General features: G+C 62.1%; 50 protein-coding genes (2 of these 50 cut by a window edge). 21 read left to right on the top strand and 29 right to left on the bottom strand.

What is annotated here, in order from left to right; genetic code table 11:
* The 7 genes from paaD to RE4_RS01000 form a co-directional block, all read right to left on the bottom strand.
* A protein-coding gene (paaD, locus tag RE4_RS01030; RefSeq protein ID WP_044480149.1) for a 1,2-phenylacetyl-CoA epoxidase subunit PaaD crosses the window boundary here: on the bottom strand, positions 1 to 433 show its 5' portion. Its footprint begins 26 nt before the window's first position; the window shows 433 of its 459 coding nt (coding positions 1–433); the start codon lies at positions 431 to 433; its stop codon lies beyond the left edge, outside the window.
* A gap of 50 nt (positions 434 to 483) precedes the next feature.
* On the bottom strand, positions 484 to 1401 hold the full coding sequence (paaC, locus tag RE4_RS01025; protein WP_042953177.1) for a 1,2-phenylacetyl-CoA epoxidase subunit PaaC: 918 nt from the start codon (positions 1399 to 1401) through the stop codon (positions 484 to 486).
* A gap of 28 nt (positions 1402 to 1429) precedes the next feature.
* Positions 1430 to 1747: a 1,2-phenylacetyl-CoA epoxidase subunit PaaB gene (gene paaB / locus RE4_RS01020; protein ID WP_020909477.1), complete on the bottom strand. Its 318-nt coding sequence runs from the start codon at positions 1745 to 1747 to the stop codon at positions 1430 to 1432.
* Positions 1744 to 2712 carry a 1,2-phenylacetyl-CoA epoxidase subunit PaaA gene (gene paaA / locus RE4_RS01015; protein WP_060937829.1) on the bottom strand — a complete coding sequence of 323 codons (969 nt, stop codon included), beginning with the start codon at positions 2710 to 2712 and terminating at the stop codon, positions 1744 to 1746. The genes paaB and paaA overlap by 4 nt, the downstream gene beginning before the upstream one ends.
* Positions 2713 to 2804: 92 nt before the next feature.
* Complete coding sequence (locus RE4_RS01010) at positions 2805 to 3590, bottom strand: enoyl-CoA hydratase/isomerase family protein (RefSeq protein WP_020971122.1); 786 nt, start codon at positions 3588 to 3590, stop codon at positions 2805 to 2807.
* 27 nt (positions 3591 to 3617) lie between these two features.
* Complete coding sequence (locus RE4_RS01005) at positions 3618 to 4475, bottom strand: 3-hydroxyacyl-CoA dehydrogenase family protein (RefSeq protein WP_060937828.1); 858 nt, start codon at positions 4473 to 4475, stop codon at positions 3618 to 3620.
* The gene (locus RE4_RS01000) at positions 4472 to 5200 is read right to left on the bottom strand and encodes an enoyl-CoA hydratase/isomerase family protein (protein WP_003943217.1); all 729 of its coding nucleotides are present in this window, start codon (positions 5198 to 5200) and stop codon (positions 4472 to 4474) included. Before RE4_RS01000 ends, RE4_RS01005 begins: the two co-directional genes overlap by 4 nt.
* Positions 5201 to 5307: 107 nt before the next feature.
* Here RE4_RS01000 and RE4_RS00995 point away from each other — a divergent pair, with 107 nt between their 5' ends.
* The 4 genes from RE4_RS00995 (at position 5308) to paaI (ending at position 8803) form a co-directional block, all read left to right on the top strand.
* Positions 5308 to 5919, top strand: a complete 612-nt coding sequence (locus tag RE4_RS00995) for a TetR/AcrR family transcriptional regulator (RefSeq protein ID WP_060937827.1) — start codon at positions 5308 to 5310, stop codon at positions 5917 to 5919.
* A gap of 88 nt (positions 5920 to 6007) precedes the next feature.
* Positions 6008 to 8050, top strand: a complete 2043-nt coding sequence (paaZ, locus tag RE4_RS00990; RefSeq protein WP_060937826.1) for a phenylacetic acid degradation bifunctional protein PaaZ — start codon at positions 6008 to 6010, stop codon at positions 8048 to 8050.
* Between the two features lie 6 nt (positions 8051 to 8056).
* The gene (locus RE4_RS00985) at positions 8057 to 8368 is read left to right on the top strand and encodes an EthD family reductase (RefSeq protein WP_003943191.1); all 312 of its coding nucleotides are present in this window, start codon (positions 8057 to 8059) and stop codon (positions 8366 to 8368) included.
* Positions 8369 to 8434: 66 nt separating this feature from the next.
* The gene (gene paaI, locus RE4_RS00980) at positions 8435 to 8803 is read left to right on the top strand and encodes a hydroxyphenylacetyl-CoA thioesterase PaaI (protein WP_050794025.1); all 369 of its coding nucleotides are present in this window, start codon (positions 8435 to 8437) and stop codon (positions 8801 to 8803) included.
* Between the two features lie 18 nt (positions 8804 to 8821).
* On the opposite strand, the gene RE4_RS00975 is transcribed toward paaI, so the two are convergent.
* A complete protein-coding gene (locus tag RE4_RS00975; RefSeq protein WP_238076623.1) occupies positions 8822 to 10657 on the bottom strand; it encodes a CocE/NonD family hydrolase in 1836 nt (611 codons plus the stop codon).
* On the opposite strand from RE4_RS00975, the gene RE4_RS00970 reads away from it, so the two are divergent.
* Positions 10580 to 11719, top strand: a complete 1140-nt coding sequence (locus RE4_RS00970) for a cation:proton antiporter (protein WP_029256509.1) — start codon at positions 10580 to 10582, stop codon at positions 11717 to 11719. The genes RE4_RS00975 and RE4_RS00970 overlap by 78 nt on opposite strands.
* Here the strand turns inward: RE4_RS00970 and RE4_RS00965 are convergent.
* Positions 11703 to 12464, bottom strand: coding sequence for a DUF2127 domain-containing protein (locus tag RE4_RS00965; protein WP_021331716.1), 762 nt, complete (start codon positions 12462 to 12464; stop codon positions 11703 to 11705). The genes RE4_RS00970 and RE4_RS00965 overlap by 17 nt on opposite strands.
* A gap of 75 nt (positions 12465 to 12539) precedes the next feature.
* Here RE4_RS00965 and RE4_RS00960 point away from each other — a divergent pair, with 75 nt between their 5' ends.
* The 3 genes from RE4_RS00960 to RE4_RS00950 all read left to right on the top strand — a co-directional run bounded on the left by RE4_RS00960 (position 12540) and on the right by RE4_RS00950 (position 16280).
* Positions 12540 to 13346, top strand: coding sequence for an alpha/beta fold hydrolase (locus RE4_RS00960; protein WP_060937825.1), 807 nt, complete (start codon positions 12540 to 12542; stop codon positions 13344 to 13346).
* Between the two features lie 106 nt (positions 13347 to 13452).
* Positions 13453 to 14826, top strand: a complete 1374-nt coding sequence (gene gabT / locus RE4_RS00955; RefSeq protein ID WP_060937824.1) for a 4-aminobutyrate--2-oxoglutarate transaminase — start codon at positions 13453 to 13455, stop codon at positions 14824 to 14826.
* Positions 14827 to 14843: 17 nt separating this feature from the next.
* Complete coding sequence (locus RE4_RS00950) at positions 14844 to 16280, top strand: aldehyde dehydrogenase family protein (protein WP_060938235.1); 1437 nt, start codon at positions 14844 to 14846, stop codon at positions 16278 to 16280.
* Here RE4_RS00950 and RE4_RS00945 read toward each other — a convergent pair.
* Positions 16256 to 17788: a PucR family transcriptional regulator gene (locus RE4_RS00945; RefSeq protein ID WP_255246876.1), complete on the bottom strand. Its 1533-nt coding sequence runs from the start codon at positions 17786 to 17788 to the stop codon at positions 16256 to 16258. The two genes, RE4_RS00950 and RE4_RS00945, sit on opposite strands and share 25 nt — an antisense overlap.
* Before the next feature lie 148 nt (positions 17789 to 17936).
* Here RE4_RS00945 and RE4_RS00940 point away from each other — a divergent pair, with 148 nt between their 5' ends.
* Both RE4_RS00940 and RE4_RS00935 read left to right on the top strand, forming a co-directional pair.
* Entirely contained in the window at positions 17937 to 19376 is a 1440-nt protein-coding gene (locus tag RE4_RS00940) for an amino acid permease (protein WP_060937822.1), read from the top strand.
* A gap of 120 nt (positions 19377 to 19496) precedes the next feature.
* Positions 19497 to 20621: a GGDEF domain-containing protein gene (locus RE4_RS00935; RefSeq protein WP_238076629.1), complete on the top strand. Its 1125-nt coding sequence runs from the start codon at positions 19497 to 19499 to the stop codon at positions 20619 to 20621.
* Between the two features lies 1 nt (position 20622).
* Here RE4_RS00935 and RE4_RS00930 read toward each other — a convergent pair whose 3' ends face one another.
* From RE4_RS00930 to RE4_RS00900, 7 genes are all read right to left on the bottom strand, one after another.
* Positions 20623 to 22950 (bottom strand): putative bifunctional diguanylate cyclase/phosphodiesterase, encoded by a 2328-nt coding sequence (locus tag RE4_RS00930; RefSeq protein WP_060937820.1) that lies wholly within the window; start codon positions 22948 to 22950, stop codon positions 20623 to 20625.
* Positions 22951 to 23187: 237 nt separating this feature from the next.
* Positions 23188 to 24810, bottom strand: coding sequence for an MFS transporter (locus RE4_RS00925; RefSeq protein WP_020971136.1), 1623 nt, complete (start codon positions 24808 to 24810; stop codon positions 23188 to 23190).
* A gap of 82 nt (positions 24811 to 24892) precedes the next feature.
* On the bottom strand, positions 24893 to 26056 hold the full coding sequence (locus RE4_RS00920) for a VWA domain-containing protein (protein WP_029256519.1): 1164 nt from the start codon (positions 26054 to 26056) through the stop codon (positions 24893 to 24895).
* Positions 26053 to 28239, bottom strand: coding sequence for a DUF5682 family protein (locus tag RE4_RS00915; RefSeq protein WP_081098289.1), 2187 nt, complete (start codon positions 28237 to 28239; stop codon positions 26053 to 26055). The genes RE4_RS00920 and RE4_RS00915 overlap by 4 nt, the downstream gene beginning before the upstream one ends.
* A complete protein-coding gene (locus tag RE4_RS00910) occupies positions 28236 to 29351 on the bottom strand; it encodes an ATP-binding protein (protein ID WP_060937818.1) in 1116 nt (371 codons plus the stop codon). Before RE4_RS00910 ends, RE4_RS00915 begins: the two co-directional genes overlap by 4 nt.
* Entirely contained in the window at positions 29348 to 30832 is a 1485-nt protein-coding gene (locus RE4_RS00905) for a DUF5691 domain-containing protein (protein ID WP_060937817.1), read from the bottom strand. Before RE4_RS00905 ends, RE4_RS00910 begins: the two co-directional genes overlap by 4 nt.
* The gene (locus RE4_RS00900; RefSeq protein WP_060937816.1) at positions 30829 to 32127 is read right to left on the bottom strand and encodes an SWIM zinc finger family protein; all 1299 of its coding nucleotides are present in this window, start codon (positions 32125 to 32127) and stop codon (positions 30829 to 30831) included. Before RE4_RS00900 ends, RE4_RS00905 begins: the two co-directional genes overlap by 4 nt.
* Before the next feature lie 116 nt (positions 32128 to 32243).
* On the opposite strand from RE4_RS00900, the gene RE4_RS00895 reads away from it, so the two are divergent.
* Complete coding sequence (locus RE4_RS00895; protein WP_060937815.1) at positions 32244 to 33548, top strand: HNH endonuclease signature motif containing protein; 1305 nt, start codon at positions 32244 to 32246, stop codon at positions 33546 to 33548.
* Between the two features lie 91 nt (positions 33549 to 33639).
* Here the strand turns inward: RE4_RS00895 and RE4_RS00890 are convergent, their stop codons facing one another.
* The 5 genes from RE4_RS00890 to RE4_RS00870 form a co-directional block, all read right to left on the bottom strand.
* Entirely contained in the window at positions 33640 to 34929 is a 1290-nt protein-coding gene (locus RE4_RS00890) for a PucR family transcriptional regulator (protein WP_019745783.1), read from the bottom strand.
* 35 nt (positions 34930 to 34964) lie between these two features.
* Positions 34965 to 36398 carry a phytoene desaturase family protein gene (locus RE4_RS00885; protein WP_019745784.1) on the bottom strand — a complete coding sequence of 478 codons (1434 nt, stop codon included), beginning with the start codon at positions 36396 to 36398 and terminating at the stop codon, positions 34965 to 34967.
* Positions 36395 to 38242, bottom strand: coding sequence for a DUF3556 domain-containing protein (locus RE4_RS00880; protein ID WP_019745785.1), 1848 nt, complete (start codon positions 38240 to 38242; stop codon positions 36395 to 36397). Before RE4_RS00880 ends, RE4_RS00885 begins: the two co-directional genes overlap by 4 nt.
* A gap of 85 nt (positions 38243 to 38327) precedes the next feature.
* Positions 38328 to 39800 carry a class I adenylate-forming enzyme family protein gene (locus RE4_RS00875; RefSeq protein WP_029537171.1) on the bottom strand — a complete coding sequence of 491 codons (1473 nt, stop codon included), beginning with the start codon at positions 39798 to 39800 and terminating at the stop codon, positions 38328 to 38330.
* Positions 39801 to 39932: 132 nt separating this feature from the next.
* Positions 39933 to 40826 (bottom strand): LysR family transcriptional regulator ArgP, encoded by an 894-nt coding sequence (locus RE4_RS00870; protein WP_060937814.1) that lies wholly within the window; start codon positions 40824 to 40826, stop codon positions 39933 to 39935.
* Positions 40827 to 40901: 75 nt separating this feature from the next.
* Between RE4_RS00870 and RE4_RS00865 the strand changes: the two genes are divergently transcribed.
* The 3 genes from RE4_RS00865 to RE4_RS30575 all read left to right on the top strand — a co-directional run bounded on the left by RE4_RS00865 (position 40902) and on the right by RE4_RS30575 (position 43271).
* Positions 40902 to 41522, top strand: coding sequence for a LysE/ArgO family amino acid transporter (locus RE4_RS00865; protein WP_020971145.1), 621 nt, complete (start codon positions 40902 to 40904; stop codon positions 41520 to 41522).
* Positions 41523 to 41636: 114 nt separating this feature from the next.
* Positions 41637 to 42959, top strand: a complete 1323-nt coding sequence (locus tag RE4_RS00860; protein WP_029256529.1) for a ClC family H(+)/Cl(-) exchange transporter — start codon at positions 41637 to 41639, stop codon at positions 42957 to 42959.
* A gap of 72 nt (positions 42960 to 43031) precedes the next feature.
* Positions 43032 to 43271 carry a DUF4440 domain-containing protein gene (locus RE4_RS30575; RefSeq protein ID WP_081098288.1) on the top strand — a complete coding sequence of 80 codons (240 nt, stop codon included), beginning with the start codon at positions 43032 to 43034 and terminating at the stop codon, positions 43269 to 43271.
* Positions 43272 to 43300: 29 nt separating this feature from the next.
* Here the strand turns inward: RE4_RS30575 and RE4_RS00855 are convergent, their stop codons facing one another.
* From RE4_RS00855 to RE4_RS00845, 3 genes are all read right to left on the bottom strand, one after another.
* Entirely contained in the window at positions 43301 to 44488 is a 1188-nt protein-coding gene (locus RE4_RS00855; protein WP_060937813.1) for a 4-hydroxybenzoate 3-monooxygenase, read from the bottom strand.
* Between the two features lie 99 nt (positions 44489 to 44587).
* Complete coding sequence (locus tag RE4_RS00850; RefSeq protein WP_019745792.1) at positions 44588 to 45340, bottom strand: IclR family transcriptional regulator; 753 nt, start codon at positions 45338 to 45340, stop codon at positions 44588 to 44590.
* Positions 45341 to 45419: 79 nt separating this feature from the next.
* Positions 45420 to 46787 (bottom strand): NAD(P)/FAD-dependent oxidoreductase, encoded by a 1368-nt coding sequence (locus RE4_RS00845; RefSeq protein WP_019745793.1) that lies wholly within the window; start codon positions 46785 to 46787, stop codon positions 45420 to 45422.
* A 123-nt stretch (positions 46788 to 46910) separates the two neighbouring features.
* Here RE4_RS00845 and RE4_RS00840 point away from each other — a divergent pair, with 123 nt between their 5' ends.
* The 5 genes from RE4_RS00840 to RE4_RS00820 all read left to right on the top strand — a co-directional run bounded on the left by RE4_RS00840 (position 46911) and on the right by RE4_RS00820 (position 52064).
* Positions 46911 to 47801 (top strand): LysR family transcriptional regulator, encoded by an 891-nt coding sequence (locus RE4_RS00840; RefSeq protein ID WP_003943104.1) that lies wholly within the window; start codon positions 46911 to 46913, stop codon positions 47799 to 47801.
* A 92-nt stretch (positions 47802 to 47893) separates the two neighbouring features.
* Complete coding sequence (locus tag RE4_RS00835) at positions 47894 to 49357, top strand: benzaldehyde dehydrogenase (protein ID WP_020971149.1); 1464 nt, start codon at positions 47894 to 47896, stop codon at positions 49355 to 49357.
* 132 nt (positions 49358 to 49489) lie between these two features.
* Entirely contained in the window at positions 49490 to 51007 is a 1518-nt protein-coding gene (locus tag RE4_RS00830) for an MFS transporter (RefSeq protein WP_020909510.1), read from the top strand.
* A 45-nt stretch (positions 51008 to 51052) separates the two neighbouring features.
* Positions 51053 to 51400 (top strand): hypothetical protein, encoded by a 348-nt coding sequence (locus tag RE4_RS00825; protein ID WP_020909511.1) that lies wholly within the window; start codon positions 51053 to 51055, stop codon positions 51398 to 51400.
* A complete protein-coding gene (locus RE4_RS00820; RefSeq protein WP_060937812.1) occupies positions 51393 to 52064 on the top strand; it encodes a Dabb family protein in 672 nt (223 codons plus the stop codon). The genes RE4_RS00825 and RE4_RS00820 overlap by 8 nt, the downstream gene beginning before the upstream one ends.
* On the opposite strand, the gene RE4_RS00815 is transcribed toward RE4_RS00820, so the two are convergent.
* On the bottom strand, positions 52047 to 52976 hold the full coding sequence (locus RE4_RS00815) for an alpha/beta hydrolase (RefSeq protein WP_020971152.1): 930 nt from the start codon (positions 52974 to 52976) through the stop codon (positions 52047 to 52049). The genes RE4_RS00820 and RE4_RS00815 overlap by 18 nt on opposite strands.
* Before the next feature lie 176 nt (positions 52977 to 53152).
* On the bottom strand, positions 53153 to 54238 hold the full coding sequence (locus tag RE4_RS00810; RefSeq protein ID WP_019745800.1) for a TerC family protein: 1086 nt from the start codon (positions 54236 to 54238) through the stop codon (positions 53153 to 53155).
* Positions 54239 to 54463: 225 nt separating this feature from the next.
* Between RE4_RS00810 and RE4_RS00805 the strand changes: the two genes are divergently transcribed.
* Complete coding sequence (locus tag RE4_RS00805) at positions 54464 to 54811, top strand: hypothetical protein (protein WP_020909514.1); 348 nt, start codon at positions 54464 to 54466, stop codon at positions 54809 to 54811.
* A gap of 4 nt (positions 54812 to 54815) precedes the next feature.
* Here RE4_RS00805 and RE4_RS00800 read toward each other — a convergent pair whose 3' ends face one another.
* The gene (locus RE4_RS00800) at positions 54816 to 56048 is read right to left on the bottom strand and encodes a PucR family transcriptional regulator (protein WP_020971154.1); all 1233 of its coding nucleotides are present in this window, start codon (positions 56046 to 56048) and stop codon (positions 54816 to 54818) included.
* Between the two features lie 171 nt (positions 56049 to 56219).
* Between RE4_RS00800 and RE4_RS00795 the strand changes: the two genes are divergently transcribed.
* On the top strand, positions 56220 to 57047 hold the full coding sequence (locus RE4_RS00795) for an SDR family oxidoreductase (protein WP_019745803.1): 828 nt from the start codon (positions 56220 to 56222) through the stop codon (positions 57045 to 57047).
* Here RE4_RS00795 and RE4_RS00790 read toward each other — a convergent pair whose 3' ends face one another.
* On the bottom strand, positions 57048 to 57671 hold the 3' portion of the coding sequence (locus RE4_RS00790) for a PucR family transcriptional regulator (protein ID WP_021345888.1). It continues 588 nt past the right edge of the window; only the last 624 of its 1212 coding nucleotides appear in the window; the start codon falls outside the window, past its right edge; its stop codon occupies positions 57048 to 57050.

The following is a 57671-nucleotide window of genomic DNA, read 5'->3' as shown; positions in this document are numbered from 1 at the left end:
GCTCGAGGCAGTCGAGGCAGCGATACAGCGCTTTGCACAGGGTCGCACCGAATTCCGAACTCAGTCTGGTGTTTGCCGAACCGCACTGGGGGCAGAGGATGTCGCGGGGCTTGGCCGTCAAGGTCAATGCGATCGGCCCCGAGGTGCGGCGCGGCGCTGCCCCCGGCACCGAGTACCCAGCCGTTCGAAGTTTCGCGAGCCCCTCCTCGCTGATCCAATCCGAACTCCAAGGCGGCGACAGTTGAGTCTTGATCTGGACGCTGCCGTATCCCGCATCGTTCAGCTTGTGCTCGATGTCGTCTCGCATCGTCGCCATCGCGGGACATCCGGAATAGGTGGGAGTGATTGTCACACAGACGAAGTTCGCTTCGACGTCGACCGATCGGATGACGCCGAGGTCGGCCAGAGTAAGCAGTGGCATCTCCGGATCCATCACCGAGGCGACGATCTCCTGCGCGGAAGAGACGGTGGTGGCAGCCACGGTCACCACACCCCTTCCGGGTGCTCCCGAGCGACGCTCTGCATTTCGGCAAGAAGAAGTCCCAGCGCCCCGGTGTGCAGTCCGGCACGTCCGCCGCGGCCTCCGACGAAACCGGAGAAACGTGAAGGCGGCTCTTCCATTTCGGCCGCATGGAGGACCTGGGCAAGAACAGCGTCGAACTCCGGCCGAACAGTACGCGGATCCACTCCGACGCCAACTTCTGCCAAAACGAGTTCGTCCTGAGTGGGAACAAAGAGTTCGTCCACGAACGGGAAGATCTCGAGCAAGGCGTCGGCCGTCCGACGCTTGGATTCTGCCGTGCCGGCGCCCAAGGTGACGACCCATCTTGCCGCGTAGTCGCGGTGATAGGTCAGTTCCTTGACACCTTTGTTCGCCACAGCTGCGAGAACCGGATCGCGCGACGTGCGCAGCCGATCGAACAGCGCCAGCCGCCAGGTCGAGAACACGAGTAGCCGAACGACCGTGTGCGCGAAGTCGCCGTTGGCGAGTTCCACCAGTCTCACGTTGCGGAAACCGAACTGATCACGAAAGAAGGCGAGCGCATCTTCGGCCGGCACCGGCGACGTATCCGAGATGAACGGAACCACAGTGGAATCGGCTGCTGCCGCGCGAGCCAGCAGCAGCCTGGCCTGCCCGATCAAGTCCAGGCCGACGTTGGCGAGAGCTACCTCTTCTTCGAGTTCCGGTGCTCGCGTGGACCATTCGGCGAGTCGTTGCGAACTGACGAGCGCGTCGTCACCGAGCATGAGGCAGTAGCGCGCCAGCGCACCGAGATCGACATCGCCTGGCACCGTGGTGTCGACTCCGGCGAGGGGGTCGTCGAAGCTTGTTCCGAACGCCCACTGACCGTGGCCGTCACCGTCGACCAGGCCGTCGTAGGCACTGTCGTGATCGTTCATCTGATGGTCCTCGAAGTCGAAGTGATTCTCACATGTGCGGAACGGAGTCCGGGATGTCGTAGAAGGTCGGGTGCCGGTAGACCTTGTCGCCGCTCGGCGCGAAGAACGGATCCTTTTCTGCCGGACTCGAAGCCACGATTTTCGCGGATGGCACGACCCAGATACTCACGCCTTCGTTACGTCTGGTGTAGACGTCGCGCGCGTGGCGTAGCGCCATCTGGTCGTCTGCCGCGCGCAGGGATCCGACATGCACGTGGTTCAGTCCGCGCTTTCCCCTCAGAAATACCTCGTACAAAGGCCATTCGCCCCGCACCTGATCGCCCTGTACCTGATCGTTCTCGCTCATGATGTTTCCCCAGTCGTGCGATCGTGCGCGAGTCTCTCGCGCTGTGCAAAGGCGTGGGCGGCGTCGCGAACCCAGGCCCCGTTGTCGTGTGCGGCTTTCCGATTGGTGATCCGCTCGACGCTCGCCGCTCCGTTGCCGCGGACCACATCCATGAATTCGCTCCAGTCCGGCTCGCCGAAATCGTGTGCGCCACGCTCGGGGTTCCAGCGCAGGTCGGGATCAGGGAAGGTCACACCGAGGACCTCGGCCTGCGGTATCGACATGTCCACGAATCGCTGCCGCAGTTCGTCGTTCGTGTGCCGCTTGATGCGCCACTTCATCGACTGCTCGGTGTTCGGCGATTCGTCGTCCGGCGGTCCGAACATCATCAGAGCGGGCCACCACCATCGGTCGACGGCTTCCTGCACCATCGCACGTTGAGCTTCCGTGCCGCGCATCATCGTCGCCAACAACTCGAAGCCTTGCCGCTGATGGAACGATTCCTCCTTGCACACACGGATCATCGCGCGCGCATACGGCCCGAAGGAGCTGCGGCACAGCGGAACCTGATTGCAGATAGCGGCTCCGTCGACCAGCCAGCCGATCACACCCACGTCGGCGTAGGTAAGCGTCGGATAGTTGAAGATCGAGGAGTACTTCTGCTTTCCCTCGATCAGTTTGGTGGTCAGATCGCCACGATCGGCACCGAGCGTCTCGGCCGCGGAGTAGAGATACAGACCGTGCCCGGCCTCGTCCTGGACCTTCGCCATCAAGATCGCCTTGCGTCGCAACGAAGGCGCACGGGTGAGCCAGTTTCCCTCGGGCTGCATTCCGATGATCTCGGAGTGGGCATGCTGGGCAACCTGACGAATCAGAGTCTTGCGGTAGCCGTCCGGCATCCAGTCGCGAGGCTCGATGCGCTGGTCTGCCGCGATCGTCTCGTCGAACAGGTTCTGCAGGTCTTGTGGAGCTTCCACGTTGGTCATCGTACCTACCTTTTATTACCGAATGATCGGTTGGTAACTAGTATGCACCGAGGTGTCCCAGCGCACAAGAGAATCTTTCGACGCACCAGAAATCAGCGGCCCTCGAAAACCGGCTTCTGCTTCGACAGGAAAGCCGTGACCGCGCCTTGATGATCTGCCGTCGAACCCAGCTCCACCTGTGCGTTCGCCTCGGCCTCCAGCGCCTGGGAAAGCCCAGGAGCAACGGCACGGATCAGCGATTTCACGTGGGCGAAGGCCGCGGTGGGTCCGTCGGCAAGCCGACGCGCGAGTACCCGAGCCTCAGCTGCGACGTCCTCGTCGGCCACCACGCGATGAACCAAGCCCCACTCCAGTGCGCTCTGCGCGTCGAACTTGTCGCCGAGCAACATCAGGCCACTGGCACGGCTAGGTCCGAGCGCGTGCACGAGCGCATGACTGAGCCCGGAGTCACTGGCCAGACCGATGCCGGTGAATGCCGTCGCAAAGCTCGCGCGAGCCCCCACGACCCGGATGTCTCCGGCCAACGCGATTCCCAACCCGGCCCCGACGCAGGCGCCGCCGATACCCACCACCACCGGGACAGAGAGCGTCGACAGCGCCGTGACGATGGGGTTGTAGTGTGCGGCGACGGTGTCCATCGCGTGCGCCGGATCAGCATCCAACGCTGCCGCGTGCTCGCCCAGATCCTGACCGACGCAGAAGTTCTTGCCTTCGGCGAGAATCAACACCGCTCGAACGCCTGCGTCCGCGCGGACCTGCAGCAACGCTTCGAGCAGCTGAGACTTCATTTCGCCGTTGACGGCATTGGCTGCCTCAGGCCGGTCGAGAGTGATTGTCGCCAAACCTCGCTCGATCTCCAAGCGGATCACGTCAGTCATCGATGTTCCTTTCGCAGGCAGTTCGGTTCAGCTCCATGTGTGAAAACCCTGTCCCGTCTTGCGCCCCAACTCGCCGCGAGCCACCTTCTCTCGCAGCAATGCTGGAGGAGTAAATCGATCACCGAGAGTGCTCGCGAGGTGTTCGGCGATCGCCAGGCGCACATCCAACCCGACCAGATCTGTCGAACGAAGCGGCCCCATCGGATGCCGATACCCCAATTCCATGGCCCGGTCGATCGATTCCGCGTCCGCCACACCTTCTTCGAGCATGTGGATGGCTTCGAGCCCGAGACCGACGCCAAGCCGGCTGGTTGCAAAACCAGGTGAGTCGTTGACGAGCACCTCGGCCTTGCCGAGCATCGACACCCATGCCCGTACCGAGTCGACAACCTCGGGGCGGGTCTGAGGCGCCCGGACGATCTCGACCAACAGCGACGCCGGGACTGGATTGAAGAAGTGCATACCGATGAACCGGCTCGGATCCGTCAGCGCTGCGCCGAGTTCGGCGATCGACATGGAACTGGTGTTGCTGGCGATCACGGTGCGTTCTCCGGCAACGGTTTCCGCAGCGGCGAGCACCTCGACCTTGAGGGCCGCGATTTCCGGGACCGCCTCGACGATCAGGTCGAGCGACGGGGGTAAGGAGCTCACTGCGCCTACGACGTTCACGCGCGCGAGGACCGTCGCGGGATCCTGGTCGCCGAGTTTCCCTCGCTCGTGGGCGCGGTCGAGGCCGGTGGAAACACGCTGTAACGCTGCCTCGGCGTCGCCGCTCTCCGCGATGGTGACCGCCCCGCCGAGACCGGCGAACACCTGGGCGATACCTGCACCCATACGTCCACCGCCGATGACTCCGACGGTCTTCGGTGCAACTGCTTCAGTCATGATTTCTTCTCCAGGAAGGCCGTCATGCGATCACGCTTGTCCGAACTCTCGAACAGGACAGCTTGGGCGATGTCGTCGGCAAACGGATGCGATCCCGGCGCGTCGACAATGATCTTCGTCAATCGCAGTGCCAGCGGGGACAGTCGGGAAATACGGTCGAGCAGCCGATGCGCTGCATCGACATGGCAATTCGGTTCGGTCACCTCGACAACCAGGCCCGCTCGTAGCGCCTGCTCGGCGTCGAGGTTCCTGGCACCGAGGAGCACTTGCTTCGCGATCGAGACTCCGACGAGCTTCGGCAGCCGATAGCTGGCGCCGGCGGCTGCCATTATGCCGAGATTGGGCTCGGGATTACCGAAGACCGCCGTCGTTGTCGCGACGCGAATGTCACAGGCGTAGGTCAACTCTGCCCCGCCGCCGAGCGCATAGCCGCTCACGGCGGCCACGGTGGGCAGCGGGAGCTTTCCGATACGGTCGAACAGGGTCCGGTTGATACCCGCAAACGCTTCCTCTCGTCCGCGCTCTCGGAGCTCCGCGATGTCAGCGCCGCCCGCGAAGTGGTCTCCGCGCCCGGCAAGCAGGAGCAGCTTCGGATCCCGTTCGAGGCGTCCACAAACCTGATGCAGTTCGTCGATCATTTCCGCGTTGATCGCGTTGCGTTGCGCGGGCCTGTCGAGGGTGACCACGACGCGATCCTCGCGCTCGTCCACGTGCAGGGTGTTCACATTCGCTCCTTCTCGCTCTCTTACATTAATAACCGAACATTCGGTCGTTTGACAAGGGTGAAAACGAGGTTGGTGCACAGCTTTGCCCGAACTGAGAAGATGGGGGCATGACTACGGCACGCCCCACTCGACGCACCGGCCTCCCCGGACGTCCCGGCTACGACCTCGATTCGCTCTTAGCCGTGGCTGTAAAGGTGTTCAACGACAAGGGCTACGACGGCGCCAGCATGGAGGTGCTCGCCAAGAAGCTCGGCATCACGAAGTCCTCGATCTACCACCACGTGTCCGGCAAGTCGGAACTTCTCGAACTCGCACTTTCGCGTGCCCTCAACGCCCTGTTTGCGGTCACGACCGAAGAAGGCGCCACCACCGGTCCGCACATCGACCGGCTCGAATACCTGGTCCGGCGCAGCGTAGAGGTGCTGGTCGCAGAGCTTCCGTACGTCACCCTGCTCCTGCGCGTCCGCGGCAACACGACGGTCGAGCGGGCCGCGCTCGCCCGTCGACGCGAATTCGACAACTTTGTCGGAGGCCTCGTCTCGTCCGCCGCAGCGGAGGGAGACCTGCGCCCGGACATCGAACCGGCCCTCGCCAGCAAGCTGATGTTCGGCACCGTCAACTCACTGATCGAGTGGTACAAACCCCGAGCGGGCGAGTCCGTCTCCGACATTGCCGACGCGGTCGTCGCCGTCACTTTCGACGGACTTCGCAAGGCCTGATTCCAGGCAGTTCTGCCGAATCCTTGACAACGCGGCGTTACCGGGCGATCGTAATTACCGACCGAACGTACGGTGAGATGGAGTTGTCGTGAGCAGACTGTTGGAAAGCTATGTAGCCGGTCGCTGGTACGCCGCACCGGACGCAGGTACCCCGTTGCCGAGCGCAGTGGACGGATCGGAGGTGGCCCGGATCTCCGCAACCGGCGTCGACCTCGCCGAGATGGTTACGTACGCACGCGAGGTCGGCGGGCCTGCACTGTCTGCGATGACCTTCCATGAACGTGCCGGCGCGCTCAAGGCTCTCGCCCTCACATTGATGGCAGGAAAAGCCGAGTTCTACGCACTCTCCACTGCCACCGGCGCGACGACGCGAGATTCCGGCGTGGACATCGACGGTGGATTCGGAACCCTGCTGAGCTACGCGAGCAAGGCTCGGCGCGAATTGCCCGACAGCACAGTCTTTCTGGATGGAAACGTCGAAGCTCTGGGCAAGGGCGGAACTTTCCTCGGGCAACACATCTATACGTCACGCCGCGGCGTCGCCGTACAGATCAACGCCTTCAATTTCCCGGTGTGGGGGTTCCTGGAGAAGCTGGCACCGGCATTCATCGCGGGTGTGCCGTCCATCGTCAAACCTGCCAGTTCCACGGCATATCTCACCGAACTCGTCTTCCGGCGCATCATCGAATCAGGCTTGCTCCCGGAGGGCTCCGTCCAACTGCTCTCCGGTAGTGCACGGGGCCTCCTCGATCACCTCGGCGGGCAGGACTCAGTGGCATTCACCGGATCCGCCGACACCGCCGCAACGCTGCGTGCTCACCCGAACGTCGTCGGCAAGGGCGTCCATTTCAATGCCGAGGCCGATTCACTCAACGCGTCGATCCTTGGCGAGGACGCCGTACCAGGAACGCCCGAATTCGATTTGTACGTCAAACAACTCGTCACCGAAATGACAGTCAAGGCGGGTCAGAAGTGCACGGCGATCCGGCGCGCCCTGGTCCCGGTCTCGCTGGTCGACGCCGTTGTCGATGCCGCATCCGAGCGACTGAACAAAGTGGTCGTGGGACACCCCGATGCCGACGGCGTCACGATGGGAGCTCTCGCCAGCATCGAACAGCGTGACGAAGTCTTGAAATCCATTCGCGGTCTGACGAAGTCGGCAACTATCGTATTCGGAGACCCGGACAACGTCGACGTGGTCGGTGCCGACGGCCAGTCAGGAGCCTTCCTTTCCCCTGTCCTTCTCCGGGCGGAAGAGAATGCGCACGAGGTACACGAGCTGGAGGCCTTCGGACCCGTCAGCACCGTCATCGGATACGACAGCATCGATCATGCGATCGAACTCGCGGCCCGTGGCGAGGGAAGCCTCGTCGCCTCGGTGGTCACTGCCGACACCGACATCGCACGTCGACTGGTGCTGGGCCTCGCAGCTTTTCACGGCAGAGTGCTCGTCCTGAACCGCGACGACGCCAAGGAATCCACCGGCCACGGCTCTCCCCTTCCAGTCCTCGTACACGGCGGTCCGGGCCGTGCCGGCGGCGGTGAGGAGCTGGGTGGCATCCGCGGAGTTCTACACCACATGCAGCGGACGGCCGTGCAGGGCACACCCGACGTGCTCACCGCGGTCGGCGAGCGCTGGTTCACCGGGTCAGCGCGCACGACCGGATCCGAACATCCATTCCGAAAGAGTCTCGCCGAGTTGAAGATCGGCGACACCGTTGTCGGCGGTCCGCGCCAGGTCACACTCGCAGACATCGATCATTTTGCAGAGTTCACCGGTGACACCTTCTACGCACACACCGATCCGGTGGCCGCAGCGGCGAACCCGCTGTTCGGCGGCATCGTCGCACACGGCTATCTGGTTGTCTCACTCGCTGCCGGTCTGTTCGTCGACCCGGCTCCCGGCCCGGTTCTCGCGAACTTCGGCGTGGACAGCCTCAGGTTCCTGACCCCGGTGAAAGCCGAAGACAGCCTGACGGTCACCCTCACAGCCAAGACCATCACACCTCGCAGCAGCGCCGACTACGGTGAGGTTCGTTGGGATGCCGTGGTGACGAACCAGGACAACGATCCGGTCGCGACATACGACGTCCTGACTCTGGTAGCCAAGACTCGCCCCGAAGGGAATTGAAAGCACATGACCTATCGAGTAGCAGTATGTTACGGACGCCCCACCGATCCGGAGGCTTTCGACAAGTACTACAACGAGATCCACGTCCCGCTCGCCAGCGCAGTGCCAGGACTCTCGGACTTCACGTTCAGCAAGTGCTCGACGCTTGACGGCTCCGATCCAGTCTTCTACGCCGTCGCCAACCTGGTGTTTCCCGATCTCGAGACGATGCAGAGCGGCCTGAAGTCCCCGGAGATGGGCGCCGCTGGAAAAGATGTCGCAAACTTTGCCACCGGCACAGTCGACATGTACGTCCAGGAAGTTGTCTCGGTCCTCTAGACCCCTGCAATTCTCCGATCCCACAGGAGTTGTCTCGTGAGTACAGGAAGCATCACCGCCAGAGAGATGTTCGACGCGGACCAGGCGTCGCAGGCACTCGGTATCGAGATTTCCGAGCTGGCGCCCGGTAGCGCAACCGTGACCGTCACCGTGGGCGAAACCATGGTGAACGGTCACGGAATCACACACGGTGGTTATGTTTTCCTGCTCGCGGACACCGCGTTTGCGCTCGCCTGCAACGGCTACGAGGATTCAGCCGTTGCAGCGCGCGCGGACATCCGATTTCTACGTCCGACCCGTCTGGGCGACACCTTGACCGCGATCGCCACCGAGAAGGCACGAGGCGGTCGAAGTGGGATCTACGACGTGACCGTTCGCAACGGCGACACCGTCGTGGCCGAGTTCCGCGGCGACAGTCGAACCATCACCCGCTGAAATTCAGCCCACGGTGTTTCAGCTCACGACGGGAAGTTCGAGGGGGCCGGAACCGTCGGCAAAGATCGTCACCGGCATACCTTGCAGTCCCCCACGGAAACTGATGTCACCACCGGTGATCGCGAGACGCACGGAATGCCCTGGCTCGAATCGATGCACTATCGCCGGCATCGTCACCGGGACCGGCTGGGACGGATCACTGATGCGTATGGGCGCAATCAGTCCGTTGATCAGCGAGGAAGTTCCGTCCGGGGCCACGTCGTAGAGTTTCGCGAACACCACCGGCTGTCCGGGCGCCGCAACACGCAGCGTCACAGTGGGGGCTCCCACCACGTCCATCGCCTCGGTCATCGGCGCAGTGGTCCAGAGCGCCTCGGTTCCCGGAATCTGTGCATTCGGAATGTTTCCGGCCGGATTGATATTGAGCGGCTCGACGCCTGTCGGCAGCCCACCCGGTGCCGTGACGATCGTCTTCGGACCAGGTATCACCGGCGTGCCGTCCGGCAGCAGTCCCCCGTCAGCGGACAGATGGAAGGCGCGGGCGGTCCCGACATCGACGGTGTCGGACGTCGCGTATGCCGGCGCCGCGTTTCCCTCGTAGTCGATCCAGTTACGGAAATACGCGAATTCCGGTCCTGTCTCCGTGTTCTCGTCCTTGAGGTAGTGATCGAACCAGTCCATGAAGCGACCGGTTTCGTATTGCGCGTCTTCGTCAGGAGCGGAGAAGCTGAATTCGCCGGGCGCAGCGGCCAAGTGGCTGTGCCCCCACGAATGCCAGATCATCTTGGCATCGACGCCACGATCCTTCAGCGCGTCGTAAGTCGCGGTTGCCTCGTTCAGATCGAACAGGGTGTCCTGTTGTCCCTGAGCAAGCAGTACCGGAATGTTGATCCGGTCGACGAACGACGAGACCGACGACGCTCGGAGCTCACTCACTACCTGCGGTCCGATGTCGCCGGTCACGACCGCCTCGGCGATCGCGTTGCACATGTAGGGGACGTAGTTCGGGCAGCCGGGTAGCCGTGCGGGATCCGCGATGTAGCCGTCCACACCGGGATTCGCGATGCCCGCGCCGAAGAGCAGCGATGCAAAGAGCACCTTCGCAGCTCCCGGCTCCGCTGTCGACACACCGGAGATGATTCCCGTGCTGTTGGGCGCCAGAGAATACGAGAGATCGTTCCAGGTGATCATGGGGATGATCGTGTCGATACGGGGATCGACACTCGCGGCGGCGAATTGAATGCCGCCGCCGTAGGAGCCACCCGTCATTCCGACCCGCGGGTCGTTCGTCGACGGTGCACCGGTGTGATCGACGGAGTCCTGTACCACCGCGGTGAGCGCCGGATAGGGCTGCGTCAGAGCCTGATCCGTGAAGGCAATCCCTTCTTGGCCGCCGAGGAAGCTGACCAACTGGGAGGCGGCGACGCCGTCGTACGCGGGAGAATCAAGTGTGATCTTGCAACTCGAGCCGCCGAAACCCAATCCCGAATACGTCAGTCCGACATACCCGTTCTCGGCGAAGTTCTGCAGAGCGGGAATCTGGTCCTTGTACGAACCACCGAACCCGTTGGTGGTCAGGATCGCGGGCGCTGGGTTGTCCGCATCGACGCCGTCGGGAACAAAAAGTTCACCGACGACGGTGCAGGGCGTCGAGAGTTCAGGCCCGACATCGACCGAGAAGTACAGCAGCTGTGACGAATACGAGCCGTTCGGTGGACGAGAACACCGGCATCCCTGCAAAGATCGCTCCCTCGACAGTGACGTCGTAGGTCGTCGATGACCTTCGGCATCCTTGCCCTCGTCGCGCTGGCCGGCATCCTCGGTCCGCTGCTCGGCGCTCGCGTCAGTTGGCATGTCCCCGTGGTGGTCGGCGAACTTGCCGCGGGCGTCGTCTTCGGTGTCACCGGTTTCGGGCTGCTCGACTCTTCGGACCAGACTTTCACGTTCCTGGCCGATATCGGGTTCGCGCTCACGATGATGGTGGCCGGCTCACACGTCCCGGTCCGCGATCCGGCAGTTCGTGCGGCAATCGGCAAGGGTGCCGTTCGCTCGGTTGTCGTCGGACTCCTGTCGGTGGTTGCCGGCTACGGTGCGGCGACGGCATTCGGCACCGGTCACGCCGCGCTGTACGCGGTCCTGATCGCGTCGTCGTCCGCGGCGTTGATTCTCCCCATCGTCGATTCGCTGGGGCTCGGTGGAACCTCGGTTCTGCAGATGACTGCCCAGGTCGCGATCGCGGACACCGTCTGCATTGTCGCGCTGCCTCTGGTGATCGATCCGGACAATGCCCCTCGTGCCGGTGTCGGCGCATTGGCGGTGGCGGCGTGTGCGGTTGCCTTGTTCTTCGTACTGCGAGCCTTCCACCGGTCCGGCCATTGGCGAAAGCTCCACAAATTCTCGGAGAAACGAAAGTTTGCACTCGAACTCCGGATCAATCTGGTGATCCTCTTTTCTCTGGCAGCGCTGGCCTCCAGCACTCACGTGTCGATCATGCTCGCGGGCTTCGCCTTCGGACTGGTCCTGGCCGCAATCGGTGAACCCCGCCGCCTCGCCAAACAACTCTTCGCGATCACCGACGGCTTCTTCGCGCCCCTCTTCTTCGTCTGGTTGGGAGCGGCGATCAATCTGCGCGACCTCGTCACTCATCCGTCCGCCATCTGGCTCGGATTGGTCTTGGGCGGAGCAACTCTCGTGGTTCACGCCGCGATACGCGTCCTCGGTCTTCCGCTCCCGCTCAGCGTGCTGTCCGCCGCACAACTGGGAGTACCGGTTGCCGCAGTGACGGTGGGCACTCAATTGGGGGTGATGGGCGACGGTGAACCCGCAGCCATCCTCCTCGCCGCCATGATCACGATCGGGGCAGCAACACTGGCTGGTGCTGCCGCGTCGAAAGCCGGTCTCACGAAGCCTGTTTGACCGCGGCCCGCTCCACCGTCATCAGGCTCTCCTCCGAATGTTCGGCGTGATACGCCGCGCCACCGCCGCGGACACCGAATAGCCGCTTGCTCCAGATCAGCCACACGACGGCGGCGACGTTCACCAGCAGCAGCCCGGCCCTCAACCACGTGATCTTCTCGGTCAATTCGTAGATTTCGAGGGGCAGGAACAAGCTGGTCGCCACCACTGCGAAGTACTCGCCCCAGCGTTTGACCATCCACAGCCCGACGGCCTCGATCACTTGCAGGCCGGCGTAGACCAACAGACCGACCGCGATCCAGGTGAGCGTCGTCGCCGACAACGAAAACGCCTGCTCGATGTGATGGACCAGTTTGGAATCGTCGATGTTCCAACCCAGCTGGCGGGCCAATGGTCTGATCAACGGCAATTCGTTCTCGAAGGCGTCCTCGACGCGCCCCTTCGACGATCTGAGTTTGAACACCCCGATCGCCAGAAGAACCAACCCCAGAGCGCGGAACATTCTCTCGGTGGCAAGAAGTCGCATGATCAACCGGTCGCGAAGCAGCCGTCCCCGCGGAACCTCGGGAGCGGCGTCCGCCGGCCCGGACGCTCGCGGCGCTCCCGGGACGAAGTTGCCGCAACGTAGGCACCGCCATGCCTGGCCCACCGCAGTGTCCACATGAAGTCGATCCCGCAGCTCAGGTTCGTCCGGAGCGTAGGTCTCGTGACCGTGCCAACTGCACGAGCGCAATGCGAAGTCCACGGGTGAACTCTATGCCGCATATGCCCGGTAGCGTGGATACCCGCTGACCGTGCACTTCGAACGACGAGGATTCCGATGACAACCACCAAGATCGAAACCCGGCATGGCGTCATGGCAGTCGACGACAGTGCCACCGCTGGTTTCCCGGTTGTCTTCATCCACGGAAACTCGGCCAGCCGCTCCGTCTTCCGTCATCAGGTCGACGCCGGCTGGGCGGGCGACTACCGCATGATCACTCTGGACCTGCTCGGCCACGGCGACTCCGAGGACGCGAGCGAACCCGAAGCCGCGTACACACAGAACGGTTACGCCGACGCCATCGTCGATGTTCTGACCGAACTCGGCGTCGAACGAGCGGTTGTCGTCGGGTGGTCGCTCGGCGGACACATCGCCCTCGAGTTGATCGCGAAATTCCCCGGGCTCACCGGAATCGTCATCACCGGTACGCCACCGGCAAATCCCGAGACGCTCGGCGACGCATTCAATGCCGGCGACGGATTGTCCATCGGCGGCACCGAGGTCATCACCGCGCAGGAAGCCGAACTCTACGCACGGATGACCGCCGTTCCCTTCGAGCAGTCTGCCCTCGACGCCGCGATACGCACGGACGGGCGCGCTCGCAAGATCATGTTCGACGCATTCGGCGCCGGCCGCGAATCGGATCAGAAGGCTCTGGTTGCAACGGCGTCTGTGCCACTCGCGGTGATCGACGGCGCCGAGGACCCGTTCGTGAACACCTCGTATGTCGCGTCGTTGGCCTTCGCGAATCTCTGGGAGGGCACCTACCACGTGATTCCCGGTGTCGGGCATGCAGCGTTCTGGGAAGCACCCGAGATCTACAACCCTCTGTTGCAGCGGTTCCTCGCCAGTTTCGCGAAGTAACTAGCTGGACGCGGCGTCCTATGAGATAGAAGCCACTCGACAATCCGGCCATGTCCGGTCTGTTAATCGCCGTCCTACAGTTCGGAAAACAACTGGAGGCACTGCGATGACCATTCTCGAGCACGGCACGGAAACGTGCACCGGTGGACCGACCCTTCCCCAGGTACGACGCCTCGTCACCGAAGTGCCTGGCCCCAACTCACGCACTTTGGCGAAGCGCCGGAGCGCCGCACTGCCGGCCGGACTGACCAGCGGATCCAGCATTTACGTAGCTGCAGCGGGCGGAGGAGTTGTCGTCGACGTCGACGACAACTCGTTCATCGACTTCGGCAGCGGCATCGCCGTGACCACCGTCGGAAACAGTGCGCCGCGCGTGGTCGAACGCACCACACGCCAGCTCAGCCAGTTCACCCATACGTGTTTCCTCGCAAACCCCTACGAGGGGTACGTCGAGGTCTGCGAAGCGCTCAACCGCCTGACCCCGGGAGATCACGAGAAACGTACAGCGCTGTTCAACACCGGCAGCGAGGCGCTCGAGAACGCCGTGAAATACGCACGTGCCGCGACCGGTCGCCCGGCAGTTGTCGTCTTCGACCACGCATTCCACGGTCGCACGTTGATGACCATGACGATGACGGCCAAGAACCAGCCGTACAAGGCCACATTCGGCCCGTTCGCACCAGAGGTCTACCGGGTTCCGATGGCCTACCCCTACCGTTGGCCGAGCGGCCCCGAAAACGCTGCCGACGAAGCATTCGCCCAATTCCGTCTTGCGATCGACACTCAGATCGGTGCCGAATCGGTAGCCGCTGTGGTCGTGGAACCGATTCAGGGTGAGGGAGGTTTCATCGTTCCCGCTCCGGGATTCCTGAAGCGCATCGCCGAATTCTGCCGTGAGCGGGGCATTCTCGTCGTCGCGGACGAGGTCCAGACCGGTATCGCTCGAACCGGAGCCTGGTTCGCCAGCGAGAGTGAGGACTTCGTCCCCGACATCATCACAACTGCAAAAGGTCTCGCCGGCGGAATGCCACTCGCCGCCGTGACCGGCCGTGCCGAAGTCATGGACGCCGCGCATCCCGGTGGTATCGGCGGTACGTACAGCGGCAATCCCGTGGCCTGCGAGGCCGCCCTGGCAGTTTTCGAGACGATCGAGGTGGAAGGCCTCCTCGACCGCGCAAAGGACATCGGCGAAATCCTGACCACAGGGCTGTCCGAAATCGCTTCGGACACAAATATAATCGGCGACATTCGTGGACGCGGCGCCATGATTGCAATCGAGCTGATCCACGACGAAGACAAGGCTCCCAATCGCGAGGCCGTCGCCCAGATCGTCAGCTACGCCCACGCGCACGGCCTACTTCTCCTCGCTGCCGGCACCTACGGAAACGTCGTTCGATTCCTCCCGCCGCTGAGCATCTCCGACGAATTGCTGGCCGAAGGACTGGGCATCCTTCGCGACGCTGTGACAGCAGTCCGATGAGCGTCGACAGCAGTCCGATGAGCGTCGTTGTTCACAGCTTGATCGGCGGAGCTTGGGTCACGGGTAGCGAAGGCACACTGACGGACACCAACCCGGCTCGCCCCGACGAAGTTGTCGCCACCGGAGGCCGCGCCGGCGCATCTGAAATGGCGACCGGTGTTCGCGTCGCCCGCATCGCCGCGAACGACTGGGCGCGCCTACCGATGTCCGCACGCGGCGCATACCTCACTCGCGCAGCGGAAATCATCGAAACCAACGCCGATGCCTGGGGCGAAGAACTCACCCGCGAAGAGGGGAAAACGCTGGCCGAGGGTATCGGAGAAGTGCGCCGGGCTGCGCAGATTCTGCGTTACCACGGCAACGCCGCAGACCGCGAGTCCGGGACGGTGTATTCCTCCCCACGTAGCGGCGAGCAAATTCTTGTCACTCGCAAACCTCTCGGCGTGGTAGGCGTCGTCACGCCGTTCAACTTCCCGATCGCGATCCCGGCGTGGAAGATTGCGCCCGCCTTGGTATACGGAAACACTGTTGTCTGGAAACCGGCTGCCGCGGTGCCCCTTCTGGCCTTCCGTCTCGCGCAGGCATTGACCGAAGCGGGCCTACCCGATGGCGTCCTGAACATGATCCTTGCCGACAGCGCGGCAGGTGAAGCGCTGGTCGACCACCCGGACCTCGACGCCGTCACCTTTACCGGTTCCACCGGCGTCGGCCGAAGAATCGCGGGATCTGCTGCAGCGCGCGGAGTTCCGGCCCAGGCGGAAATGGGTGGAAAGAACGCAGCCATCGTACTTGCCGACGCAGATCTCGAGCTTGCAGTCGAGCAGGTCATGTTGGGAGCATTCCGGTCAACCGGCCAGAAATGCACGGCCACTTCGCGTCTGGTGCTCCACGAATCCATCGCCGAGGAATTCTTGGCGAGGCTGACCGTCGAGGTCGAAGAATTGAGAGTCGGAGATCCACTCGATCCCGACGTCACTACAGGTCCTGTGGTCAGCGCATACGCACAGCAAACGATCATCGAGGGAATCGATCGAGCCGTCGGCGGCGGCGCCAGAGTTGTGGCCAGCGCCGAAGCGCCGGAATCGGGCCACTACGTCCGGCCGACGGTGCTGGAACTGTCGGCGAGCACCGAACTATGGTTCGAGGAACTTTTCGGCCCGGTGCTTGCGGTGCAGCGGGCAGCAACAACTGCAGACGCATTCCGCTTGGCGAACGAGGGCGAATTCGGTTTGTCCGCAGCGCTGTTCACTCAGGACCTGACCAGCGCACTTGCCGGTATCGATGACCTGGACGTGGGGATCCTGCACGTCAACTCGGAATCGGCAGGCGCTGATCCTCACGTACCTTTCGGCGGTGCGAAGAAGAGTGGATACGGGCCCAAGGAACAAGGCGACGCGGCGCGGGAGTTCTTCACTCACACCACCACCGTCTATCTCAGGGGCGGCCGAGCGTGATCTGAATTCGATTCCGCCTGCAGCAGTTCACGAGCTTTGAGTGCGATCCACAACTCGGACCGTGTGTGGGCGGAATCGAGATCTCGGCCGATCAACTCGGCGGCCTTGTCCATGCGGTTACGCAGCGTGTGCCGGTGAACACCCAACTGCGTTGCAGCGGACTCCCATTGTCCATTGTGGTGCAGGAACGCTTCGATCGAGTCCACCAGACGGGAACCGTTCTCGGCATCGTAGCCTTCCAGCACACCGAGGCCGCCGGCCGCGATCGACTGCAGAACATCGTTCGACTGCACACTCAACAAGAGACTGAAAGTCCCGAGTTCCGAGAACGGAACGAGCGTGTGTCCATCGACCTGCCCCACTTTGGCAGCAGAGACGGCCTCGCGCAGACTCGCTGCTACACCGCTCATCGGCCGGACGCTACCGATTCCGCCGTTGATACTCCGGCGTGAATTCTCCCGCACTCTCGCATACACACTGCGCGCGACCTTCTCCGCAACTTCACTTTTCACGACGAACCACACGCCGGTGCCGTCATTCAGTGGAGCCAACAGGTACGGCACCGCCACTTCTTCGAGGGCCGCTGAAGTGATATCGGTTGCCGCCAGCAAAGGCCCGACATCGGTCAAGGCAGTTGCAACCACCGGGGATCCGGATTCGAATCCGAAGTACCGCAACAGACTTTCGTCTACTTCGCCGCCAGCCTGGCGCACCATCGTCGCGACCGCCAACCTCAGCCGTTGTTCGGCATCGACAACCCGCAACGGCTTGGCGAGCTCGATGGTCAACAGCAACACCGCGTGGCCGACCAGCAGTCGTTCGGACTGATCCAAGGCAGCATCGGACGCCACCGCCAGCGTGCCGCTCACGGCAAGCTTGTGAATGGCCAGATGGCCGTCGTCGTCCACCACGACCCGGCTGCGCTCCTTGCCTGATCGCCCCCTGATGCGTTCGGGCAGAGACGAACTCGCACTTTCCGTCAGAGCGAGCACCGCTCCGTCCCGATCGAGAACGCACACTGCTGCGTGAACCGCTCGACCCAGTGCAGCGATCAGGGCCGGCACTCCGTCGAGCAGGGCACGCGCCAACTTCTCCTGGGCATCGACCACCGCCTGCACCGTTCGTATCTGGTCGGCGGTCAGCTCGTCGATCACGGCCCGCGAGATGGCGATGAACGGCGTCTCCTTGGCGACGGAAAGCACGGCAAAACCCAGTTCGTCGCCGGCCCTGATGATCGCGTTCGGCACCTTCTCGTGCACGGTGCCGGTGTCGAATGCCAGTGCCACGGCGCCGGTCCGCGCAATGCGCTCGACGTACTCGTACTGCTTTGTCGCCGATCGCGAAAGGTGCAGCCCCGTCGTCATGACAAGCTCTCCACCGGCGAGCCATCGACTCGGATCCTGCAACTCGATTGCGTGCGCCCAACTGATCGGCAGATCGACGTGGCCATGACCTGCAACAACCGAGAGACCGAGAGAGTTGGTAGCCGCCAAGCGCCGGACAGTCATCGGCATTACCGGAACCTCCGAAGGCAGTGGACAGAACTGACAGTCTTCAGTTCCAATTTGTACATCAGGTCCATGTTCTGGATCACACGACGAGCTTAGCGTCTCTCCGAAAGAACTGATCGCGTCATGCAATAGGAGCTGAGCCCAGATGCCCGACAGCAGCACCGAAACAGCCGAAGCCGCCAGCGTTCATTCGACGCTCAAGACAGGCTTGAAGAAGCGCCACCTGACCATGCTTTCCATGGGTGGTGTCATCGGCGCCGGTTTCTTCGTCGGGCTGAGCGGAATCATCAACCAGGCCGGCCCCGGCGCAGTCATCACTTGCGCGATCTGCGGCATCATCGTGTTCCTGGTGATGCGCATGCTCGGTGAAATGGCCGTCGCCAAGCCGTGTACGGGATCATTCACCGAGTACGCGCGAATGGCGTTGGGCGAATGGGCGGGTTTCACCACGGGCTGGCTCTACTGGTATTTCTGGGTGATCGTCGTCGGCATCGAATCCGTCGTCGGAGCTACCCTGCTCTCCCGGTGGATCCATGGTGTACCGCTCTGGCTCATGTCAGCAGCACTCCTGTTGGTGATGACCGGGGTCAACCTTCTCTCCGTCAGCAACTTCGGTGAGGCCGAATACTGGTTTGCAGGTATCAAGGTCGCCGTCATCATCGGCTTCATCGTGCTCGGCAGTCTGTTCGTCTTCGGCATCTGGCCCGGCAGTGAAGTCGATTTCAGTAATCTGACCGGCCACGGAGGATTTCTGCCGAACGGCTTCACCCCCGTGCTGGTGGGCGTTGTCGCCGTGATCTTCTCCATGACCGGAGCCGAGCTGGTCACAATCGCCGCAGCGGAATCCGCCGAACCGGCCGGAGCGATCAGACGAGCCACGAACACCGTCGTCTTCCGCATTCTCGCGTTCTTCGTTGTCGCCACCTTCCTCCTCGTGACGATGCTGCCGTGGGATTCGTTCGTCGTCGGCGATTCTCCGTTCATCTCCGCACTCGACCTGCTCGGCATTCCCGGCGCCGCCGACATTCTCAATCTCGTGGTTCTGGTCGCTGTGCTGTCCTGCCTCAACTCCGGCCTGTACACGGCGTCACGGATGCTCTTCGCACTCTCCGTCTACAACGACGCGCCGGCATGGATGACACGGACCAACAGTCGCGGCGTGCCCGTGAAGGGCGTACTCGCCTGCACCGTGGCCGGGTATTTCTGTATCGCGGCCGGTTACATCTGGCCAGACACGATCTTCCTGTTCCTCGTGAATTCGTCCGGCGCAATCTGTTTGTTCGTTTACATCCTGATCTGTGTATCCGAACTACGCCTCCGACGCCGATGGGAACGCGAAAGTCCCGAGATTCTGAAATTCCGTGTCTGGTTGTATCCCGGCCTACCGATAGTGGTCACCGGCCTGATTCTCGTGATCCTGGTGGGAATGGGTCTCAACGAACCGACGCGCGCGGAGTTCGTCCAAAGCCTGGTCGCGCTGGGAGTCATCCTCGTCGCTTACAGCGTGAGAAGGTCTCGTACGCGAAAAGTCGTATCGTTCGCGACCGCCTCGAACAACGCACACAGCAGTTCGAAGAAGGCTTGAAACAAGCATCGAGTAAGCGCTCGACTCGATAAGAGAACCTCTTCCCCGAAAAAATCGAACCGGTGGAACCGGTCGAACACAGATTTTCTCTTTACCTAATTTCAAGGCAAAATAGACAGCATGCCGAGCCCTGTCATCGCCTCCGATGCGCACAGTTCTTGGCAAACACTTCACGAATGGTTCAACGAACCACACGACTACGAGTGGATAAAGCACCAGAGATCCGGCCGAGCAATCATTCCGATCTTCCGAACCTTGCTCGGAATGATGACGATCATCTTCGGACTCTCCGCGTTCTACAAATTGATCGGCCCGGATACGCCGCCGACCACTCCCGGCAAAGCTCTTTCGATTTTCATGATCTGCACGTGTGTGGGAATCGCCGCATGCTGGTTCACACAACCATTTCCCGGACGCCGGGGGTTGCTTGCATTCGGGATATTCGCAGATCTCGGGATCGCGGCCGCAGTCCTTCTGGTGCCGGATCGCTCGTCCGCGACATTCGGTTGCACCGTCTTCGCAGTCACCGGAACCTTTGCGACTCTTTTTGTCAGCGCAAGGTGGCTTGTCGCTCATGTCGTTTGGTCGATGACCATCACGACTACCGTTTTTGTTCTTGCCTATCTAGAAGGCGACGTCGATATCACGACGCTTCTGGCCCGTGGCACCGTTCTTTTCGGAGCTGTCACACTCGTTCCCATTTTTGCGCACCTGACCTGGCGCACTCTCTACCGCGATGCCCAGTATTCGGACCGGGATCCCCTCACTGGCCTGTTCAACCGTCGGGGACTCGAGGGGGCAGTCGGCGATCTCTTCGAGAGCTCCCGAGACGATTCTTCGTCTCTCGCTTTCATCGTCGTCGATATCGACAAATTCAAGACGGTCAATGATCTTCACGGTCATGCTGAAGGCGATCATGTCATCAGAAGAACCGCGAACCGATTGAGCACACATCTCGGCGAACGCGGAGTCATCGCTCGAACGGGCGGAGAAGAATATCTGGCTGTCATTGCCGGCGATCCCGAATCCACCATCCTGTTGATCGAAGGGATAAACGCGGCGCTGTCGGATTGTTCCGACGCGATCCCCACAACGGTGAGCGTCGGAGCTGTGATGATGACCGCCGAATCGAAGGCGTGGAGCGGCGGTGCTTCCGCAATCCTGGCGGCGACAAACGTCGCGGATTCGATGATGTATCAAGCGAAAGCGGCAGGCGGTAATACGATCCGCTCGGCTCAGATCTGATTCACAGCCACGTAAGTGGGTGGACGCTGCGCCCGGTTTCCGTGTCCGTGGCGGCAAGATACACATCGACGCGCTCAGCGGTCAGAGCCTTGCTGATGTGATAACCCTGGACCAGGTCACACCCGACCCACTGAACGCGGCGGAACTGCTCGATGGTCTCGACGCCCTCGGCCAACGATTTCATACCGAGGGCCGCGGCCAATTCGACAATGGACTTCACCACGGACATCTTCGGATCGTCCGAGTCGGTGACCAGCATGCGATCGATCTTGAGAACGTCGATTGGAAGTCTCTGGAGCGTGGCGAAGGAAGAATAGCCGGTGCCGAAATCGTCGAGCGCGACGGTAACCCCGAGCTCACGCAGCTTGTAGAGATCCCGGATCGCGCGATCGTCCACAACACCTGTCTCGGTGATTTCGAGCTGCAGCAGATGCGGAGCCAAGCCCGAATCCGTCAGAGCTTTCTTCACCATCGCACCGAACTCTCGCGACACCAACTGCACTGGCGAAACGTTGACCGAGACACCGATTCCGGTCGGCCACCCCGCAGCAGCTGCGGTCGCCATCGCCATCGCCTGCGCACCGAGGGGAATGATCATTCCGGTTTCCTCCGCCACCGAGATGAACTGGCTGGGCCCGATGAGGCCGCGACTGGGATGGTTCCACCGTAGAAGAGCCTCGAAGGCCACCACTTCACCGGTCTGAGTGTCGACCTGAGGCTGATAGTGGAGATCGAACTGCCCTTCCTCGATCCCTCTGTCCAGCTCGTGGAGCGCAGTCGCCCGCGCCGATGCCCTCGCCCGCAGCAGCGGTGAGAACTTGCCTACTCGATTGCGCCCCGTCGACTTCGCTTCGTACAGAGCCAGATCCGCCAGCATCACCAATCCGTCTGCGTCTGTTGAATCCTCGGGCGCGCTGGAGTAACCGATCGTGGCCCGCACTTCTATTCGATTGCCTTCGACGAAGAATGGTTCGTGCAGCACTTCCAGGTACCGATCGAAGATCACTCCGGGATCGTCGCGCGACGACGTGCAGACGATCAGCCCGAATTCGTCGCCGCCCATCCGCGAGCACATGTCCGAACCTACGACCTTGCGCAGGCGTGTCGTGACTTCGAGAAGTAATTGGTCCCCGATCGGATGTCCAAGGGTGTCGTTGACCGATTTGAAATTGTCGAGGTCGAGAATCCCGACGAGAACCTGCTTGTCCGGCGCCCGAGAATTGATCGCTTCCTCGAGCGCCACACCGAACGCACGACGGTTCGGCAACCCGGTCAACGAGTCGGTGGCCGCAAGCCGAAGGATCTCCTGCTCGTGGACATACCTCTCCGTGATGTCGGAACCGACACCGCGCCAACCCAGAATCACACCGGATTCGAGAACCCGCGGATTACCGGAAAGAGACCACCAGCGCCGCCTACCGTCGACATGCACCGGCACGACGGTGTCCCGGAAGGGGGCACTCGATTCGAGTTTGTCGATCATCTGGGCCGCGGCCGCACGTCCCTCCGGACTCGACGCGATCTGGAGTCTGGTGAGGAGTTGCCCGAAGGTGAGTTGCTGCAACTCGTCCACCGTCATACCTGCGACCTCGGCGAGACGTGCCGAGGTGTGGGAGAACCGGCCGTTGGTGTCGCACTCCCACAGCCAGTCGCGGGAACCGCCCTCGAAACCGTCGAGCAACAACGCCACAGTCTGACGCTCGGATTCCGCCTGAAACTCTGCGAGACAACGTCTCTGGAACGAGGCCGACAGATAGACCGCCCCTACGGTGAGCGCAAACATGTAGATGCACAACTGAATCGCAAGTACGCGAAAGTGGGGTTCGGCGTGGACGATGAGAACAGTGAAGACGCCGAGGCCGTGAATGTAGATCCAGGTCAGGCTCACCGATCTCAGACTGGAGAACGTCACGGTCCCGGCGCCCATGATTCCTGCCATCGTCGCGATCAGAACCAAGTCGCGGGAGACGTCCATGTCGTGAAAGAGCAGGGCAAAAAGTGCGACGTCTAGGGTCGCGACAACGATCACTTCGACGAGCAGACCCACGTAGTCGTAGCGCGGTGTGTGCTTCGACGGTCGCCAGCGAAGCGGTATCCATACTCGAATCGAATTCGCGAGGACAAGAAAGATGAGGGCGCCGCCCAACCACCTGAGCGTCTGACGTCCGGGCGGGACGGTGTAGGTCAGAATCACGACCAAACTCGCCATGTACGCAAGATTGGCGAACGGCGCGACGGCCGCAGCCTCGTCGATCTGACGGCGAAACAGGCTGTTGCAGTCGGTCTCCGAAGCAGGATCTTGCCGACTCAATCGACTCAGACGGTTCATCAGTGTGGCATCCCGACACCAGTGCAGGCGCCATCAGCGGGCGTCGAATCCGCTCGCCTGGCCATCCGAACCTCCCCTGGCTCCCCACCGAACCCTTATCCGGTGAAACGTCAGTGTTTCAGACTCGCTGCTTGTTTCCTTCACAACGGTAGCCATCTGACGAATCGATTGTGCGCAGATCACTATATCCAGAGGTCGTTCCGTCGATCTTCCAGGTCGATCCCCGATTGCTGATTCTTAGCTCGAACCACGTTTGTCGCCGACCGCGACGCGGGGGATTCGAGCGGTCGGGAACAACGCGGCGATTGCGAGCAGCGCTGCCACGGCAAAAGCGACACGCAACGCGTCCAGCCTGGCTTCTTCGTTCACGTCCACGATCGCATCCGCCGTGGACTCGGCGACGCCGGCGTCACTGAGAGCGGATCGGAGTTGCGTCGTCGACAGGAACGGCACGCCCGAGGCCATGTCGGTGCTCGCTTGCTGCTGCACCGATGTCGGAACCGCCGGATTGTCTTCGATTCCGGCGATCGCCGACGTCGTGAGTGTGGCAATGAGAACCGATCCGATCAGGGCAGTTCCCAAGGATGCGCCGAGGTTGGTGGCGGTGTTCTGCAACCCGCCGACCTCGGTACTGCGCTCGTCCGGGACCGAGGACACCGTGACGGCTCCGAGCTGCGAAGACAGGCACCCCAAGCCGAAACCCATGAACAGCATGGGAATCATCACGATCGCCGCATTGGCGCCCGGGTCCATGCCTGCCACGAGCATCAGAATGCCGACGACCATGACCAACAATCCGACTCGGACCACGCGTCGCGGGTTCGCGGTAGGCCGAAGCTTCGGAATACCGATCGCCGCCACGACGAGCGCCGCCGACAACGGCAGGATGCGAATTCCGGTCTCGAGAGCGCTGAGCTCCAGAACTACGGACAAGAACAAAGGAACCGCGAAGAACACGCCCGCCTGCACCAGAAACTGCGCGAAGAACATCGACAGCCCGCCACTGAGTTCGCGGTTTCGCAGCATCGCCGGATCGAGCAGAGGCTCCTTCCCCGCAGCGGCCAGGCGACCCTCCCATCGCAGGAATCCGTAAACGACAAGGAGCCCGACGATCAGCAGCCACACCACCGGAGACAACCCCACCAGTTGCGGCCCGCCAGGTTTGGCCTGTACCCAACCCCACTCGCTCGAACGCAGAACACCGAAGACGATCATTCCCAGTCCCACCACGGACAGGATCGAACCGAAGTAGTCGAGGCGCGACTTCGACGGTGGGACGTCGACCACTTTGCTGAGCACCAGCAAGATCAGGACAACGATCACGACTTCGCCGACGAACACGTAACGCCACGACGCAAATGTCGTCGCCGCGCCGCCGATCAGCGGCCCCACTGCCACGGCTATCGCGCCTGCTGCAGCGACGAGGCCGTAGGCCGCCGGACGCTTCTCCGCCGGGAAGTTGGTGGCGACGAGCGCAACGATCGCGGGCATGATGAGCGCCGCGCCGACGCCTTCGAGGAACGACCACCCGATCAACAGGACCACGAGATTCGGAGCGAGCGCAGTCGTCAGAGACCCAGCGCCGTAGATGACCAAGCCGAGTGCGAAGGCTCGGCGACGGCCCATCATCGAACCGACTTTGCTACCCGTGATCATCAGAGTCGCCATGACCAGGGTGTAGAGCGTGATCGCGGTTTGAATGCCGGTGATGCTCGTGCCGACGTCCTCGGCGACGGTCGCCATCGAAACATTCATGACCGAGCTGTCCAGGGTCATCAGGAACTGGCTGCTCGCCAACACCGTGAGAACCAGCCCCGAACCCGCCTGCGTAGTCGAACCAGCAACCTGTCCGTCACCCATCGTGCGGGTGTACCCGGTGCTCAGGTCTTCGAAGCAGACCGGTCAGTGCTGTTCGAGGCTGTTTGAGTCAGTGCCGTTCGAGTCAGCGCTGTTCGAGTGCGAGTTGATCCGCCCAGGCCGACACGTCGCCGCGTTCCAGAGCGACCGCGAGCAGTTCCGGAAACTTGTCCGGCGTGCACGCAAACGCCGGAATCCCGAGGGCACTCAGCGCCGCTGCATTGTCGTGATCGAACGATGGGGCGCCGTCGTCCGAGAGCGCCAGCAGAACCACAACCTGAACGCCGGCATTCTTCATGGCCGCCATGCGCCGCAGCATCTCGTTCCGAATACCGCCCTCGTAGAGGTCCGAGATCAGAACAAACATCGACTCGGCAGGACGCGAGATCAGCGACTGGCTGTACGCGATTGCGCGGTTGATGTCCGTGCCCCCACCAAGTTGGGTCCCGAACAGGACGTCGACGGAGTCGGACAGTTTGTCCGTCAGATCGACGACGGCGGTGTCGAAAACCACGAGCGAAGTCTTCAGCGCTTGCATCGACGCCAACACCGCGCCGAACACGGACGCGTAGACGACGCTGGACGCCATCGAACCCGATTGGTCGATCGCCAGGACCACGTCGCGCTGCACAGATTTCGACTTGCGGCCGTATCCGACGAGCCGCTCGGGGACGACGGTTCGATACTCCGGCAGGTAGTGCGACAGATTTGCTCGGATGGTTCGGTCCCAGTCGATGTCACGCAACTTCGGACTCGACGTTCTGGCCGAACGATTGAGTGCCCCGGTCACCGCGGCCTTCGTTTTCTGCGCGATTCGCTCTTCGACTTCCCGAACCACCTTGCCGACGACCATTCGAGCAGTGGCCTTACTGGCCTCCGGCATGACCTGGTTGAGGCTCAGCAGCGTCCCGACCAGATGTACATCTGGCTCGACGGCATCGAGCAGTTCCGGTTCGAGCAGCAACTGCGCCAAACCCAGTCGGTCGATCGCGTCCTTCTGCATCACCTGCACCACCGTGCTGGGAAAGTACGTCCGGATATCGCCGAGCCATCTGGCGACGGACGGCGCCGACGCCCCCAATCCGGCTGAGCGGCGGCGCCCCTTGGTCGGGCCGGACGAGTCGTAGAGCGCTGCGAGAGCTGCATCCATTCGACTGTCGCCCGGTTGGCCCAGCCCTCCCGTCGATTCTTCGGCGGATTCCCCGAGCATCAATCTCCAGCGCCGAAGGCGCTGATCATCGTCGCTCATACGCGCGCTCCCAGTATCTCGGCAACGACCGCCATTGCCGCTCGGCCGCGTCGCGCGTCAGTCTCCACTGTCGTCTCGACGCGTCGTCCACCTCTGACCGCCTGACCGATCGCTCGACGCTCCCCTGCCTCGAAGGCTCCGAACGTGCGTCGAAGCAACGGAAGCGTGTCGATGAAGTCCTGCTCACGAAGTTGGCGGACCCACGTGTCGATCAGCGTGAGCAACGCTCGATCGTGAACGAGCACAAGCCCTCCCCCACCGAGAAACCCGTCGACCCACCCGGCTTTGGCGGTCGGCGCGCTTCCCACGGACAGGGCCCGAGACAAGCGCTGGGCTGCAGCGGTTTCCGTGATCGAACCGCTGTCGCGCAGTAGCCGCACCATCCGTCCGACGAGTAAACCGTTGACGTCGTCACGGTCGATCACGCCGGCCATCGCCTGCAGCCACCGTGCGCTCGCATCGCGATCGTCACGGACCATGACTGCCGAGTGAACCTTGTCGAGGTGATCGCGAAACTCCTCGGCGCTGGGATCGTCCAGTCCGGTGACGGCGACTGCGAGGCCGGTGCAGATCCGGATCAACAAGCTGTCGGCGACGTCGATCAACGCCGTCACATCGGTTCCGCGCACATCGCCGTATCGCAGCGTTCGGGTCAGCGTCGGTAGCGCCGCCATCAGATGTGACACGTCATGGTCTAGTGCCGCAACTGTTTTCACACTCTCCAAAACCGCAGACAAAGCTGCCGGGAGGTTTGCGAGCAGTGAGTTCTCCAGTAGTCCGATCAGTGACGCGAGAGTGATGTCCGGCTCGTTGATCTTCGAGACGACACGTGATGCCGCCGCTGCGGCCACCGTCGTACCCCACAGCGACGCCTCGATCACCGAGACCGAGAATTCGGGCTTCCATTGCAGCGCCCAAGTCTCTCGGAAAGTTCCGGTGGAACGGACCTCACTGTCGGCCGGGGTTCCCCAATCGATCTCGAGGATCCCCAGTCGGTGCAGGAACTGGGAACGCTCGACGTCGATATCGCGTCGCAGGTCCAGATCGAGATTCTTGGCTCCCGCTTGTTGTTTGAGCCGCAAAGTCTTCGAACGTGCTCGCAGGTCTGCTTCGAGCGGAACCGTCGGAGTTTCTTCGGGCACCGTGCCCAGGGCTTCGCCCACAACGAGTCTTCGTGTGATCAGATCCAGAAGAACGTCGTTTCCGTCGCACATTACCGACCTCGTAGCCTCGGTAACTTCCGACAATCCGGCCAGCGGGCGAGAACGCAGTGCAGCCAACGTATCTGCCAATCGGACAGCTTCGATGACGTGAGCACTCGAGATGGGAAGGTCCTCGTCCCTGAGCACCCTCGCAACTTTGGTGAGCCACCGCGTGATCGTCTTGTCGTTCGCGGTGAACAGATGGTGATACCAGCCCGGCGAGGTGATTCCGGCTCCGTAACCCGATGCCGACGCCAGGCGTGAATGTGTCCAGGGAACCCAGGTCAGCGAGGTCTTGACCTTGGACATCCCCTTGAGAATGCGGGCGTCGGGAGCCGCAGGCCCCAGGGCTCCGACCAACGCCGGCGCGTGCCAAGCTCCGCAGACGACCGCTACCCGCTCGGCGCCATCCTTCAACGTCTTTCGCAGCACCTGCCGCATATACGCTTCGCGATGCGCTGTCTCCTCGTCGATCGGCACTGTCTCACGCAGCGCCTCCATCGCCTCGGTGATCGCATCGAAAGAATCTGCGCCCGAGCTTGATTCGATCACCGAATCCCACCAGCGTTCGGTGTCGTCGAAACCCGCGGCCGCGGCCAGTTCAGACAGAGGATCGCCCTCGCGGACAGTACGAATCCCCTGATCCGCCAACACGTTGAACGCGGGCAGATCGCAGAACCTTGCCTGCACACCGTTCTTCGCAGCCCACTGCAGCGCTTGCCATTCAGGTGAGAACACCGCAAACGGCCAGAAGGCCGCCTTCGACGGTTCGCCAGTAGCGTACGCGAGCAACGCAATCGGCGGTTCCATCGACTCCGATGCCGCCAGCATCACCAACGGGTCTGCATCCGAAGGACCTTCGATCAGGACCACGTCGGGGGAAAACTCTTCCAGGCCCTGCCGAACCGAACGAGCAGATCCCGGGCCGTGGTGACGGATACCGAAGACCCGGACACGCAGGTCCGGAATCACGATGGTCACCCGGTGACCTCGCGGCACGCCCGGTAGAAGTCGGACCACTCGCCGCGTTCACGCACTACTGCCTCGAGGTACTCGTTCCACACAACCTTGTCTGCGATCGGATCCTTGATCACCGAACCCAGGATTCCGGCAGCGACGTCGGATGCCCGAAGTACGCCGTCCCCGAAATGCGCAGACAACGCCAAACCGTTGGTGACCACCGAGATCGCCTCCGCCGTCGACAGAGTTCCGGACGGGGACTTCAACTTGGTGCGGCCGTCGGTGGTCGTGCCTGATCGCAGTTCCCGGAACACGGTGACGACCCGGCGAATTTCCTCGGCTGCTGCGGGGGTTGTCGGCAATTCCAGTGCTGCGCCCAACTGTTCGACTCGGCGTGCCACGATAGCCACCTCGTCCTCCTCGCTGGCCGGCAACGGGAGAACAACTGTGTTGAACCGTCGACGTAGTGCGGACGACAGATCGTTGACACCGCGATCGCGATCGTTGGCGGTAGCGATCAGATTGAAGCCCTTGGCTGCCTGCACCTCGATGCCCAGTTCCGGCACCGGCAACGTCTTCTCGGAGAGAATGGTGATGAGGGCGTCCTGCACGTCGGCCGGAATACGCGTCAACTCTTCGACGCGGGCGATCTTCCCGGTTTCCATCGCGGTCATCACAGGTGACGGCACCAGCGCACCGGCGGTCGGCCCCTCCGAGAGAAGGCGTGCGTAGTTCCAGCCGTAGCGGATAGCTTCCTCGGGTGTACCCGACGTGCCTTGAACCAGTAGCGTCGACGCACCCGAGATTGCAGCCGAAAGGTGTTCGGAGACCCAGGTCTTGGCTGTACCCGGCACGCCCAACAGCAGTAGCGCCCGGTCGGTGGCAAGAGTTGCGACGGCCACTTCCATCAACCGCCGTGGACCGACGTACTTCGGTGAAATGACCGTTCCGTCGTCGAGAGTGCCACCCAACAGATACGTCACCACGGCCCAGGGCGACAAGTTCCACGACGGTGGACGCGGGCGGGTGTCCTGCGCGGCCAGTGCTTCGAGTTCGAGTGCGTACTCCTGCTCTGCGTGGGGCCGCATCAGCTTTGCCGGTTCTGTGGTGGGCACGGTTGCGCTGTCAGTCATGTGAGCTCCTCGAGCAGGGTCTTGCGGTGGGTGATGGCGCTGGCAGTTCTGGCGAAGGTCTGCCGCCAGTCCGGGTCACGTGCACGTTCCGCAGCCCGATCGAGCAAAGTTACTGCGCTGTAGGGAAATCGACTCTCGGCCAGGCGTAGCGATGCGCTGTATTTGTAGCGCGAGAATTCGCCGGCCTTGGCGCCCCCATCGGCACGTCTGGCCGCAACTCGTTCCCACTGGGCCACGACTGCCCGGGTGATGTCGTCTGGCCATGGACCTCGCAGAGCGTCGTAGATCGCTGCCCTGCCCGGGTGCAGAACATTGGCGTCGCCGTTTCCAGACCTCAACAGGTCAGCCAGAGCCTTGGCCGGCACCAACGGGAGTAGGCGTCGATCAGTGGCCGTGCCGCGCGTGCGAAAGAGTTCCAGCGCCCATTCCGCATTGTTCTGCGCGACTGCAGCGGTGGACCAAGCGTCGTGAAGGATCGGCTCCCAGCCTTCGTCAACGCTCATCCCCATGACCTTGCCGGGTTCACCGATCATGTTGTTCCACAAAGACAACGGTGCAGAACTGATCGCCTGACGCACGTACTCGGCACGATAGTCGGTGTGTGGATTCGGCCGATCTTCGATGCCGTCTCGCCTCGACGCCGCATCGACTTCCTCAGGCGGCAGGATGACCAACGTGGATCGAAGCAGTTTCCGCTCCACCCGCGCCCATTTCTGAACCCGCGCAGCCATTCGCTCCCCGAACTCCGATTCGGGAATACGTCCGAGCACCTCCGCTGCTGCGCGTCGCACGTCCTTGCGACGGTCGTCGAGGGCTTCCTCCAACAATGGTTGATCGTCGGCGCTCGATCCGATTGCCAGAGTCGAGACAAATGCAGCCTTCTGTTCGCCCCGCTCGGTGCCCCACGATTTTCTGAGTTCGGCCAGTGCCAGCGCGGGATCTGTTCGGCGAGTGTCTATCAGCCACTGCGTGCGCTGGGACGAACTTCCGTGACGCCAGACATCCGGATTTGCATCCCTGGTTCGGACGAGCTTGCTCCACTCGGGGTTTTGCGCGGCTAGCCATCGGCCACGCTCGCCGACGATCTGCAGGATGCTCTCCCGGTGAGCTTCGCTCGCACGTGCAAAGGAAAGCAACTCGGCGACCAGATGATCAGGCGCACGGTAGTTGCGCTCCAACGCGACTGCGAACCACTCGTCGAGCAAGGTCGCCTTGGCCGCGAGCATCGACAGCAGGTGCGCCGATGAGGATTCCGGCAGCGTGAATCGCACATCGTCTGGAGCAGGTGTCGGCACGGCCGCCGTGGTGGAGCCCGCACCGCCACGGCGGTACGCCCTCTCCAACGCTGCTGCTGCCAGAAGCATCTCGGCAGGATCGCCGTCGAGTTCGCGGGCATGGCCTCGCACTTCGGCCGGCAGCTCCTCGAATGTTGTTAAGGTTCTGGCAGTCCCGAGAAGAGCAGCCGAGATCAAAGTGCTCACAGCACGATCACCTGCCCTCCCGTGAAAACCGAGATCGGAGTAAGAGCCAGCGCATTCCACGTTCCGCAGACCGTGACCGGGTAACCGCCGGAAATACCGAGCAACTTCCACAGAAGATCCGAATCACCTTCTGCCCGAAGCGCTGTGCCCGATTCGTCGACGAGAAACCAGGAACCGTCGACGAACGACGGGACCACCGAACTGATCACTGCCGGCCACGAGCGCAACCAGGGATCTGCGGCGAGGGCATCGGTAAACTGCTGCAACGCAGCGTCGATGCTTCCGAACGGCATGGTTGTGAAGGGCTCCGGTTCACCGTGCGTTGCCCCCATCCGCGCCCGCAATGCCGCGGCACCGGGATAGAAATGAACATCGGCATTGAGCAGAAACCCGACTGGCGGCGTTTCGGTGGCAAAATTGGGTGACCCGTGGGAGAAGTCGAGCAGCATGGCCCACCGTTTCGAATTCCTGCCGAGCATCCACACGGTTCGGGTGAACAGTCGCTTCTCCTCGGTGATCCCGGAACCGAGAATCATCCAGTTCTCTTTCACCGGAATCGATTCCATCACACTCTCGGTTGAGACGGGATAGCCGACGTGCGCTTTCACCGAATAGGCAAGATCTTCCGGCAACTCGGACAGCTTCTGATGCGCAGCGACCAGCAGGTGCAACCGAGCCAACTCGTCGAGGACCTTCTCGGGCCAGTTCTCCGTAGACGCAACGATTCCCGCCAATGCTCGAAGCGTGCCTGCAATACCGGGCGCCTGAGCATCCACCATTCGAGCGGCTACCGCGTCGAAGCCCGCCCAGGACGTGTCCATCGCCGCCAGACCGCCCCGGATCTGATCGGTGATCCACAGGTCCAATTCGACGAGCCCGCTCGCAACGCGGTCGGCGCGCTTCTGCGCTGTCGCCGGGTCGGGAGACTTCTTGGGCGCCTCGTCGCCGCTTTCGCCGGTGTTCTCGGTCTTCTCCTCGCGGCGCGACAACCACTCTGCCGCGAAGTCGGCCGGCTCGTCCGCCGTCGGCACACGCCCTTCCGACCATTCCACCAGCAGCCCCAGAGCATGTTTGCACGGAAACTTTCGACTGGGGCACGAGCACTTGTATGCAGGACCCCGCAGGTCAACCACTGCTTGATACGGCTTCGAGCCGCTGCCCTGACACAGCCCCCAGAGCGCGAGACCGCTACTGCCGGCATGGCTCCACGAACCAGCCAACTTACGCGCAGCGGCCAGCGATGCGGCGTCGGGAGCTACCGACGCCACCTGCCCAGCTGTCCACGGCGAAGTCACTCGACCACAGTATGACAACCCGCTGACATCGCAGAGTCAGGCCGATTCTTTAGTGAATCAGCTCTTGACTCGAACGCATGTTCGAGTATTGTCTGGGGTGGGGATCGGGGGATTCAATGAGTGTTCTGTTGTCGGATGTGGTCTCGGGTTCTGCGGTGGGGTTGCGCGGACGCATGTGGCGGTTGTCTGCTTCTGAGTTGCGTGCTGCTGCTATCGAGGCGAGTGCGGAGATTCTTCGTCTCGAGGCTGTGCGTGTGGCAGTGGTCGACGAGTTGTCGTTGCGGCCCGATGATCAGGTGATTGCCAGCCGCGGGGTGGGTTGCTGGTTGGCGGCGAACACGATGCTGCAGGTTCGGGATGGGAAGAAGATCGCCGCGTTGGGTGCGGCGCTTCGGCCTTTTCCGGCGGTGGCTGCCCGGTTCGATGGCGGGGATTGCTCCTTCGATCATGCCGTGTTGATCGTGGCGTTCTGCGAGTCACCTCCGAAGGGGATGCCGGAGGAGGCGTTGCCTCGCTGTGTCGATTTGTTGTTGGCTGCTGCGTCGGGCGTGGAGGCGACGACGACGAAGGTGCGGAGTGTTATCGCGACCTTGGAGCGAGTGTTCGAGTCCGATGAGATTCCGCCCGCCGAGGATGTGGATCGGAATGAGTTGCGGATCGCGTCGACGTTGAATGGTCGGGTGGTGGTGCGCGGTGATTTCGATGCTCTCACCGGGGAAATGTTGTTGTCGGCGTTGTCGAATCTGACGATGCCGACCCCGGCACCGGATGGAACTCCGGATTCTCGGTCGGCGGCGAAGCGGACGGCGGATGGGTTCACCGAACTGATTCGCCGCTACCTCGACTGCGCGAAGACCGGTACGGATGGTGGTCAGCGGCCGCATGTGAATGTTCACATCAACGCCCGTGATCTGGCGGAGCATCGGGACTGCGCAGCCGCACCCTCGCCCGATGGTGGTGGAGTGGCTGTGTCGGATCTTGATGTCGGGCACATGCCGTGGCTCGGACCACTGTCCGTCTCGCAGACCAGACTCCTCGGCTGCGATTGTTTCCTCTCCACTGTTCTGCTCGACGGTCACGGGGCTCCGTTGGATGCGAGACCCGGGAAACGGTTGGTCTCTGCGGAGCAGCGAGTGGCGTTGATCGCCCGGGACAAAGGCTGCGCGTTCCCCGGCTGCACATGTGTGCCCGCGTGGACGGATGCACACCACATCCGGCACTGGGCCAACGGCGGCCCGACCGTGATGAACAACCTTGTCCTGCTGTGCCGTTCACATCACCGATTGATGCACCGAAAAACCGGATTCGTCGGGAAATGGGAAATCCGAATAGGCACCGACAACAAACCGTGGTTCATCCCACCACCCTCGATCGACCCCGGCCAGCACCCACGGCCCGCGAACACCACCTTCAAAACCTGAGAAGAACCTCAGGCACAACAGAACACGGCCAGGCTCCGCATCGGTCATCAAACCCCGATACGGAGCCCACAGGCCGTGTCGCGTCCACAACTCACGACGTTTTGGCGGGGCGCAAGACCGATCTACCCAACAACTCACAAACCTGCAGGGCCAGAGCGAGATCCAACTTGTCTCGGCCGGCAGCGACTGGATCTCCGAGCGCCTTGTTGATGCGATACTTCACCGTATTCCGGTGCAGATTCATGTGATTGGCAGTGTGCAGATGGCTTTCTCCGTGGGCGAAGTACACACTCAACGTCGTCCGCAAGGATGCAGCAGAAGGCGTATCGTCCGCCAACGGGCCTAGCACCTCCCAGACCCATGACTTCGTAGAATCGATGTTCTCGGACAGAAGTGAAACCACAGCGACGCCGCGGTCCCCGAAGCTCACCACCGGCCGTTGCGGCGTATCCGGCACGGCAGCAACCGAATAGGCGGCGGTTGCCTGTTCGTGAGATCGCTTGAAACCTTCGACCCCTGACCCTGGCAGTCCGATTGCCACCCGCGCTCCGCCGTCCAACGGCACTGCCGCAGCGAGAACCTCCGGATCCGGCGCAGGCACCCGGCGACCGAACGGCAGCCACGCCCACACCGTGCGTCGATCGATGGCGGTGATGATCGGCGGCTTGTCCGCTCCCGCCGCTGCGCCGAGATCACGTACGAGTCGATCGAGCGTGTTGATACCCATGACGTCCGCATCCCATGTCGACCAAACCACCAGGGCGACGTGGTTCTGACCAAGTCGGTATCCGGTCTCAGCTTCGAAAGCAGCGGTATCTGCGTTGGTGCCGGACAGGAGGGCGTGGATCGCGGCCGAATGGAGGTTTCCCTGCGCTGCCATCCATCGACTGCGTTCCCGCTCGTACGCGTCGAAGACGTAGAGCGTGATCCAGTCGATGTAGCTGTAGACCACATCCGAAGTGTGTTTCAGGACAGCCAAAGTGAGTCGCGCCGGAATATCCAGTGTGCTGATTTCGTCGTGACAGATTCGCATCAGATCGCCTTGGCCCATGTGGTAGGCCCGAACGAGAGAGTTGGACGGAACGTCCCGCTGCGCCAGACGCAGAGCGTATTCCACTGCGGCAGTGGTCGGTTGGAGATGATCGATCGGAATGTCGTTGGCCAATACGTGGATGATCGTCGTGATGTTTCCCTGCACGCTGGCCTCGAGCATTTCGAGCAATTTGGCGTCTGCATCCAATTGGTCGATTTCGTGAGCCATCATGAAGGCCATCTCACGCGCGATGTCGGCACTGCGCTCGTCGAGTCGTCGGGCCAACTCGGCAACCACCGCAAGCACTTCCGGCTCCGCGGCTGCAGGCACTCGGGCGAGACGCCGCATCACGCCGGCGCCTCGCTCCTTGTGCGATGGACTACTCACAGAACTTCCGCACCCTTTCGTCGCAGGTACTTCAGAGCCGATTCGGCCGCGTTGTACCCGCACATTCCATGTGCTCCGGCACCCGGCGGGGTCGAGGCCGAGCACAGGTAAGTGCCCGCGATCCCCGTGCTGTACGGATCGACTGCCACGCGCGGACGCAAGACAACCTGAAGTTCGGTGTTGGCACCTCCGATGATGTCGCCGCCTACCTGATTCGGATTGTCTTGTGCCAGGTCAGCTGTACCACTGCTCGATGTCGCGACGATCTGATCCCGGAATCCTGGCGCAAACCTCTCGATCTGACGAATGATCGCCTCTGTAGCGTCGCCGGCATATCCGTGTGGCACGTGCGCATAGGCGTACAGCGGATGAACGTTCCCGGCGGATCGGGTGGGATCAGCCAGGTATTGCTGACCGAGGAGCACGAACGGCCGGTCCGGCATGCGGCCTGAATTCGTCTCACGCTCAGCGGCCACGATTTCGTCGAAACCACCTGCCAGATGGACAGTTCCGGCCCGAGCGCAATCCGGATTGGTCCACGGCACATGACCTTCGATCGCAAAATCGACCTTGAACGCTCCGGGAGCCTGCTTGAACTTTCGATAGGCTCTCGCCACTCGGCCCGGGAGTCGATCGCCCAGGATTTCGAGCGCACCCCCCGGATTGACATCCAGCAGAACAACATCGGCGTCCGGAATCTCGGAGGCCGTGCGAACCCGAATGCCGGTGTCGATCTTGCCGCCGTGATCGAGGAGCATCGCGGCCATGGCGTCGGTGATCGAACGCGAACCTCCCTCGGCAACCGGCCAACCGTAGCGGTGACCAGCAGCAGTGATCATCAATCCCACCGCCGAGGTGGCCGGACGGTTGAGTGGATAGAAGGCGTGCGCGGCAACCCCGCCGAACAGCGCCTTCCCTTTGTCGGTCTTCCACAACTTCGCGGTCACGGTTGCCGGAAGCAGCGCTCGCGGACCGAAAGCTGCGAGCCGCAGCGGATGCCGCGGGACATTGACGATCGGGCGCATCAGGTCGGACGCCAATGCATCGAATCCCGTCGACAAGTCACCGAACATGCGTTGCCATCGAGGTCCGTCCGCGCCGAGTCCCGCCGCCGTCTGCTCCAGCGAGCGGTACAGAACACCGGCGTCCCCGTTGTCGAGCGGATGCGCGCAGTCCACCTCTGCCCATCTCCAGATCAGCCCGTATCGCTCGAGGTCCAGCTTTGACAGGTACGGCGAGCCGATACCCATCGGGTGAAACGCCGAGCAGTGATCGTGAATCAACCCCGGCACGTCGATCGGACCGGAGCGGGTGCCTCCGCCGATCTGGTCGGCAGCCTCGAGCACCTGCACGTCCACACCGCTACGTGCGAGGTGTACCGCGGCAGCGAGCCCATTGGGCCCGCTGCCGACGACTACGGCCTTTGTCACTTACTCACCTCTTGCTCGCTACCGCTGGCCCTCGTACGCATCTTCGGCTCGGAGACAACCTGCGGATCTGTTGCCGCGCGGTCGGCCCGTACGTCCAGTGTCCACTGAACGTCGAACGGAATGGGCCCGTTCGGCAACCACGGTTGTTCGGCAACTGCGTCGGCGACCTTGAAAGTACCTCGTTCGATGACGCCGAGAGCTGCGTCGATCACCTGGTACTCCTGCGTTCCCTTGTGGATGGGCTGCGATTCGATCCAGGTCACCAGGAACTCGCCGGGCGCGAAATTGCAGCGACGCTGAATGGCGGCGATCAACTTCGCATCGTGCAGGTGCCCGTCACCGAAGTTGAAGGCGACGATGGAGTTGCACATGAACTCGGCTTCCCGCAGCGAGTACGTGTTGATGTCGTCGCCGAGGTGCCTGATCATCAGTGAGAACAGTGCACGCCCCTGGCTGTGCATGGAACGCCAGCCCAACAGCTGATGCAGAACGACATCGGACACATCTTCGGGGTACATCGTCATCAACTGATTACGCGTATCCGGCGACGGACGCTTGATGTACTGGTCGATCTTTGCTTCGGCGCCCGGCGCGAATGCCCACGTCGCAGATGCCCAGTTGCCGGCGTACTGACGCATCGACGGCAGGAACGACACCAGATCGGGTCGAAGGTTTCCGAGAATGGGGAAGAAAGCAAGGGCTGCAATAATTCCCGCTGTGATCCAGGGTGAAGACATGGCGCCGAGGCCGTAGCCGTCCCACGCCGGGAAGCCCAGGAACAGGAAGACCGAGGCGTAAGCGAACAGAAGATTCCATTCCAGCGGAACAGCCAGCGGGAAGGTCGACGCGATGAAGAGATGGAATCCGACCATGAGGATCACGGCGAGGATGGTGAGTGTCTTGTTCGTCGAGAACAGCAGTATCAACGGAGTGACGATTTCGACCATCGTTCCGGCCACGTGTGCGACCCCGCCGCCGAGGTGCGAGGGTCGCAGATCCTCCGGGAAATTCCGGTAGTGCGCACGCTTGATCTTCTTCGACGGGATCCACGGCGTATTGCTGAGCATCGGGGGGACCACCAGCGAGAAGTGACGGCCGAACTTCGAGACACCGGCACCGATCCACACCATGACGATCAGCAGTTTGAGCGCCAGAATCATGTCGACGAAGGGCAGGAACGTGAAGAAGAAGATCGCCGGCAGGTACTGCTCACTACGGGCAGCGATGAAGGGCACCTTGTCCCGCAACCCGAGAATCACCATGAGCACGAGGAAGGAGTACAAGACCGTCGGGCGTACCAGTCCGGCATTGTCGGCGATTGCCGAATCGATTCCTGCGGTGTGAACGCCGGGAAGAACCGCGGCAACAAGAAGATTGGCGACTACGGCGACGTAGATGAAGACGTCGAACACCGTGCGGGTGTCACCCGAGGTGAGCGGCACCTTGCCCGGCCACGGTGGAAGGCGAATCGTGCCGGGGCGGATCCAGTAGAGAACTCCACCGGTCATCGGTTTGAAGTGGCCGGCCAATGGACCCCAAGACCCTGCCAGGCCCAGGATTTCGAGCATCATGGTCCAGATGATGAGTTTCTGGTAGACGATCGGCTGGTTCCACCATGATCCGATGTCGAACCACGAGAGGCCGGAAGTCAAAGTGGCAACGGCTGTTCCAGCTGCCAGGTAGAGGAACAACAGTTTCATGATGTAGACGGTGTGGACCATCTTCGGTGTACCGAAGCCGTAATCCACCCAGTGCGTGGACATGTCACGCAGACGCTCGAGAAACGGCTTGTCCATGAAGGTTGCCGGATCGACGGGAGGGAAGTTTCCTTCTTTGAATCCCATGATGTGCTCCTGAAATACGGAATGTGGGCATGACGGATCGACTCGACGCACGTCGTCGAGTTGTGCTGGTATTACGGGGAAGGGACTAGTGAGCGGGAGTTGCGCTCAAAGCTCGTCTCATTCCGGGTTTGTCGATCTTGCCCACCGGGTTTCGGGGAAGCGTATCGACGACGTAGATCGCCACTGGCACCTTTACTCGGGTGAGCAAGGCCGTGACATGTTCGAGCAGTTCGCCTTCGGTGACGGGCGCGTCGGGGTAGGCAACGACATAGGCAACTGGCACCTCTCCGTAGACCTGGTGCGGAGCGCCGATGACGGCGGCCTCGAGCACGGAAGGATGTGTGGCGAGCGAATTTTCGATCTCCTTGGGGTAGATGTTCTCGCCCCCACGGATGATCATGTCCTTGATGCGATCGACCAGGGTCAGGTAGCCGTCTTCGTCGAGGACCCCGACGTCGCCGGTATGCAACCAACCATCCTTGACGGTCTTCGCGGTCTCCTCCGGCTTGCCCAGATAGCCACGCATCACGTTGCCGCCCTTGATGACCACCTCTCCGGCAGTTCCGACGGGAGCAAAGGTTCCGTCCTCGGCAAGAATGGCAATCTGCTGGCCGGGCAACGCCGGGCCGACCGTACCCAGTTTGCGCAGGCCCTCCACAGGATTACAGGCCGACGCACAGGTCCCCTCGGTGAGTCCGTAACCCTCCACGATCACGAAACCGAAACGCTGCTCCGCGCGTTCGAGGAGTTCCTTGCTGATCGGCGCCGCACCGCACACGGCAAATCTCAAAGATGACGTATTGATCGAGGCGTCTTCCGGCTGCGAGGTCAGCATCGCGTAGATTGCCGGCACCGCCGAGAAATACGTGGGGCGAAGCCGCGCAACGTCGTCGAAGAATCTCGAAACCGAGAACTTCCCGGTGACACTCACCTGTCCGCCGACAAGCAAGGGCGTCAGGACGCTGACGCAGATCGCGTTGACATGGAACAACGGCAGAATCAGCAGGCAGTGATCCGCGCCGGTAACACCGATGTTCTTGCCCATCGACGAAGCCATGAACTGCAGGTTGGAATGCGTGAGCATCACTCCCTTGGGCCGTCCAGTGGAGCCGCTGGTGTAGATGAGTAACGCCAGATCGTCTGCTGCAACATCGATTCCGGGTCGGGGATCGGTCGGCGGCACTGTCGCCAGATCGTCGACGACCAACACCGCACGGCCGCCCGAGGGCGCATCGGCAGTAGCGGTGATGACCAACTCGGCCCCGGAGTCCGCGATCTGGTAATCCGCTTCGTTCGCAGTGAACATCGGATTGATGGGTGTAGCTGCAGCACCGATGCGCCAGGCAGCCATGATCGCGATCAGCAACTCGACGCGATTGGGCAGCATGATCGCCACCACGTCACCGAGTCCGATTCCGAGTCCGGCCAATTGCGCGGCAACAGCTTCCGTACGATCTGCGAACTCTTCATACGTGAGTTCGACGTGGTCGTCCCGCAGGCACGGCTTCTTCCCGTACTTCTCCGCAAGATCCCAAGCCAGATATCCGATGTCCGCCACGAGAGTCAGCACCTTTCATTCGTGTGTGACTCAAAACACTATCGGCGTCCTGCGGCCGAAGAAACGGTCTCAGGGGATCAACTTATCCAGGTTCTTTGTTCCCTGAGCACAACGCCGCAAGGGCGGCGAACATCAGATCGAGGGCTGATGCAACACTTCGTGGGCACGTCGGGTCACCACTTCGGAGATCCGGCGCAAGACGGGTGACGACAGTTTCCACTGCTGCCAGTACAGCGGAACGTCGTCCACGAAGTCCGGATCGAATCCGATCAGCACTCCGCCGCGATCGTCTTCGCCGCACTGCAGGTCCGGTATCAACCCCCACCCGTATCCCCGTCTGACGGCGTCCACGAAGTCTGCCGATGACGGAACAAGATGGCGAGGCGGATCTGCCGGGTGGCCGACCTTTTGATCGAGGTACCGATCCTGCAGCAGATCCTTGCGATTGAACACCACCAGCGGCGCCTCCGAAAGAGATTCGGCCGTGACACCATCTGCGAACCAGCGACGGCAGAACTCTGCGCTCGCCATCGGCCGATACCGCATGATGCCCAACCGACTGGAGGTACACCCTTGAATCGGTGACGCAACCGACGTGACGGCAGCCATGACCGAACCGTCGCGCAGCAGGTCGGTGGTGTGGTCTTGATCGTCGAGATGAAAATCGAAACTGACTTCTTGCGTGAACTCCGCGAGGGCCCCGAGAACCCAAGTGGACAGCGAATCGGCATTGACCGCGATCGAGACGCGGGCGAAGGTGTTCGAACCGTTTTCCAAACCGAGTTCTCGCACGGTGTCACGCGACAGTGCGTCTATCTGACGGGCAAGACGCAGGACTTCTCTCCCGGAATCGGTGACCTGGATGGGTTTGGTGCGCTGCACCAGGATCCGGCCAACCGAGGTCTCGAGAGCTTTGATTCGTTGGCTGACCGCCGAAGGCGTGATGTGTAACTTCCGCGCCGCCGCCTCGAAGGTTCCCTCGTCGACCGCAGCGTGCAATGCCCTCAGTTGCTCGAAATCCAACATAATCTGAAGCTACTCTGATGCGTCCTAAGAATCATTAGCTGGACTGAATGAAATCTGAGCGGCAGGCTCGACAACATGCTCAGCACCAACGACCCTGCGTCGGCCCTCGTCGGTTTCGGAGTCGGACTGTCATTGATCGTCGCAATCGGCGCCCAGAATGCGTTTGTTCTTCGCCAAGGTCTGACGCGATCGCACGTACTCCCGATCGTCGCAGTGTGCGCGTTGTCAGACGCAATTCTGATCCTTGCAGGCATCAGCGGAATCGGGACCCTCCTCGAACACGCACCGTCGCTGATCACGTTCGTTCGTATCGCCGGTGCGGTCTTCCTCCTCAGCTATGCAATCTTCGCCGCCAAGCGGGCGCTTCGACCCCAGACGCTGGCGCCGGATCAGCACGGCAACGGTTCGAGGCTGGCCGCCGTCACGATGGCATTGGCTCTCACCTGGCTCAATCCACACGTTTACCTCGACACCGTGGTGCTCATGGGTTCAATTGCCAACGGTCGCGGCGAAATCGGACGTTGGTGGTTTGCGGCCGGTGCCATCACCGCGAGTGTGGTCTGGTTCAGCGCCCTCGGTTACGGCGCACGTCTGCTGACGCCGCTTTTTGCGAAACCCAACGCCTGGCGGATTCTCGACGCTCTGATCGCCGTGATGATGGCGGTTCTCGGAATCAGCCTGCTTGTCGAATTGTGACTCAGCTGCACAACCTCGATCCGACACTGCGGGTATCGGGATGGGTTACCGTCCAAGGTGAGGAAGCTCAATTCACCTGTCGCGAGTTGTGACCATCAGGTAGGGCTGATCACGATGACCGAGGACGACGGCGGCACCGAACCGCGTGACTCCAACCGCGGACTGAGTTTGCTGTGTCTACTCGCTGCGGTCGCGGGCGTCGGGGTCGGATTTGTCGGCGGCGCGTTCCGTTGGTGTCTGATCAGGGCCGACGAACTCCGTCGGACGATCGTGAATTGGGCGCATCACGTTCCGTACGTCGGGTGGCTCGTGCCGGTCGTCCTGGTGGCCTTGTGCACCGTGCTGGCCGTACTGATCGTCAGACGAGTCCCCCTCGCAAAGGGAAGCGGCATCCAGCACGTCGAGGCGGTGTCCCGCGGCGAAGCGAAACCGCCGGGAATCAATCTCGTGCCTGCCAGATTCATCGGCGGCCTCTTGGCGATCGGCTCCGGTCTGGTTCTCGGCCGCGAGGGCCCCACCGTACACATGGGTGCGGCGATCGGGGCAGAAGCGGGACGGCGGGCCCGCCTTGCCGAACCGGACGTCGCCATGCTGCAAACATCCACGGCCGGAGCAGGACTCGCCGTCGCGTTCAACGCGCCGATCGCCGGGGCACTGTTCGTCTGCGAGGAGGTGACGCACTCATTTCGGCTGCGCACCGTGCTGCCAACACTTTTCGGTGTTTCGGTCGCGGTGGGCTGTGCACGACTTGTCATCGGTGACCAACCCGATTTCGAGGTCGGCACCGTCCCGACGCCTCAACTCGCACTCTTGCCACTGTTTGTCGTCTTCGGAATCCTCACGGGGCTACTCGGTATCGCCTACAACCGCTTGATTCTGGGTCTACTCGACGCCGTTGCACGACTCGACAGGATCCCGCCGACTGTCATCGGCGCAACGATCGGCGCCACCATCGGCCTGACGCTGTTCCTCGACCCGCTGGCCAGTGGGGGCGGCGACGTTCTTGCACAGATGATCGTCGGCGGAAGGACCTTCGTACTGCCGATCCTGCTGCTGTACTTGGCGGTTCGGTTCTTCACTGGCCCGCTCTCGTATGCCGCTGGAACCCCCGGCGGACTGTTCGCTCCCTTACTTGCACTCGGCGCACTCTGGGGGTCGATCTTCACCGGACTGTCGAGCTTCGTGCCCGGAGTGGACGCCGGGCTCACGGTCACCATGGCCACCATCGGCATGGCTGCCTTCTTCGGCGCTGTAGTGCGCGCACCGTTCACCGGCATCGTGATCGTGGTCGAGATGACAGCGGTGACGTCGACGCTAATTCCGATGCTCGCTGCCACTGCGGCAGCGGTATTCGTCGCCACCGCGGCAGGGTCGGCACCTATCTACGACAGTCTCCGAGAACGGATGTTGGAAACTCGACACCCACCTCTGCGATGATCACGATCGACACCGTGCCCGACCAATGCGTAGGCAGAGGAGCATTCATGACCCCACAAAGTCTTCACCGAGATAGGTGCGTCGGGTAGCGTCCGGGACCTACCGTCGACCGTTGAATCACTGCGAAACGAACCCATCGACGGCGACGGCATCGAAGTTCACAACTTGACCGGTCGAATCATCGCCGACGGATACGTCCTGACACAGTGGGATTCACTCCATGGCGTGCGTCGTGCGCGGCGCACATCCCTGTGGCGCCGCGCCCCGGTCGGATGGCAACTGGTACACCATCAAGGCACCCCGCTCCACTGATTACGCACCGCAAAATCTGCGACAACTCTCTAGATCAAGGGTGTTCCGACGTAGTTCTCGGCGATCAGCGTTCGTCCGGCGACCGAACGCGTGACCATGTCCAACTCGGCCAATTGACGGCGATGCCCGAAACCGCTGTCGTCCGGCAAGCGATGGAGCATCGACGACATCCACCACGAGAAGTGCTGCGTCCGCCACACACGCGGCAGCACCGTTTCGGTGTACCCGTCCAACATCTTTCGGTCGGACGAGGTGAAGAAACTGTCCATTGCCTTCGCCAGAGCGTAAACGTCGGCGATCGCGAGATTCATACCCTTTGCACCGGTCGGCGGCACGGTGTGCGCCGCATCGCCGGCAAGAAACAGGTTGCCGTGCTGCATCGGTTCACAAACGAAGCTGCGGAACTGAAGGATCGATTTCTGAAAGATCCTGCCGTCCTTGATCTCTGCGCCCTCACCGTCGACGCGCATGTGCAGCTCGTCCCAGATTCTATCGTCGGACCAGTTGTCCACGGAGTCGTCCGGATCGACCTGGAGGTAATGACGCTGCACCTCGGGCGTCCGCGTGCTGATCAGTGCAAACCCGCGCTCATGGTTGGCGTAGATCAATTCTTCCGATGACGGCGGAGCCTCGGCCAGGATGCCGAACCACGCGAAGGGATACTGGCGGAAATGATCCGTTCGGATCGACGGTTCGGGAATCAGCTTTCGCGTTTGCGTACGTGATCCGTCGCAACCGGCCACCAGGGCGCACCCGAGCTTCTGGTCGTTTCCGTCCGAATCGACAAAAGTGATACTCGGGCGATCCGATTCGTGATCGTGCACTTGCGCGTCGGACACTCCGAATCGAATGTCCCCGCCGTCAGCAAGACGTCGCGCGATCAGATCCTTGAGCACCTCGTGTTGCGGATACACCGTGACTGCGCGCCCGTCGGTCAATTCGTCGAACGCAATTCGGTGCCCTCGCCCGCCGAATCGCAGCTCGATTCCGTGATGTTCGAGGCCCTCCCGCTTCAGTCGATCACCGAGTCCGGTCTCGACCATGAGATCAACCGTGTTCTGTTCGAGCACGCCGGCACGAATGGTGCCTTCTACCTCTTCACGGGTGCGACATTCCAGGACTACCGAATCGATTCCCTTCAGATGCAACAGATGCGAGAGCATCAACCCGGCGGGACCACCACCGACGATTCCGACCTGGGTGCGCGAAGAAGACATACAGAGAACTCCTGAGGTGAGTGACGATTGAGACCACCATCGACCACGATCACTCCCCTGAACAGCTGTAATTTCACTCAGTGAAAGACCGAATACGAGCTATCCAAGTCCGCCGCCACCAAGCCCGCGTGAAATTCCACGGGCGGCCGCGACCAAGGCCGGCAGTAATGGAGCCGGATCCTGCTCCACCGGAACAACTGTCGAGACCGCTGCGACGACATTGCCGCCGGCTTCGCGGACCGGAGCGGCGACGGCAAGGGTTCCGACGTTCAGATACTCACGGCAGACGACAAATCCGGTGCGTCTGATCTCGTCGAGAGTTGCTCGCAAAATCCGCTCGGACGTAATGGTTTTGGGAGTGAACGACTCGAGACCGGCCTGGAGGACGTCGTCGAGAAGCTCGGTTCCGCCGTGCGCGAGGAGAATCAATCCACCGCTGGACGCGTGCAACGGCAATCTTCCCCCGGCCCGACCGACAACGGTGACAGCACTACGCGAGGACAAGCGCTCGAGGTACAGCGCCTCGGTACCCTCACGAACGACCAACTGCACATTCTCCCGGGTGACCTCGTACAGGTCCTCGAGGAACGGCAACGCCACCTGCCGCAGGCCGTGAGCGCCGGGAGCAAGAGCGCCGATCTCCCACAACCGCACTCCGACCTGGTACTTGCCGTCACTCCGACGCTCGAGTGCGCCCTCAGCCACCAACTGCCCACACAGCCGATGAACGGTGGGCAGAGGTAAACCGCTGCGACGACTGATCTCCGACTGCGTCAACCGCGGCGATTTCGCGTCGAAGGCACCGAGCACGATAAATGCCCGGCCGATCAACGAACGGTCGCCTGATGCCATTCACACAGTGTGACAGGGCAGTGCCACTAAGAATCCACTGTGACTGGCATCAGGCGAAACGTGTTCAGGCGGTGCGGAGCTACGCGGAGTGCGCCAATTCCGGTTCGCGTTCGGTCACCGGCGGCGCGGCCTCGATCTTCATCGGTTCCTGCGCGTAGTGGAAGTGCGGACGACGGTGACCGATGAACGAACCGAACCACGACATCACAGCGACGTACCGGTTGCGGAAGCCCACCAGATACATCACGTGCACGGCCAGCCACATGAACCAGGCGATCGTGCCCTTGAACTCGACCTTGCGGACGCGACATACAGCGCTGAATCGGCTGATGATCGACATGCTGCCCTTGTCGAAGTACTTGAAAGGCGTTCCGGCCTTGACCTTTCCGTTCACAGTCTTCGCGGCGTGACGGCCACCCTGCATCGCAACGGGCGACTGACCGGGCAGACCGTTGAGCGAAGTCATGTCGCCGATGGCAAAGACGTTGGCGAACCCGCCGACGGTCAAGTCCGGATTAATGAGCAGACGACCTGCGCGGTCACTCTCACAACCGGTTGCCTCTCCGAGCACTGCGGCGAAGTCGTTGGCGCGTACACCGGCCGACCAGATGACGGTCTCGGCGTCGATGCGCTTCTCTTCCTTGGTCTTTGCCGAAGAAACGGTGACACCGTGCTCGTCGATGGCGGTGACCATGGTGTTGAGGACTACCTCGACACCCGACTTCTCGAGCGAGGCCTGCGTGTACTCACTGAGCTTGCCGCCGAAGGCCGGAAGCGCAACGCCGGCGCCCTCGACCATGGTGACCGTGACCTCGTCGGCACTGATGTTGTTGATGGCCTTCGCAAAGTAGCGACGCGCCAGTTCCTTGATCTGTCCGGCGAGCTCGACGCCGGTCGCGCCGGCACCCACGACAACGAAGCTCAGCAGGTTACGGCGAACCAGCGCGTCGTTGGTGGTGTGCGCTTCCTCGAAGCAACGCAGGATCTGCTTACGCAGTACCTCGGCGTCCTCGACGGTCTTGAGCTTGTAGGTGACCTTTTCGAACTCGTCATGACCGAAGTACGCCTGCGTGGCACCGGTGGCTGCGATGAGCGAGCGGTACCCGAGCGTGTGGCGGGTGCCCGAGGCTTCGTAGACGACGGTGTTCTCTTCGGCGTTGACCTCGACGACGCGGCCGAGGCGGACGTCGGCGTTGGGGTACTTCTGCAGGATCGTGCGGATGGGCGGAGCAACTTCGCCGGCCGACAGGACACCCGTCGCCACCTGGTAGAGCAGCGGCTGGAAGAGGTGCTCGGTGGTGGCGGAGATGAGAACGAACGGCGTCTTGGACTTCGCGAGGGTCTTGGCCGCGGCGAGGGCTCCGAATCCCGAACCGACGATCACAACCTGAGTCTTCTCGTGTCCAGTCGCGTCGATGTCGGCGCGACCCGCAGCTGTTCTATCCACAACGAACTCCTCAACCAAATTGAAAGTATGACTATTACGGTATGGACTGATCATGGGTCGGGTCCAGCTAGCTGGAGTATTCGCAAGACTGTTATCTCGATTGCTCATAAGTAAGCTGTCCTCATGGACTTCCGCCAACTCAAGTACTTTCTCGTCGTGAGCGAGGAACTGAGCTTCAGTCGCGCCGCCGAACGCTGCTTCATCTCGCAGTCGGCGATCAGCCATCAGGTCGCACGGCTGGAGAAGGAGCTCGGGGCGACACTCTTCGAGCGCTCGACCCGGGCGGTTCGCCTGGCCCCGGCAGGATCGCGACTGGTTCCCATCGCGCAGCAAGTCCTCAGTCTCGAAACGATGGCGTACTCCGTCGCACGAGACCCGAGAGCCCGGATCCGAATCACGGGAAACATGAGCTTTGCCGCTCAGACGCTGGACGCCATCGCACACGTGCGCGAACTTCATCCGGACCTGGACGTCGAGTTCGTCATCAAGAGCTTTGCCCACCGCATGGATGCTGTGGCCTCCGGTGACGCGGACATCGCCCTGATTCGCGGCGGCGTCGACCGCCCCGGACTCGAACCCTTGGACCTCGGCGTCGAAGATCTGCTGGTCGTCATGTCGAGCCGACACCCCCTAGCCGGCCAGCAAAGCGTCGACCTCAATGATCTGGCCGCATATCCCCTGCTCCTGCCGCCGCGCCAAAGTCAGGTGCTCATTCACAAGGTGGTCGAGGACGCATTCCGCGAGATCGATCGACGCGTCCAACTGGGCCCCGCAATCCCGAGCGATCACACAGCCACACTGGACGTGATCACCAACCCGCGCGCCTGGACCCTGCTCTATTCGATCACCGCAGGCGAATCTCCGCGCGCTGGAATCAGCTTCATGCGAGAATCGCACGGCCGCTTGCGCATTCCCGTCTCGGGTGTGACCCGCAGCGGCGCTACCCACTCCACCGAGTTCGCCGATCTGATCCAAGCACTCAAGGACGCCATGAATCCGTCTTTCACTGAGTGAAAGTGTGATGGCGATCGACCCCCTCACAGAGCAACGTGGTGGGCAACCATGTGATGCGGCGCGCGGTTGCATCCCTTTACCGAGGAGCGGCCATGACGCGTTTGCTGAGCGAACCTGTGTGGGAATCGAAGATCTTCGACGGCGAATGGGTTCGCGGTAGCGCCGACGATCGTATTGTCGTCGAGCCGGCCACCGGCAAGCAGTTGACGACGGTCGGCATGGCAACACCCGACGACGTGGCGGCCGCTGCAACAAAAGCTACTGCAGCTCAGAAGAATTGGGCGGCAAGGCCATACACTGAACGAGCCGCCGTTCTACGCCGCGCCGGTCAACTGTTCGAGCAGTACGCCGACGAAATCGGCGAATGGGTAATCCGCGAGGCCGGCAGCATCCCGGCCAAGGCCGGGCTGGAAACCCATACCGCTGCCGAAGAGTGCTACAACGCAGCAGCTTTGGCCGCACACCCTGTCGGAGAGGTTCTGCGCTCGGAGCAACCTCGGCTGAGCTTCTCTCGTCGCGTACCCGTCGGAACCGTCGGCGTCATCGCGCCGTTCAACTTCCCCATCATTTTGTCGATCCGTGCAGTCGCTCCCGCACTGGCGCTGGGCAATTCGGTGATCCTCAAGCCTGACCCGCGCACGGCGATCTGCGGCGGTGTGGTTCTCGCTCGCATCTTCGAAGAAGCAGGCTTGCCCGCCGGAGTGTTCAGCATGCTGCCGGGCGGCGCTGACGCCGGTGAGGCAATCGTGGTTCATCCGAGCGTTCGCGTCATCGCATTCACCGGGTCGACCCGAGCTGGACGCGCGGTCGGCGAACTGGCGGGCCGCTATCTCAAGCGCGCTCATCTTGAACTCGGCGGCAACAATGCGCTGATCGTCATGGATGACGTCGACCTCGAAAAGGCCGCATCTGTCGGCGCTTTCGGATCGTTCATGCACCAGGGACAGATCTGCATGACCACCGGCCGCCAACTGGTCCACGAAAGTATCGCCGCCGACTACACCGCACTCCTTGCCGAACACGCCGACAAGCTTCCGGTAGGCGACCCGTTCACCGGTCAGGTCGCACTCGGACCCATCATCGACGCCAAACAACGCGACCACATCCACTCTCTGGTCAACGGAAGCATCGCGGCCGGAGCAAAACTGGCTGCCGGCGGCACCTACGAGGATCTCTTCTACCGGCCCACCGTGCTAGCCGACACCCCACTGACCGCGCCGGCCTTCGCCGACGAGGTCTTCGGGCCGGTCGCACCGGTGACCTCCTTCGCCACCGTCGAACAAGCCGTCGCCATAGCCAACGATTCCGAGTACGGATTGTCGCTGGGCATTCTGACCTCCGACGCCATGCGCGGACTCGAACTCGCCCAACAGATTCCCACCGGCCTGGTCCACATCAACGATCAGACGGTCGGCGACGAAGCCGTCATCCCGTTCGGCGGCATGGCGTCTTCGGGTAACGGCGGCCGTGTCGGCGGTATCGGTGCAAACCTCGATGCCTTCACGGAAACACAATGGGTGACGGCGCAAAGTGCACTCCCGGTATACCCCTTCTAGAACGAATTCACAGGGCACGTCCCACTCGGTCGCTGACCAGCATTGACGGGATCGATCTCGCGGACTTACCATCCAGAGAAAATTACTTCGCCACATTAAGCATTTTCTCTTGTTGTTCCCGAGAAGGACCCGTTGACGAACACAGTTACGACGAGCAGTGCCGCGAGCCCCAGCGCTACGCCAACTGCCACCGATTCCCCGGACCAGTCCGTAGCAAGATCGCCGCGCCGGGAGGCCGTGATCATCGGCGCTTTGAGCCTGGCAGCGATGATCGTCTCGATGATGCAGACGCTGCCGGTTCCGATCCTGGGACGGATTCAGTCCGACCTCGGAGCCTCGTCCGCCGGCGTCAGTTGGGTGACGACGGCGACCCTGCTTTCCGCTGCCGTCTTCACTCCCCTGCTGGGACGCTACGGCGATCAGCACGGCAAGAAGCGCACCTTGGTCGGCGTCCTCGTCGTCATGGTGATCGGTTCGATTGTCGCGGCATTGGCGCACAATCTGCCACTGCTGATCCTCGGCCGTGTACTCCAGGGAACAGCCACCGCGATCTTCCCTCTCGCACTCTCGGTCTTGCGCGAAGAGATACGACCACAGAAGCTTCCCGGCGCCATGGCCCTGGTCAGCGGAACTCTCGCGTTCGGCAGCGGTCTCGCCCTCGTGGCCACGGGTCTGCTCACATCGGCTCCGGATGCCGACTACCGCAACGCCTTCTGGATGGCCACCGGATTCGCAGTACTGGCCTTGATTGCCGTCGCCACGCTGGTCCCGCCCACCACGCACAAAAGCGGTGGGCGCGTGGACCTCATCGGTGCGCTGAGTCTGGGCGCGGCACTACTTCTGCTTCTTCTGGCGATTTCTCAAGGCCACCAATGGGGGTGGTTGTCGCCCTTGACCGTCGGTGTTTTTGTGGCCTCGATCGTGATGTTCGCAGTCTGGGTGTGGATCGAGAAGATCGTCGACGAGCCGCTTGTCGACATGCGGATGTTCGTCCACCGCCCGGTGATGATGGCAAATCTTGCCGGCGTCGTGGTGGGCTTCGGCATGTTCGCGAACTTCCTCGGGATCTCGTATCTCGCACAACTTCCCCGCGATCTCACCGGATACGGCTTCGACGCGAGCATTCTGCGTGCGTCGGTCGAATTCCTGCTGCCTGGCGCGATAGTTTCGCTGATCGCCGCCCCGATCGGCGGTCGTCTCATCAGACTCCGTGGGCCGCGATTCGTTCTGGGACTCACTGCGATCCTGGGCGCGGTGCCGTTTGCGTGGCTCGCGTTCGACCACACGCACACCGCGTCGGTCATCGGTGCGGGCATGGTGATCGGCGCCGCCCTCAGCCTCGGCTATGCAGCCATGCCCGCCATCATCATGTCCAATGTGCCGCATCATCAGAGCGGCATCGCCAACGGCATCAACTCGATCTCACGTTCCACCGGCAGCGCCATCGGCAGCGCAGTAGTGACAACGATTCTGGCGTCGATGACAATCGCGAACCTCCCCGAAGGTGTTCCGGCGATGCCAAGCGAATCTGCCTTCACCGTCACGTTCGCGACCGCGGGCGTTGCCTTCGTTCTGGTGGGACTTGTGGGGTGGCTGGGGCTGCGACCGGCACACTCCCCGTCCGCTTCCGAACAACCTCCCGCTGCGTGAGATCGGAAGTACTGCAGAGGGTTAGGTGCACCGTAGCCTGCGCACATGGCAGGTGAGACTCTCTACGTGATCGACCGGATCGTCACGAATCCCGGATGCGGGCAGAAGTTCGTCGACGAATGGCGTGCCGGCTACCTGCCGAACGCCCGGCGACGCAGCCTGACCCTCGACAACATACTTGTCAGTCCGCCGTTGTGGTCCGAGTACGAACCCAACGTCGTGACTATCACGTGGACCGTCGACGGAACCTCCGGTTGGTGGGCAATGACTCGCCTGAGTCGCGGCGACACCACGCTTCGGCAGTGGTGGGATGCCATGGAACCACTCATCTGCGAACGTAGCCGCACCATGGCTGCTGCTGCCGACGACGTCGAGGCACTGGCCGATGTATAACGTCACGAGGGTTGTTTTTGCTGCCGACAGCCCGGACTCGGACGGCTGGGCGAATGCGGTGAACACCATTGCAGCAGTGGCAGAATCGTCGGGCGCAGTTCGCCATCTCGTCACCGCTACTCTGCCCGGCGCCATCAACGGCGGAGATCTGATCGTTTATCTTCAGTTCGCGAATGAAGCCGCGTGGCGGGCCGTTAGCGATTCCGTCGACGCCGAACTTCACCACGATGCCATCGAACGCTTTCACGGCGCCGAGTACGTTTCCGGAACCGAGGGTCGCTCGCGCGCCACGGGCCCGAACGGGGTGTATCGAGCGTTGCTGATTCGCGTTGAACCCACTACCTCCGAGGACGAAATCGAACGCTTCGAAAGCGACTTGCTGAAGATACCCGGGCATATCTCCTCGATCGCTGCCTGGCGACTCAGTCGGGTGAGTGCGGCGACCGGCGCAACACCCGCATGTGACGAAGCACCGTGGACCCATGTGTGGGAGCAGGAGTTCACCGACCTCGAATCACTGCAGACCCAATACCTCGATCATCCGATCCACTGGGGCGTCGTTGATCGATGGTTCGATCCTGAATGCACCGAAGTCATTGTGCGGGAAAGAATCTGCCATACCTTCGGCGAACTGGGCGACGAGATCCTATCGAGCGGCGGCTGATACCTCGCGGATCATCGCCCAAACTTTCTGGCGTGCCGGCTCTGTGAGCGACAATGACGGAATAGTGAGGAACCCGTGAAACAACCCGTCGAAGCGATGATGCTGCACGGGGACGCCGGCCGAGGCAAGCAGTTTCGCGTACTCGTCACCGGACGAGCACGGCGGATCCAGCTCGGCTGTCACGACAACAGCAGCTGGAAGATCTGCGAACGACTCTGTCCGAGTGGGTATCACCCGCACGTCATCTCGGCGTTCGGGAGCATATTGGTCCCAGTACCACTTCATGGCCGTGGTCGTGTTGTAGTGGTCGGTACCGTAGAGACGGTAGGACTCGGTGTCGAAATCGTCGTCGATCACCGGATAGATGAGAACCTGCGCCGCAACCGCCGGCCCCCCACGATCGCGAGCGGCGATGGCTACTGTCGCAGCAAGATTGCCGCCCGCGCTGTCGCCGGCAAGGACTATCTTGCTCGGGTCTGCGCCGTACTGTGCCGCGTGTTTCGTCGCCCACTCCAATGCGGCGTAGACGTCGTCGTGTGCTGCCGGCGCGGGGTACTCAGGGGCCAGACGATAATCGACGGAGACGACGACGGCGCCAACCCCTTCCGCCATGGACCGGCAGAATTCGTCATGGCTGTCCAGGTCACAGAACACGAAGCCTCCGCCATGAGCGAAGACGACCAGCGGTCCGGCGTCGGAGGAAGTGTGCGGGCGGTAGACGCGGATCGCCAGATCTCCACCGGGGCCCTCGATTGCGAGATCTTCGACCGTACGCAAATCGGGAAGCCGCTCCAACGGGGCGCGTCGATTCCGAAGCAGAGCGCGCAACTCCGACGGCTCGAAGCTGGTGACATCCGGAAATGCGGCGTTGAGCGTGGCCAGCATGGTGATGACTTCCGCGTGAATTGTCATGTGCACTCCTGATCTCGGACGTCGGGCATCCGCCAAGGTAGATCGCGCGCGGCCGAGTGAGAACACACCTTCCCGATCAGTGGTCTGTTTGGTTACGAGAAGTCGTGAGAAACGAAAAGGGAGACCACACCTCGTTGTGTGGTCTCCCTTTTCGATTCGGTTCAGCCGATCAGGCGTCAGCTCCTACTGCGAGCATCCACCTTGTCGTCATCGTCGTCGTGCTCGCCGGCAGCAAGCGCGATGTCGGAAGACTCGACGCCCCCATTCGGGCCTGTCTTCTCGAGGTCGACCGGTGCATCACCGGACGCAACCTCTTCGGCCTCAGGCTCTTGCGGTAGCGGTTTCTTGAGGCTCAGGATGATCGAGCCTGCCAAGACCACGATGATCACCGCGAGGCTGACCAGCGAGGGGATCTCGGGGATCGACGTGCTGATCACCTTGTGGCTGGCCTGCATGATCAGCTTCACGCCGATGAAGGCGAGGATGATCGACAGACCCTTGGAGAGGTAGTGGAACTTCTCGAGCAGACCCGAGAGCAGGAAGTACAGGGCACGCAGACCCAGGATCGCAAACGCGTTACTGGAGTACACGATGAACGGGTCGTCGCTCACTGCCAGGACTGCCGGGACGCTGTCGACTGCGAACACGAGGTCGGCGGCTTCGATGGCGACGACGACGGCGAACAGCGGTGTTGCGACGCGCTTTCCGGCTTCCTTGACGAAGAACTTGGTTCCCGCGTATTCCTCGCGAACCGGCATGATCTTGCGCAGCAGGCGAACTGCCAGCGACGTACCCGGATCGAAGCTCTCGTCGTCATCCTTGAGCAGCTTGTAAGCGCTGTAGAGCAGGATGGCGGCGAAGACGAACAGGACGGCCGTGAACTTGCTGACCACGGCAACGCCGGCAGCGAGGAAGATTCCGCGGAAGATCAGGGCGCCGATGACACCGAAGAACAGCACACGGTGCTGGTACTCACGGGGCACCTTGAAGTAACCGAAGATCAGGGCGAACACGAAGAGGTTGTCGACCGAGAGGCTCTTCTCCAACAGCCAGGCTGTTGTGAATTCGACGCCCGAGTTCACCCCCAAGGTCAGGGTGACAACCACCGCGAACACGAGAGACAAACCGACCCAGAGTGCACTCCACCAGGCCGCTTCCTTGAAGCCGATGACATGCGCGCCGCGGTGGGCGAGCAAGTCGATGAGCAACATGACGACGATGACTGCGGCGAACGCGGCCCACGCCCACATGGGAACGTTCATCGCTGACCACCTACCCGAATGGCACTGATGACTGCGGTCACGGGGAGCTCCTTCACTGGGTTCGGACGGCCGTCTCGCCGTCTTCTCCAGTGTTCCTTGCCGACTTCTATCCATCCCTGTCGAAATATCGACGACTTTTGTATCTAAAGTTGCCGAGATCATGCAATCTAAAGGTGTTGCATCCGAAACCGCCGTTGGAAGGCAACTTGTTCTAGCCTGGCAAACATGAGCACCTCGTTGTACTACTCCGCCGTCCGCTCCACACCGCTGACCGACGACGAGAAGGCCGAAGTCGACCGACTCATCGCCGTCCACAACGACGAATTTCCGTTCGACTACGAGGTCCTGGACCTCTACCCGTCGGATATCCCCAACACTCTGCTCAACGGCTCGACCAAGATCTCGAGCGATCCGACCGAGGTGATTCCGTCACTCGTCTACTGGTTCAACGCACTGACCGAACTCCGGCGAGCGGTGCCCGACGCCGACTGGGACGTTTCACTCGACGACACCCCCGCAGATTGGGATGACAACTCCGGCTACTCGCTCCCCGGACTCGATGACATGCAGTAGCGAATCACGGCGCCGGCGCGATGGTGGCTCCGTAGCTCTCCAGTGCGATGAGGGCCAACTCCGTCGGCAGCCGACGCTGGTCGACGCTGCGACCCAGTAGCTTTTCGGCCTGATCGAGTCGATACCGCACGGTGTTCTTGTGCAGGCCGAGGGCTGCGGCAGTAGCGGCCGCGGTGCAGTTGTTCTCGTAGTAGACCCGGACGGTGTCACGGATGCGCGTCGTGACGCCGTCCGCGCCGGCCAGGCCTTTCAGTTCCCGAGCCACCAACTCACGCAGTTCGCCCAGATCTTCGGTGAGCAGACAGGGAACCTGAACATCCTCGTAGACGGTGATACCCGGCGAGCCCCCGGAACGGACCGCCACGCGCTGCGCGGCGAGCGCCTCGCGATGACTGCGAGCGAATCCTTCCATTCCGTAACCGCTCGCTCCCACTGCAACGCGAAGATCCGAATGCCGGGCATCAACATGTGACGCCCACTCCTGGCCGTCGAAATGCGCGACCCACGACCACAGCTCACGCGCGCCCGAAGGCAAAGTCAGAACACGCTCGCCATTGGACTCGTCCACAAAGGTACGGGCGTACGAGTCCAACCGCGCCAATACGTCTGCAGCCGGGTCGGTGTCGTCCGTCCAGAGAACAAACGCCGTGTGGTGGCGCCGCATCGGATAGTCCAGGATCCGGGACGCTTCGTCGGAGTGAAGGGCTTCGCCCGCGACAATCGCGTGCACCGTCTCGGACCGACGCGCAAAAGCGCCGCGCGCCAAGCTCTCCCGCTCCTTCGCGTACGTCGCGACCAACAATTCGGTGGTCACTTCCAGCCATCTCATCGCCGAACCCCACACTCGAACGAGAAGTGCGCGTTTGAGTTCCGGACCGATCGGGAGTGCCTCTATCGACTCGTCGACGAAACCCAGCATCGCGAGGCGTCCGGCGCCGTAGATCTTGAGCAGGACCCGAAGATCCATACCGCGCCGAGCGACGGTGAGTGCAAGCGCAACCGACTCCGCCGGCGGCGTGACCTCTTGGGAACCGCCCGCGATCGCCGCCACGATGACGCGGAGCTGCGCCGCGGTGCTCGCATCCACATCGCGTCGTAGCTCCCGATCAGCCGCTACCTCGGGATTGGCCTCGGCAATGGCGTCGTCGATGCGTTGGACGAAACCGTCGATCACCTCCGGCTGGAGATAGATGGGTGCGAGATTCGCAATCCAGCCGTCCAACTCCGATGTGTCCATGGCGCCTCCCCGAATTGTGACTTAGTCATAAATCTATCGCCTTGGTTCGGCCAACAAGGCCTATCTACCCAACTTCAACTGGTCCACAATCACATCTCACTGCAGTTTCACGTCGCTGCAGATTTACGTCACTGCAATCCCATCCCTCTAGTTTTTGGAGACGCTCGCGATATGAACAAGCCTTTCGACGGTCAGGTAGTGGTCATCACCGGTGGCGCCAGGGGCATCGGATACGCCACCGCGAAACGGCTCATCAGCCTGGGCGCGAGGGTCGCGATCGGCGACATCGACGAAGCCACTCTCGCGCAGGCTGCAAAAGATTTGGGCATCCGTACGTTCGGGCGTCTCGACGTCACCGACCCCGCGTCGTTCTTCGACTTCCTCGACACCGTCGAAGGTGAACTCGGCCCGATCGACGTACTGGTCAACAATGCGGGCATCATGCCGGTCGGACGGATCGTCGACGAGGACGACACCGTGACCAGACGCATCATCGAGATCGACGTCCTCGGCGTGATCACGGGAACCAAACTCGCACTGCGACGGATGCTTCCACGCGGACGTGGACACGTCATCAACATCGCTTCGCTTGCCGGCGAACTCCCGTGCCCCGGTCTGTCGACGTACTGCGGCGCCAAGCATGCGGTGTTGGGCTTCACCGATTCTGTCCGCAAGGAAGTTCGTGGCACCGGAGTGAACGTCTCGTCCGTACTGCCGACGCTCACCAACACCCAACTCACTTCCGGGACTTCGGGAATGAAGGGTTTCCGTGAGGTTCAGCCGGAGGAAATCGCCGAAGCAATCGTCGGCTTGATCACCAAACCTCGACCACGCGTGCGCATTACGCGAGTGTCCGGACTGCTTGTCCAGGCACAGGGTTTCGTGCCCCGACGGCCTTACGAGGCATTGAGCCGACTGTTCGGCGTCGAGACGCAGTTTCTCGGCGACGTCGACACCGCGGCCCGTGCTGCCTACGAGGAACGGGCGCGCACCAGCTGATCAGGCCAGCTCCGTGGCCGGCCAGTCGAGCAACTTCGCGCCCAACACGGCAGCGTGGAGCGCGAAGCTGTCGTTGGGGTCGTTGACGTTCTGGCCGGTGAGTTCACGGATACGGTCCAAGCGGTACGTGACCGCCCGGACCGACAAGTGCAGGTCTCGGGCGGTCTTTGCCGTATTGCCGCCGGCGGAGAAGTACGCGAGCAGGGTGTCGATCATCGGCCCAGCGCCGCCGCGCGCCTCGAGCAGCGGCGTGAGCAGGGTGTGGATCAGGTCGGTGACCGCCGGCCTGTCGTTGACCAGAACGCGGTAGACCAGCAGGTCACGAGCATCGATGATCGGTGCGGTCAACGACAGGCGCTGCGCCAGGTCCAGTGCGTCGAGCGCCTCCCGGTACGACGCCACGACGCCCGAAGCGGTGGTGCGAGGGCGCCCGACAGCGATCTGCCAGGTGCCGTCCAAAGCACGCCGCTGCAACTGAACTCGCCCGTCGTCATCGGTTCCCGGTCCGAGAGCCGACCGAATACCCGCCAGCACGTGATCAACGGCATCACGGTCCGGCGCCGCGAAAACGACGACCAGTTTGCCGCTCTTGCTGGCAACCAACGCGTCGGCGTCACCCTTGCT

Source organism: Rhodococcus erythropolis NBRC 15567, from assembly GCF_001552595.1.
GTDB classification, from domain to species: Bacteria; Actinomycetota; Actinomycetes; order Mycobacteriales; family Mycobacteriaceae; genus Rhodococcus_F; species Rhodococcus_F erythropolis.
The sequence above is the reverse complement of the archived record's forward strand: the minus strand, read 5'-3'. Positions and strand labels throughout refer to the sequence as shown.

What these genes read in the sequence shown, in the direction of transcription:
- RE4_RS00920 (WP_029256519.1), bottom strand. Translation starts at nt 26,056, where the DNA reads ATGAGCGACGATGATCAGCGCCTTCGGCGCTGGAGATTGATGCTCGGG.
- RE4_RS00950 (WP_060938235.1), top strand. Translation starts at nt 14,844, where the DNA reads ATGAGCGTCGTTGTTCACAGCTTGATCGGCGGAGCTTGGGTCACGGGT.
- paaA (WP_060937829.1), bottom strand. Translation starts at nt 2,712, where the DNA reads ATGACCAACGTGGAAGCTCCACAAGACCTGCAGAACCTGTTCGACGAG.
- RE4_RS01005 (WP_060937828.1), bottom strand. Translation starts at nt 4,475, where the DNA reads ATGACTGAAGCAGTTGCACCGAAGACCGTCGGAGTCATCGGCGGTGGA.
- RE4_RS00890 (WP_019745783.1), bottom strand. Translation starts at nt 34,929, where the DNA reads ATGCGGCGTCTCGCCCGAGTGCCTGCAGCCGCGGAGCCGGAAGTGCTT.
- RE4_RS00935 (WP_238076629.1), top strand. Translation starts at nt 19,497, where the DNA reads ATGCCGAGCCCTGTCATCGCCTCCGATGCGCACAGTTCTTGGCAAACA.
- RE4_RS00970 (WP_029256509.1), top strand. Translation starts at nt 10,580, where the DNA reads ATGACCTTCGGCATCCTTGCCCTCGTCGCGCTGGCCGGCATCCTCGGT.
- RE4_RS00850 (WP_019745792.1), bottom strand. Translation starts at nt 45,340, where the DNA reads ATGGCATCAGGCGACCGTTCGTTGATCGGCCGGGCATTTATCGTGCTC.
- RE4_RS00940 (WP_060937822.1), top strand. Translation starts at nt 17,937, where the DNA reads ATGCCCGACAGCAGCACCGAAACAGCCGAAGCCGCCAGCGTTCATTCG.
- RE4_RS00865 (WP_020971145.1), top strand. Translation starts at nt 40,902, where the DNA reads ATGCTCAGCACCAACGACCCTGCGTCGGCCCTCGTCGGTTTCGGAGTC.
- gabT (WP_060937824.1), top strand. Translation starts at nt 13,453, where the DNA reads ATGACCATTCTCGAGCACGGCACGGAAACGTGCACCGGTGGACCGACC.
- RE4_RS00800 (WP_020971154.1), bottom strand. Translation starts at nt 56,048, where the DNA reads ATGGACACATCGGAGTTGGACGGCTGGATTGCGAATCTCGCACCCATC.
- RE4_RS00815 (WP_020971152.1), bottom strand. Translation starts at nt 52,976, where the DNA reads ATGACAATTCACGCGGAAGTCATCACCATGCTGGCCACGCTCAACGCC.
- RE4_RS00945 (WP_255246876.1), bottom strand. Translation starts at nt 17,788, where the DNA reads ATGACTGTCCGGCGCTTGGCGGCTACCAACTCTCTCGGTCTCTCGGTT.
- RE4_RS00895 (WP_060937815.1), top strand. Translation starts at nt 32,244, where the DNA reads ATGAGTGTTCTGTTGTCGGATGTGGTCTCGGGTTCTGCGGTGGGGTTG.
- RE4_RS00795 (WP_019745803.1), top strand. Translation starts at nt 56,220, where the DNA reads ATGAACAAGCCTTTCGACGGTCAGGTAGTGGTCATCACCGGTGGCGCC.
- RE4_RS00860 (WP_029256529.1), top strand. Translation starts at nt 41,637, where the DNA reads ATGACCGAGGACGACGGCGGCACCGAACCGCGTGACTCCAACCGCGGA.
- RE4_RS00985 (WP_003943191.1), top strand. Translation starts at nt 8,057, where the DNA reads ATGACCTATCGAGTAGCAGTATGTTACGGACGCCCCACCGATCCGGAG.
- paaI (WP_050794025.1), top strand. Translation starts at nt 8,435, where the DNA reads ATGTTCGACGCGGACCAGGCGTCGCAGGCACTCGGTATCGAGATTTCC.
- paaB (WP_020909477.1), bottom strand. Translation starts at nt 1,747, where the DNA reads ATGAGCGAGAACGATCAGGTACAGGGCGATCAGGTGCGGGGCGAATGG.
- RE4_RS00820 (WP_060937812.1), top strand. Translation starts at nt 51,393, where the DNA reads ATGTATAACGTCACGAGGGTTGTTTTTGCTGCCGACAGCCCGGACTCG.
- RE4_RS00810 (WP_019745800.1), bottom strand. Translation starts at nt 54,238, where the DNA reads ATGAACGTTCCCATGTGGGCGTGGGCCGCGTTCGCCGCAGTCATCGTC.
- RE4_RS00975 (WP_238076623.1), bottom strand. Translation starts at nt 10,657, where the DNA reads ATGCCAACTGACGCGAGCGCCGAGCAGCGGACCGAGGATGCCGGCCAG.
- RE4_RS00880 (WP_019745785.1), bottom strand. Translation starts at nt 38,242, where the DNA reads ATGGGATTCAAAGAAGGAAACTTCCCTCCCGTCGATCCGGCAACCTTC.
- RE4_RS00805 (WP_020909514.1), top strand. Translation starts at nt 54,464, where the DNA reads ATGAGCACCTCGTTGTACTACTCCGCCGTCCGCTCCACACCGCTGACC.
- RE4_RS00855 (WP_060937813.1), bottom strand. Translation starts at nt 44,488, where the DNA reads ATGTCTTCTTCGCGCACCCAGGTCGGAATCGTCGGTGGTGGTCCCGCC.
- RE4_RS00925 (WP_020971136.1), bottom strand. Translation starts at nt 24,810, where the DNA reads ATGGGTGACGGACAGGTTGCTGGTTCGACTACGCAGGCGGGTTCGGGG.
- RE4_RS00930 (WP_060937820.1), bottom strand. Translation starts at nt 22,950, where the DNA reads ATGAACCGTCTGAGTCGATTGAGTCGGCAAGATCCTGCTTCGGAGACC.
- RE4_RS00995 (WP_060937827.1), top strand. Translation starts at nt 5,308, where the DNA reads ATGACTACGGCACGCCCCACTCGACGCACCGGCCTCCCCGGACGTCCC.
- RE4_RS00910 (WP_060937818.1), bottom strand. Translation starts at nt 29,351, where the DNA reads ATGACTGACAGCGCAACCGTGCCCACCACAGAACCGGCAAAGCTGATG.
- RE4_RS00960 (WP_060937825.1), top strand. Translation starts at nt 12,540, where the DNA reads ATGACAACCACCAAGATCGAAACCCGGCATGGCGTCATGGCAGTCGAC.
- RE4_RS00840 (WP_003943104.1), top strand. Translation starts at nt 46,911, where the DNA reads ATGGACTTCCGCCAACTCAAGTACTTTCTCGTCGTGAGCGAGGAACTG.
- RE4_RS01010 (WP_020971122.1), bottom strand. Translation starts at nt 3,590, where the DNA reads ATGACTGACGTGATCCGCTTGGAGATCGAGCGAGGTTTGGCGACAATC.
- RE4_RS00870 (WP_060937814.1), bottom strand. Translation starts at nt 40,826, where the DNA reads ATGTTGGATTTCGAGCAACTGAGGGCATTGCACGCTGCGGTCGACGAG.
- RE4_RS00825 (WP_020909511.1), top strand. Translation starts at nt 51,053, where the DNA reads ATGGCAGGTGAGACTCTCTACGTGATCGACCGGATCGTCACGAATCCC.
- RE4_RS00835 (WP_020971149.1), top strand. Translation starts at nt 47,894, where the DNA reads ATGACGCGTTTGCTGAGCGAACCTGTGTGGGAATCGAAGATCTTCGAC.
- paaC (WP_042953177.1), bottom strand. Translation starts at nt 1,401, where the DNA reads ATGAACGATCACGACAGTGCCTACGACGGCCTGGTCGACGGTGACGGC.